32 protein-coding genes and 5 pseudogenes are annotated in these 42,250 nt (G+C 72.0%); 19 read left to right on the top strand and 18 right to left on the bottom strand.

Annotation, left to right across the window (positions count from 1 at the left end):
• From AC067N_RS38060 to AC067N_RS38040, 5 genes and pseudogenes are all read left to right on the top strand, one after another.
• Positions 1–453, top strand: a pseudogene (locus AC067N_RS38060) (alpha-1,4-glucan--maltose-1-phosphate maltosyltransferase); the annotation flags it as partial.
• A complete protein-coding gene (gene treS / locus AC067N_RS38055; protein ID WP_478683529.1) occupies positions 450–2,168 on the top strand; it encodes a maltose alpha-D-glucosyltransferase in 1,719 nt (572 codons plus the stop codon). The pseudogene AC067N_RS38060 and the gene treS, both read left to right, overlap by 4 nt.
• Positions 2,169–2,197: 29 nt before the next feature.
• Entirely contained in the window at positions 2,198–3,580 is a 1,383-nt protein-coding gene (locus tag AC067N_RS38050; RefSeq protein ID WP_478683528.1) for a maltokinase N-terminal cap-like domain-containing protein, read from the top strand.
• Between the two features lie 4 nt (positions 3,581–3,584).
• Positions 3,585–5,822, top strand: a complete 2,238-nt coding sequence (glgB, locus tag AC067N_RS38045; RefSeq protein ID WP_478683527.1) for a 1,4-alpha-glucan branching enzyme — start codon at positions 3,585–3,587, stop codon at positions 5,820–5,822.
• Between the two features lie 56 nt (positions 5,823–5,878).
• A complete protein-coding gene (locus AC067N_RS38040) occupies positions 5,879–6,277 on the top strand; it encodes a MarR family winged helix-turn-helix transcriptional regulator (protein WP_478683526.1) in 399 nt (132 codons plus the stop codon).
• A 93-nt stretch (positions 6,278–6,370) separates the two neighbouring features.
• Here AC067N_RS38040 and AC067N_RS38035 read toward each other — a convergent pair whose 3' ends face one another.
• Together AC067N_RS38035 and AC067N_RS38030 are read right to left on the bottom strand one after the other, a co-directional pair.
• The gene (locus tag AC067N_RS38035; RefSeq protein ID WP_478683525.1) at positions 6,371–6,790 is read right to left on the bottom strand and encodes an SseB family protein; all 420 of its coding nucleotides are present in this window, start codon (positions 6,788–6,790) and stop codon (positions 6,371–6,373) included.
• A gap of 140 nt (positions 6,791–6,930) precedes the next feature.
• Positions 6,931–7,089 (bottom strand): hypothetical protein, encoded by a 159-nt coding sequence (locus AC067N_RS38030; RefSeq protein WP_478683524.1) that lies wholly within the window; start codon positions 7,087–7,089, stop codon positions 6,931–6,933.
• Between the two features lie 86 nt (positions 7,090–7,175).
• Between AC067N_RS38030 and AC067N_RS38025 the strand changes: the two genes are divergently transcribed.
• A complete protein-coding gene (locus AC067N_RS38025; RefSeq protein WP_478683523.1) occupies positions 7,176–8,465 on the top strand; it encodes an alpha-L-fucosidase in 1,290 nt (429 codons plus the stop codon).
• Between the two features lie 36 nt (positions 8,466–8,501).
• On the opposite strand, the gene AC067N_RS38020 is transcribed toward AC067N_RS38025, so the two are convergent.
• A complete protein-coding gene (locus AC067N_RS38020; protein ID WP_478683522.1) occupies positions 8,502–9,494 on the bottom strand; it encodes a GlxA family transcriptional regulator in 993 nt (330 codons plus the stop codon).
• Between the two features lie 52 nt (positions 9,495–9,546).
• Here AC067N_RS38020 and AC067N_RS38015 point away from each other — a divergent pair, with 52 nt between their 5' ends.
• The 3 genes from AC067N_RS38015 to AC067N_RS38005 all read left to right on the top strand — a co-directional run bounded on the left by AC067N_RS38015 (position 9,547) and on the right by AC067N_RS38005 (position 13,115).
• Positions 9,547–9,942, top strand: coding sequence for a cupin domain-containing protein (locus AC067N_RS38015; RefSeq protein WP_478683521.1), 396 nt, complete (start codon positions 9,547–9,549; stop codon positions 9,940–9,942).
• A gap of 392 nt (positions 9,943–10,334) precedes the next feature.
• Entirely contained in the window at positions 10,335–11,789 is a 1,455-nt protein-coding gene (locus AC067N_RS38010; RefSeq protein ID WP_478683520.1) for a glyceraldehyde-3-phosphate dehydrogenase, read from the top strand.
• A 168-nt stretch (positions 11,790–11,957) separates the two neighbouring features.
• Positions 11,958–13,115: an FUSC family protein gene (locus tag AC067N_RS38005; protein WP_478683519.1), complete on the top strand. Its 1,158-nt coding sequence runs from the start codon at positions 11,958–11,960 to the stop codon at positions 13,113–13,115.
• A gap of 42 nt (positions 13,116–13,157) precedes the next feature.
• Here the strand turns inward: AC067N_RS38005 and AC067N_RS38000 are convergent, their stop codons facing one another.
• From AC067N_RS38000 to AC067N_RS37955, 10 genes and pseudogenes are all read right to left on the bottom strand, one after another.
• Positions 13,158–14,387 (bottom strand): PP2C family protein-serine/threonine phosphatase, encoded by a 1,230-nt coding sequence (locus AC067N_RS38000; RefSeq protein ID WP_478683518.1) that lies wholly within the window; start codon positions 14,385–14,387, stop codon positions 13,158–13,160.
• A 159-nt stretch (positions 14,388–14,546) separates the two neighbouring features.
• Positions 14,547–15,368, bottom strand: coding sequence for an endo alpha-1,4 polygalactosaminidase (locus AC067N_RS37995; protein ID WP_478683517.1), 822 nt, complete (start codon positions 15,366–15,368; stop codon positions 14,547–14,549).
• A complete protein-coding gene (locus AC067N_RS37990; protein WP_478683516.1) occupies positions 15,365–16,030 on the bottom strand; it encodes a spherulation-specific family 4 protein in 666 nt (221 codons plus the stop codon). The genes AC067N_RS37995 and AC067N_RS37990 overlap by 4 nt, the downstream gene beginning before the upstream one ends.
• A gap of 494 nt (positions 16,031–16,524) precedes the next feature.
• Positions 16,525–17,280: pseudogene (locus tag AC067N_RS37985) on the bottom strand (NAD-dependent epimerase/dehydratase family protein); the annotation flags it as partial.
• Positions 17,281–17,287: 7 nt separating this feature from the next.
• Positions 17,288–18,001 (bottom strand): nucleotidyltransferase family protein, encoded by a 714-nt coding sequence (locus tag AC067N_RS37980; RefSeq protein WP_478683515.1) that lies wholly within the window; start codon positions 17,999–18,001, stop codon positions 17,288–17,290.
• Between the two features lie 80 nt (positions 18,002–18,081).
• Positions 18,082–19,083: a GDP-mannose 4,6-dehydratase gene (locus AC067N_RS37975; RefSeq protein WP_478683514.1), complete on the bottom strand. Its 1,002-nt coding sequence runs from the start codon at positions 19,081–19,083 to the stop codon at positions 18,082–18,084.
• 65 nt (positions 19,084–19,148) lie between these two features.
• Positions 19,149–20,567, bottom strand: coding sequence for a hypothetical protein (locus tag AC067N_RS37970; protein ID WP_478683513.1), 1,419 nt, complete (start codon positions 20,565–20,567; stop codon positions 19,149–19,151).
• The gene (gene pelF, locus AC067N_RS37965) at positions 20,564–22,072 is read right to left on the bottom strand and encodes a GT4 family glycosyltransferase PelF (protein ID WP_478683512.1); all 1,509 of its coding nucleotides are present in this window, start codon (positions 22,070–22,072) and stop codon (positions 20,564–20,566) included. The genes AC067N_RS37970 and pelF overlap by 4 nt, the downstream gene beginning before the upstream one ends.
• An 88-nt stretch (positions 22,073–22,160) precedes the next feature.
• Positions 22,161–24,305, bottom strand: coding sequence for a hypothetical protein (locus AC067N_RS37960; protein WP_478683511.1), 2,145 nt, complete (start codon positions 24,303–24,305; stop codon positions 22,161–22,163).
• A 417-nt stretch (positions 24,306–24,722) separates the two neighbouring features.
• A complete protein-coding gene (locus tag AC067N_RS37955; protein ID WP_478683510.1) occupies positions 24,723–25,247 on the bottom strand; it encodes a hypothetical protein in 525 nt (174 codons plus the stop codon).
• Positions 25,248–25,626: 379 nt separating this feature from the next.
• On the opposite strand from AC067N_RS37955, the gene AC067N_RS37950 reads away from it, so the two are divergent.
• The 6 genes and pseudogenes from AC067N_RS37950 (at position 25,627) to AC067N_RS37925 (ending at position 32,575) form a co-directional block, all read left to right on the top strand.
• Positions 25,627–28,524 (top strand): M4 family metallopeptidase, encoded by a 2,898-nt coding sequence (locus tag AC067N_RS37950; RefSeq protein ID WP_478683509.1) that lies wholly within the window; start codon positions 25,627–25,629, stop codon positions 28,522–28,524.
• Between the two features lie 102 nt (positions 28,525–28,626).
• Positions 28,627–29,511, top strand: coding sequence for an SDR family oxidoreductase (locus AC067N_RS37945; protein WP_478683508.1), 885 nt, complete (start codon positions 28,627–28,629; stop codon positions 29,509–29,511).
• Between the two features lie 729 nt (positions 29,512–30,240).
• The gene (locus tag AC067N_RS37940) at positions 30,241–30,795 is read left to right on the top strand and encodes a hypothetical protein (RefSeq protein ID WP_478683507.1); all 555 of its coding nucleotides are present in this window, start codon (positions 30,241–30,243) and stop codon (positions 30,793–30,795) included.
• Positions 30,792–30,962, top strand: coding sequence for a hypothetical protein (locus AC067N_RS37935; RefSeq protein WP_478683506.1), 171 nt, complete (start codon positions 30,792–30,794; stop codon positions 30,960–30,962). Before AC067N_RS37940 ends, AC067N_RS37935 begins: the two co-directional genes overlap by 4 nt.
• A 21-nt stretch (positions 30,963–30,983) precedes the next feature.
• Positions 30,984–31,427: pseudogene (locus AC067N_RS37930) on the top strand (DUF6098 family protein); the annotation flags it as partial.
• A gap of 143 nt (positions 31,428–31,570) precedes the next feature.
• Positions 31,571–32,575 (top strand): phosphotransferase family protein, encoded by a 1,005-nt coding sequence (locus AC067N_RS37925; protein WP_478683505.1) that lies wholly within the window; start codon positions 31,571–31,573, stop codon positions 32,573–32,575.
• Here the strand turns inward: AC067N_RS37925 and AC067N_RS37920 are convergent.
• The 4 genes from AC067N_RS37920 to AC067N_RS37905 all read right to left on the bottom strand — a co-directional run bounded on the left by AC067N_RS37920 (position 32,566) and on the right by AC067N_RS37905 (position 38,290).
• On the bottom strand, positions 32,566–33,063 hold the full coding sequence (locus AC067N_RS37920; RefSeq protein ID WP_478683504.1) for an N-acetyltransferase family protein: 498 nt from the start codon (positions 33,061–33,063) through the stop codon (positions 32,566–32,568). The genes AC067N_RS37925 and AC067N_RS37920 overlap by 10 nt on opposite strands.
• A gap of 120 nt (positions 33,064–33,183) precedes the next feature.
• Complete coding sequence (locus AC067N_RS37915) at positions 33,184–34,221, bottom strand: M48 family metallopeptidase (RefSeq protein WP_478683503.1); 1,038 nt, start codon at positions 34,219–34,221, stop codon at positions 33,184–33,186.
• A 452-nt stretch (positions 34,222–34,673) separates the two neighbouring features.
• Complete coding sequence (locus AC067N_RS37910; protein ID WP_478683502.1) at positions 34,674–35,756, bottom strand: substrate-binding domain-containing protein; 1,083 nt, start codon at positions 35,754–35,756, stop codon at positions 34,674–34,676.
• On the bottom strand, positions 35,753–38,290 hold the full coding sequence (locus AC067N_RS37905) for a SpoIIE family protein phosphatase (RefSeq protein WP_478683501.1): 2,538 nt from the start codon (positions 38,288–38,290) through the stop codon (positions 35,753–35,755). The genes AC067N_RS37910 and AC067N_RS37905 overlap by 4 nt, the downstream gene beginning before the upstream one ends.
• Before the next feature lie 301 nt (positions 38,291–38,591).
• Between AC067N_RS37905 and AC067N_RS37900 the strand changes: the two genes are divergently transcribed.
• The 4 genes and pseudogenes from AC067N_RS37900 to AC067N_RS37885 all read left to right on the top strand — a co-directional run.
• Positions 38,592–39,686 (top strand): sugar ABC transporter substrate-binding protein, encoded by a 1,095-nt coding sequence (locus AC067N_RS37900; RefSeq protein WP_478683500.1) that lies wholly within the window; start codon positions 38,592–38,594, stop codon positions 39,684–39,686.
• A gap of 48 nt (positions 39,687–39,734) precedes the next feature.
• Entirely contained in the window at positions 39,735–40,508 is a 774-nt protein-coding gene (locus tag AC067N_RS37895) for an ATP-binding cassette domain-containing protein (RefSeq protein WP_063799076.1), read from the top strand.
• 13 nt (positions 40,509–40,521) lie between these two features.
• Positions 40,522–41,784: a sugar ABC transporter permease gene (locus tag AC067N_RS37890; RefSeq protein ID WP_478683530.1), complete on the top strand. Its 1,263-nt coding sequence runs from the start codon at positions 40,522–40,524 to the stop codon at positions 41,782–41,784.
• Positions 41,778–41,961 (top strand): annotated as a pseudogene (locus AC067N_RS37885) (serine hydroxymethyltransferase); the annotation flags it as partial. The gene AC067N_RS37890 and the pseudogene AC067N_RS37885, both read left to right, overlap by 7 nt.
• A gap of 195 nt (positions 41,962–42,156) precedes the next feature.
• Here the strand turns inward: AC067N_RS37885 and AC067N_RS37880 are convergent.
• A pseudogene (locus tag AC067N_RS37880) lies at positions 42,157–42,250 on the bottom strand (sarcosine oxidase subunit gamma); the annotation flags it as partial.

Below are 42,250 nucleotides of genomic sequence, written 5' to 3'. Positions count from 1 at the left end.
CTCGACTCCGAGAAGTACCAACTCCGCCCCCGCGACTGGGAAACCGCCGAACGCGAGGGACGCACCATCACCCCGCTCATCACCAAGCTCAACGACATCCGCCGGCGCCATCCCGCGCTGCACGGGCTCAGGAACCTGCGCTTCCACCACACCGACAACGACGCGGTGATGGCGTACAGCAAGCGCACGGGCTCCGACGCGGTCCTGGTGGTCGTGAACCTCGACCCCCACCACGCACAGGCCGCCTGGGTCTCGCTCGACATGGCGGAACTCGGTCTGGGTCCGGACGAGAACGCGCCGGTGCGCGATGAGTTGACAGGTGAGACCTACCGATGGGGAAGGACCAACTTCGTGCGCCTGGAGCCGGGCCGGGCGCCCGCTCATGTCTTCCACGTCGGGTTTCCCGCCGACGGCACGTCCTCGGCTCACAACGGAGGGCCCGGTACCCGATGACGACGAACAAGCCCATCTCGGACACCTTCGAGGACACGCCGCAGAAGGACCGGGACCCGGAGTGGTTCAAACGCGCCGTCTTCTACGAGGTCCTCGTCCGTTCCTTCCAGGACAGCAACGGCGACGGCATCGGCGACCTCAAGGGCCTGACCGCGAAACTCGACTATCTGCAGTGGCTGGGCATCGACTGCATCTGGCTCCCGCCCTTCTTCAAGTCCCCCCTGCGCGACGGCGGCTACGACGTCTCCGACTACACCGCGGTCCTCCCCGAGTTCGGCGACCTCGCCGACTTCGTGGAGTTCGTCGACGCAGCCCACCAGCACGGCATGCGCGTCATCATCGACTTCGTCATGAACCACACCAGCGACCAGCACCCGTGGTTCCAGGAGTCCCGCAAGGACCCCGACGGCCCCTACGGCGACTACTACGTCTGGGCCGACGACGACAAGCAGTACCAGGACGCCCGCATCATCTTCGTCGACACCGAGGTCTCCAACTGGACCTTCGACCCGGTCCGCAAGCAGTACTTCTGGCACCGCTTCTTCTCCCACCAGCCGGACCTCAACTACGAGAACCCGGCCGTGCAGGAGGAGATGCTGGCCTCCCTCCGCTTCTGGCTGGACCTGGGCATCGACGGCTTCCGCCTGGACGCGGTGCCGTACCTGTACCAGGAGGAAGGCACCAACTGCGAGAACCTGCCCGCCACCCATGCCTTCCTGAAGCGTGTGCGGATGGAGATCGACGCGCTGTATCCGGACACGGTCATCCTCGCGGAGGCGAACCAGTGGCCGGAGGACGTGGTCGACTACTTCGGCGACTACAGCAGCGGCGGCGACGAATGCCACATGGCGTTCCACTTCCCCGTCATGCCCCGGATCTTCATGGCGGTCCGCAGGGAATCGCGCTACCCCGTCTCGGAGATCCTCGCCAAGACCCCCGCGATCCCCTCCAACTGCCAGTGGGGCATCTTCCTGCGCAACCACGACGAGCTCACCCTCGAGATGGTCACCGACGAAGAGCGCGACTACATGTACGCGGAGTACGCCAAGGACCCGCGTATGCGCGCCAACATCGGCATCCGGCGCCGGCTCGCCCCCCTGCTGGACAACGACCGCAACCAGATCGAACTCTTCACCGCCCTGCTGCTGTCCCTGCCCGGGTCGCCGATCCTCTACTACGGCGACGAGATCGGCATGGGCGACAACATCTGGCTCGGCGACCGCGACTCCGTCCGCACCCCCATGCAGTGGACCCCGGACCGCAACGCGGGCTTCTCCACCAGCGACCCCGGACGCCTCTACCTGCCCACGATCATGGACCCGGTCTACGGCTACCAGGTCACCAACGTCGAGGCGTCGATGTCCTCGCCCTCGTCACTGCTGCACTGGACCCGCCGCATGATCGAGATCCGCAAGCAGAACCCCGCGTTCGGGCTGGGGTCGTACACGGAACTCCACTCCTCGAATCCGGCGGTCCTCGCCTACCTGCGCGAGCACAAGGACGACCTGGTGCTGTGCGTGAACAACTTCTCCCGGTTCGCACAGCCCACCGAACTCGACCTGAGCGCCTACGAAGGACGCCACCCCGTCGAACTCATCGGCCAGGTCCGTTTCCCCGCCATCGGTGAACTTCCCTATCTCCTCACCCTCGCGGGCCACGGCTTCTACTGGTTCCGGCTCTCCCGAGTCCTCTCCCGCGCTGCCCGAGGGCGTTGAAGCGTGGGCCGGTGAAAGGACGCGTCACCATGCCGAAGACCGCATTGCTCCGGCCGAGCAGCGACGGGGGCGCCGCCGACCTGATGACCTCGCTCGCGGGGCTGCTGCGCGACTGGCTGCCGCGCCAACGCTGGTTCGCCGGCAAGGACCGGCCGGTCACGGACCTCACCCTGCTGTCCATGACGGAGCTGTATCCGGGATGTCTGCATCTGCTGGTGCACACCGGTCATGTCAGTCACAGCAGTCACGGTGGTGTACCGGCTCCCGGTGGCACTTCCCAGGCGGGGGACTGCTACCAGCTGCTGCTCGGTGTGCGTGACCATCCGGCGCCGCGCCTGGGCCGGGCCCTCATCGGACAGGTGCGGCAGGGTCCGCTGGCGGGGCTCACCGTCTACGACGCGCTGTACGACCCCCGGTCGGCGCGGCTGCTGCTGGAACGGCTGCGGAACCCCGGCACGGCGGGCCCGTTGTGCTTCGAGGCCGACCCGTCGGCGCATGTACCGGCGGGGCTGGCGCCACGGCTGCTGGACGCCGAACAGTCCAACTCCTCGCTGGTGTACGGCGACGCGTTCATCCTCAAGGTGTTCCGGCGCATCCAGCCCGGGATCAACCCCGATCTGGAGGTGCCCGGCGCGCTGGCGGGGCAGGGCTGCGGCCGGGTGCCGGCTCCGGTGGCCTGGTTCCGGACGACGTCCCCGTTCGCGGCGACCCTCGGTGTCCTCCAGCCGTTCCTGCCCGACGCGACCGACGGCTGGACCCTGGCGCTGGACGCGCTCGCCTCCGGCCACGATTTCGCGGCGCAGGCGCGTGAGCTGGGACGGGCCACGGCGGAGGTGCACCTCGCGCTGGCCTCTGCCTTCCCCGCGGGGGAGCATGACGAGAACGCGCGGACGGCGGCCGCGATGACCGAGCGGCTCGACGCCGCGGCGCACTGCGTGCCGGCGCTGCGGCCGTACGTGCCCGGGCTGCGGACCGCGTTCCGCGCGCTGCTCACCTGCGATGCCGGGCCGCCCGCCCAGCGCATCCACGGTGATCTGCACCTGGGGCAGGTGCTGCGGGCCGGCCGGGAGTGGTTCGTCATCGACTTCGAGGGCGAGCCGTCCCGTCCGCTCGCCGAGCGGTGCGGCACCCAGTCCCCGGTGCGGGACATCGCGGGAATGCTGCGCTCGTTCGACTACGCCGCCCGGCAGCGCCGCCCCTGGCGCCCTGAGTGGGCGCGCCGCTGCCGCGAGGAGTACTGCGCGGGCTATGCCGCCCGCGCCGGCTGGGACCCGCGCGAGAAGCACGGTCTGCTGCGCGCCTACGAGACCGACCGGGCCGTGTACGAGGTCCTGTACGAGGCACGGCACCGACCCGACTGGCTCCCCGTACCGATGGCGGCGATCGAGCGTCTCGCCGTAAGAGGAGGCTGAAGCAGTGGCCCTGCGTGACATCACTCCCCCCGAGACGGCCGGTCCGCCGCCGCACCCGCCGGGCACCTTCGCCGGTGCCCCTCCCCTGTCCCCCGAGGACCGCGGACGGCTGCTGGCCGGTGCCCACCACGACCCGCACTCCCTGCTGGGCGCGCACCCGGTTCCCGGCGGGATCGTCATCCGGGCGCTGCGGCCGTACGCCCACGCCGTGCGGGTCGTCATCGACGGGGTGCGCACCTATCTCTCCTCGGAGGGCGACGGTCTCTTCGCGGGGGTGCTGCCGCTCGACGCGATCCCCGAGTACACGCTGCTGGTGTCGTACGAGGACGCCGACCTGGAGATCCACGACCCGTACCGCTTCCTTCCGGCGCTCGGCAACCTGGACCTGCATCTGATCCGTGAGGGCCGCCACGAGCAGTTGTGGAAGGCGCTGGGTGCCGAGCCGATGGTCCACCAGGGTGTGGCCGGCACCCGCTTCACGGTGTGGGCGCCGAACGCGCAGGGGGTGCGGGTCGCGGGGGACTTCGGCTGCTGGGACGGTACGGCGTTCCCGATGCGGTCGCTGGGTTCGTCCGGCGTGTGGGAGTTGTTCCTGCCGGGCGTCGGCGAGGGTGCCCGGTACAAGTTCGAGATCACCTCCCGCCACGGGCACCGCTTCCTCAAGGCCGACCCGATGGCACGCCAGGCGGAGGTGCCGCCCGCGACGGCGTCCGTGGTGACGGTCCCGCACCACGAGTGGGGCGACGCGGAGTGGATGGCGCGGCGCGGGGAAACCCCGGTGCACGAGGCGCCGTTCTCCGTGTACGAGGTCCATCTTCCTTCCTGGAAACCCGGCCTGACGTACCGTCAGCTTGCCGAGGAGCTTCCGGCGTATGTCAGGGACCTCGGTTTCACCCATGTGGAGTTCATGCCGGTCGCCCAGCATCCGTTCAGCGGGTCCTGGGGATACCAGGTCACCGGGTTCTACGCGCCCATGTCCCGGCTCGGCGGCCCGGACGACCTGAGGTATCTGATCGACTGCCTGCACCGGGCGGGGATCGGTGTGATCATGGACTGGGTGCCGGCCCACTTCCCCAAGGACGACTGGGCGCTGGCCCGCTTCGACGGGGAGCCGTTGTACGAGCCCGGGGACTGGCGGCGGGCCGAGCACCCGGACTGGGGCACCTACGAGTTCGACTTCGGGCGCACGGAGGTCCGCAACTTCCTCGTCGCGAACGCCGTGTACTGGTGCGAGGAGTTCCATGTCGACGGGCTGCGGGTGGACGCGGTCGCGTCGATGCTCTACCTCGACTACTCGCGTGACTCCGGCCAGTGGTCCCCCAACGTGTTCGGCGGGCGTGAGGACCTGGACGCGGTGGCCTTCCTCCAGGAGATGAACGCGACCGTGTACCGGCGGGCGCCCGGTGTGCTGACCATCGCGGAGGAGTCCACGGCGTGGGACGGCGTGACCCGCCCCACCGACAGCGGCGGGCTGGGCTTCGGGCTGAAGTGGAACATGGGCTGGATGCACGACTCCCTCGGCTACATGGCGAAGGAGCCGGTGCACCGCAAGTACCACCACAACGAGATGACGTTCTCGATGGTGTACGCGTACAGCGAGAACTACGTCCTGCCGATCTCCCATGACGAGGTGGTGCACGGCAAGCAGGCGCTGGTGTCGAAGATGCCGGGCGACTGGTGGCAGCGGCGGGCGAACCACCGCGCCTATCTCGGCTTCATGTGGGCCCACCCGGGCAAGCAGCTCCTGTTCATGGGGCAGGAGTTCGCCCAGGGCGGCGAATGGTCCGAGCCGCACGGCCCGGACTGGTGGCTCCTCGATCCCGGGTACGGCGCGGAGGCCGATCACCGGGGTGTGCGGGACCTGGTCCGGGATCTCAACGCGCTCTACCGGGGCACCCCTGCGCTCTGGCAGCGTGACAGTGATCCGGCCGGCTTCCAGTGGGTGAAGGGCGACGCCGCCGAGGACAACGTCTTCGCGTTCCTGCGGCTCGCCGCGGACGGCACCCCGCTGCTGTCCGTCTCCAACCTGAGCCCGGTCGTGCGTCATGACTACCGTCTGGGGGCGCCCGGTGACGTCTCCGCCTGGCGGGAGGTCCTCAACACCGACGCCGCGGCCTACGGAGGCGGTGACGTCACCAACCCGGACCCGGTGAAGGCCGAGCCCAGCCCCTACGACGGCCGTCCGGCCACCCTTCGGCTCACCCTGCCGCCGCTGGCGACGATCTGGCTCAAGCCCGTGTAGTTTCCGGCGTGAACTGGGCGGACGGTCGTCCCCGCACCCTCTGTTACCGTGCACATATGGCAGCGAACACGGCCGATGCCCGGCTCGAGGAACGGTGGCGGGACATCCTCGCGGTGCATGCCCGCACGATGTGCGAGATCGACCGCGCGCTGCATCCCCACGGCCTCGGGGCCAGCGACTTCGAGGTGCTCGACGTCCTCGCGTCCGGCCTCGCCGCCTCGGACGCGGATGATCACTGCCGGGTGCAGAACATCGCGGGGAAGGTTCACCTCAGTCAGAGCGCGCTGTCCCGGCTGATCGCGCGGCTGGAGAAGGACGGCCTGGTCACGCGCGCGGTCTGCGTCGAGGACCGGCGCGGGGTGCGGGTCGCCCTCACCGACAAGGGCAGGTCGCTGCACTCCGAGGTGCTGCCGCTGCAGCGCGACGTCCTGGCCAGGACGCTGCGCGGCGTCTGACGCCGGCCCGCGCCCGGGTGGGGCGGCGTGCCGTCTCCGGGAAGGGGCTGTGAGGTCCGTACGCCCCCAGGCCCCCTCCCTGGTCGGTGGAGGTCAGAAGTCGTGCCTGCCCAGGAGGGTGCCGACGTCGTGGGCGTCGAGGGTCAGGCCGTGCGGTGAGCCGGCGTCGATGGTCAGGGACAGGTCGCTGTCGGGCCACTGGGAGGCGAGGGCCCCGAGCGGCACCAGACGGTAGCGGGAGACGAACGGCAGCAGCTCGGCCATGGCCGGTTCCGAGGTGAACACGGGCACGACCTGTTCGCCGCCCGGCTGCTCCAGAACGGGGAGCGCCACGGCTGTGGGGTCGCTCAGGGCCGCGTCGTCGGCGTCGTCCGGTACGGGGACCAGGACGTCGCTTCCGGCCAGGGTGTCCAGCGCGGCCGTGTCGCCGTTGTCGAGCGCGAGTGCGGTCAGCGCCTGCTGGGCCGGTGTGGCGGACTCGGGGGCGTGGTGGTTGTTGGCGGGTATGTCCATTGGAAGATCCCTGATGGTGGGGACGGGCCGCCCGGGACAAGATCCGAACCGGGCACGACGCCCCTCGCGTACCCGATCCGCAGACGGCCATTCCTGTGCCCCGCCGATGCCGGTGCGGAGCGCGGGGCACAGGTGCGGGCTCACTTCGGATACGGTCCGTCGGCGCCGATCTTTCCGGGGCCGTTCAGCACGTACACCCGCAGGTCGCCCCTGCCGGGTGCGCCCGCATCGAGCCTGCCGTCCGTGACGGTCCTGACCTCGCCCGTGACGGCGTCGCGGTAGCCGCGTAAGGATCGCACGGCCGGCGGATCCGGTGGTGAGAATCGACCAGCGATGGTGACCTGCGCCCACGCGCCCGCCGACATGTGCCGCCTAGCGTGGGGGCATGACCATGCAACCCTGGTTTCCCGACGCCAAGCTGGGCATCTTCGTCCACTACGGCATCTACGCCGTGGACGGGGTGCCGGAGTCCTGGTCCTTCTACTGGGGCGAGGTGACGCACGAGCGGTACATGAAACAGCTCGACGGTTTCACCGCGTCCCGCTACGACCCGCGGTCCTGGGCCGAGTTGTTCGCCCGCGCCGGTGCGAAGTACGCGGTGCTCACCGCGCGGCACCACGACGGCGTCGCCCTGTGGGACACCGCCCAGGGCGACCTGAGCGTGGTCCGGCGGACCCCCGCGGGCCGTGACCTGGTGGCCGGATACGTCGAAGCGCTGCGCGCGGAGGGCCTGAAGGTGGGCCTGTACTACTCGCACTCCGACTGGAACCACCCGGACTACGCGAGCGTCCGCCACCCCGGCATCGAGCAGTGGTCCCAGAGCCGTCCCGGCGGCGCCGACCCCAACCCTTACTCGCATGCCGCGCCCGGCGAGGAGGACCCGGCCGCCTGGGACCGCTTCCTCGCCTACCGCGACGCCCAGGTCCGCGAGCTGGTCGAGCGCTTCCGCCCCGACCTGCTCTGGTTCGACGGAGAGTGGGAACGCACCGAACAGCAGTGGCGGATCGCGGAGCTGGCCGACCTGATCCTCTCGGAGAACCCCGGCACCGTCCTCAACGCCCGGATGCCGGGCCACGGGGACTACGCCACCCCGGAACAGGGCGTGCCGCTCGAAGCGCCGGACGGACCCTGGGAGTTGTGCCTCACCGTCAACGACTCATGGGGCTTCCAGCACCACGACGACAACCACAAGTCGGTGCGCCAGCTGGTGCGTTACTTCACCGAGACGATCGGCATGGGCGGCAATCTGCTGCTGGACGTCGGCCCTCGGGAGGACGGCACCGTCCCCGACGAGCAGATCGAGCGCCTGGAGGGGCTCGGCGCGTGGATCGGCCGGCACTCCGACGCCGTGTACGGCACGGTCGCCGGACTGCCCGCCGGACACCACTACGGTCCCAGCACCCTCTCCCCGGACCGGCGCACCCTGTATCTGATGTGCTTCGACGTACCGCGCGAATCCGTGGCGGTACGCGGGCTGCGCAACCGGGTCACCCGGGTGACCGTCCTCGGCACGGGCACCGGACTGGGTCACCGCGTGATCGGCGGCCTCGACGCGGTGCCCGGCGTGACCTGGATCGACGCGCCCGCCGAGGCCGACCTCGACCCGTACGCGACCGTGCTCGCCGTCGAACTGGACGGGGAGCTGGACCTCTACCGGGGCACGGGACGCGACTGACCGAGGACCTCGTGGGCGGTCACCGGCGTGCCTGCGTCAGTTCGCCTCCGGCCCGAACCGGCGCCTGTACGCCGACGGGGTGATGCCGGTCTCGCGGCGCATCAGCATGCGCAGATTGGCAGCGGTGCCCAACCCGCTGCGTCGCGCGACCACCTCGAACCGGGACTCGCCTCGCTCGATCAACCGGCACGCCAGGGCGAGCCGTTCCCCCGTCAGCCACGCCAGCGGTGTCGTGCCCAGCTGCGCCCGGAAGCGGCGGTGCAGCGTCGCCGGGCTGACGGCCGCACGCGCCGCAAGGCCGGACACCGTGAGCGGGGAGTCCAGCCGTTCCTGAGCCCAGACCAGGACGGGCGCCAAGGACTCGTCCGGCAGGTCGGGCATGGGACGCTCCACGAACTGCCGCTGCCCACCGTCCCGGTGGGCAGCGAAGACCAGCCGCCGGCTCACGGCGTTGGCGACCTCGGCGCCGTGGTCGCGGCGGACCACATGCAGCCCGAGGTCGAGCGCAGCCGCGCTCCCCGCCGCGGTGAGGATGTCACCGTCATCCACGAACAGCACGTCTGCTTCGAGCCGGACAGAGGGGAAACGGGCCCGGAACGAGTCCGCCCACTGCCAGTGCGCGGTGGCCCGCCGCCCGTCGAGGACTCCGGCCTCGGCCAGTGTGAAGGCGCCGCTGCAGAAGCCGACCAGGCGCGCCCCACGGGCGTGTGCCCGGCGGACGGCGTCGAGCACGGCGGGGCGGCGGGGCACTTCGGTGTCCGGGCGGTTGGGGACGATCAGGGTGTCCGCCGTGTCGGCCGCTTCAAGGCCGGCGACCCCCGTGAGCGTGAAGAATCCGTCTCGCATCAGGGTGCGGGGCTCGGGGGAACAGAGCCTGAAGTCGTAGAGGTCACGGCCGATCTCCGGCCTGCTCAGCCCGAAGACCTCGGTGGCGCAGCCGAGTTCGAAGGGGTTCGAGTTCTCGTCCACGATCACGACGACCCGGTGTACGCCCGCCGCGCGAGCCGGGTGCGAGGATTCTTGCGCCATATGCGATTCCTAGCACTCACGGCGGCCGTGCGATACGGCTCACGATGAGTCCATGAGCAGCGAACCCATCTTTCTGAGCCAGGCTCTGGCCTCGTTCGACAGCCTGTGGAGCCCCCGGATCGTCACACGCGTCAACGACCACGACGTCCGCATCGCCAAGGTCGAGGGCGAGCACATCTGGCACGTCCACGATGACACCGACGAGTTCTTCCTGGTGCTCGACGGCGAGTTGCACATCTCCTTGCGCGAGCCCGACGGGGAGCGCACGGTCCTGCTCCCGCGGGGGGCGGTCTTCACCGTCCCCCGAGGCACGGAACACAAGCCGTCCGCTCCGTCCGGCGCCGCGATCCTCATGTTCGAACCCACCGGGACACCGACCGTGGGCGACCGCCACGACGACATCCCGGAGCACGTCGACTCGACGACCGGACACGCACTCGGCATCTGACCGCAGCCGCCGCGCTTCCGGGTGCCCGGCGCGGCGGCGATGCCTTGCCGTCCACCCCGGACCCCGAAAGCTCCGCCGGGCGCCGCGGAGGCGTCCCCCGACAGGCCCGGGCCCTCATGACGAGCGGGCGATCTCCCCCGCCGTTCCAGGGCCGATCGATGACGGCGAGCAGACCAGGGTCTGTCGTTCGGGTCGGGTCACAGGGCGGCGACGGGGCCGGTCGGCGCCGGTGAGCGGGGTCCGGTGGCTGCGGCTGCCACCCGGAGCGGCCGGGAAGATCGACTTTTCGGGTGTCTGGCCCTGATGTGTCGGGGCTTGTCGCCACCCCGGTGGCATGAGCGGTCCGGCGTCGGTTTAGCATATGAGCGCCGCCTAGCTCGAAAGATAAACCTGTGACTGTCAACGAGGACTCGTTCACCCTTTGGAAGCACCGCGAGGAGATCGCGGAGTCGATGATCCCGATCATCGGGAAGCTGCACCGCGAGCGGGACGTCACGGTCCTGCTGCACAGCCGCTCCCTGGTCAACAAGTCGGTGGTCAGCATCCTGAAGACGCACCGTTTCGCCCGGCAGATCGCCGGCGTGGAGCTCTCGGTCACCGACACGCTGCCGTTCCTCCAGGCCCTCACCGACCTCGACCTCGGGCCTTCCCAGATCGACATCGGCCTGCTCGCCGAGGCCTACCAGGCCGACGACCGGGGCCTGTCGATCGCGGAGTTCACCGCCGAGGCCGTCGCCGGTGCCACCGGTGCCAACAAGATCGAGGGCGGTGAGGGACGCGACGTCGTCCTGTACGGCTTCGGTCGCATCGGCCGCCTCGTCGCCCGGCTGCTCATCGAGAAGGCCGGGTCCGGCAACGGGCTGCGGCTGCGCGCCATCGTCGTGCGTGGCGGCGGCGGCCGGGCCCCCGAGGATCTCGTCAAGCGGGCATCGCTGCTGCGCCGTGACTCGATCCACGGCCAGTTCCAGGGCACGATCACGGTCGACGAGGCGAACAGCACCATCGTCGCCAACGGCAACACGATCAAGGTGATCTACGCGGGCGACCCGTCCGAGGTGGACTACACCGAGTACGGCATCAAGAACGCCATCCTCATCGACAACACCGGCAAGTGGCGCGACCGCGAGGGCCTGTCGCAGCACCTGCGCCCCGGCATCGACAAGGTCGTCCTGACCGCGCCGGGCAAGGGCGACGTCCCGAACATCGTGCACGGCGTCAACCACGACACGATCAAGCCGGACGAGCAGATCCTGTCCTGCGCGTCCTGCACCACCAACGCGATCGTGCCGCCCCTGAAGGCCATGGACGACGAGTTCGGTGTGCTGCGCGGTCACGTGGAGACCGTCCACTCGTTCACCAACGACCAGAACCTGCTGGACAACTACCACAAGGCCGACCGCCGCGGCCGCTCCGCGCCGCTCAACATGGTCATCACCGAGACGGGTGCCGCCTCGGCCGTCGCCAAGGCGCTGCCCGACCTGAAGGCCCCGATCACCGGCAGCTCGATCCGCGTCCCCGTCCCGGACGTCTCGATCGCGATCCTCAGCCTGCGCCTCGGCCGGGAGACCGACCGCGAGGAGGTCCTCGACTACCTCCGCAACGTCTCGCTGACCTCGCCGCTCAAGCGCCAGATCGACTTCACCAACGCTCCCGACTCGGTCTCCAGCGACTTCATCGGCTCCCGCCACGCCTCGATCGTCGACGCGGGCGCCACCAAGGTCGACGGCGACAACGCGATCCTCTACCTCTGGTACGACAACGAGTTCGGCTACTCCTGCCAGGTCATCCGGGTCGTCCAGCACGTCTCCGGAGTGGAGTACCCGACGTACCCCTCCCCGGCGGTCTGACCGACCGGACGCGGGTCCCGCCACGCACGGGGCCGGGTGGACGAACAGTCCGCCCGGCCCCGTGGGGTCTCCGCGGGCCGACGTCCTCGCCGGCCCCGGGATCCGCGCCCGGACGATCTCTGGGGACGAGCGTGCATCCGTCGTCCCCAGCGTGGCACTTGCAGTGCCATGGACTGGACGAGGCGAGGAACAGGAGCAGTCCGGCGGCACCTCGAAGCCGCCGTGCAGGCGGTACGGCGCGCCTGGTCGGAGCCGGGCCGCGAGCGGGACCTGATGGCGCAGGCCGGGAAGGCCGCGCTGGCCGCGTGTGTGGCGTGGGCCGTGGCGGGCTGGTGGCTGCGGGCGCCGATGGCGTTCGTCGCGCCCTGGTTCTCGATCGTGCTGGTGGAGTCGACGGTGTACCGGTCGGTCGCCCACGGTCTGCAACAGCTGGCGGCGTTCGCGGTGGGCACGGTGGCGGCGACGGCCGGTGCGCTGCTGCTCGACGGCACCATGGTCGCGATGGTCCTGGTCCTGCCGGTGGTGCTGCTGCTCGCGCAGTGGCAGCGGCTGGGCGCACAGGGCGTCTACGCCGCGACCGGCGCCCTGTTCGTGCTGACCGGCGGCCACGTCACCCTGGTCTCCGCCGGCGCGCGGATCGCGGAGGCGGTCTTCGGCGCCCTGGTCGGCATCGCGGTCAACGCCCTGATCCGTCCCCCGGTGTATCTGCGCGACACCCGCGCCGCCCTCTCCGACGCCGCCCGGGAGGCGCAGGCCATCCTGGAGGCGGTGGCCGACGGACTGGCCGACGGCACCTGGGATCCGCACGCGGCCGGGGAATGGCACGAACGTGCCCTGCGCCTGTCCCGCCTCGTCGACCAGGCCCGGTCGGCGATCGGCTGGAGCCGGGAGAGCATGCGCGTCAACCCGCGCGGCCGCAGCACCCGTGCCCTCGCACCGCCCGGCCGGGCCTACGACGACGCGCTCACGGTCCTCGACCACGTCGCCGTGCACACCGCGGGTGTGACCCGCACCGTGCTGGAGACCGCCGGCCACGAGACCCGGCCGGCCCGGCCCGCGCCGGCGATCACCGGCCCGTACGCGGACTTCCTGCGCCACACCGCCCGCGCGATCGGACTGTACAGCCGGGCGCGGTTCGCCACGACCGGCGGCGACCGCGACGCCGACCTGGCGTTGCGCGAAGCCGTGGAGGAGCTGTGCCGCGCCCTCGACGACCTGCACCGCCGGCTGCCAGACGCCGTACGCGACGACCCGGACGCCCTCAGCACCCACGGCACCCTGCTGGCGCAGGCCCGCCGCCTGGCCGACCAGCTCGTCCAGGGGTGAGCGGGCCCCGGTCACACGGGCCGAGGGTCACAGGGCCGCCGGTCACAGGTCGATGATCACCAGGGCGGTGTCGTCGGTGGCGCCGCTCGCGGGGAGCAGATCCAGCAGGAGAGCGTCGGCCAGGGCCTCGGCGTCGGCCCGGCGATGGCGGGTGAGGGCCTCGGCGAGGCGCGCCAGCCCGGTGTCGATGTCCTCGGTCCGCCGCTCGATCAGCCCGTCCGTGTACAGCACGAGGGTGTCGCTCTCCGTGAAGCCGACGGTGGCCTGCGGGCGGGCGGCGGGTTCGGGGCGGGCGCCGAGCGGCGGGTCGGTCGCCCGGTCGAGGAAGGTGACCGTGCCGTCGGCGGACAGCAGGGCGGGCGGCGGATGGCCCGCACTGCTGTAGGTGACGGTGTGTTCGGTCCAGTCGATGCAGGTCTGGACGACGGTGGTGTTCTGCGCGCCGTCCACGGAGCCGGCGTACAGACCGAGGGCGTCCAGCGCCTCGGCCGGACCGTCCGCGACGAGGGACGCGGCACTGAGCGCGCTGCGCAGCTGACCCATGACGCCGGCGGCGGCGAGGCCGTGCCCGACGACGTCGCCCACGGCGACCCCGATCCGGTCCTCGCCCGGCATGTCCACCAGGTCGTACCAGTCGCCGCAGACGTTCAGCGCGCCGATGGCCGGCCGGTAGCGCACGGCGGCGCGGTGGTGCCGGACCGGGCTGGGCGCGGGCAGCATCGCCCGCTGCAGGGCGAGGGCGACCTCGCGCTCACGGTCGTGCGCCCGGCGGAGCCGTTCGTTGACCTCCTGCAGCTCACGGCCTCGGGTGTACAGCTCGGCCTCCAGCACCTGGGCCCGGTCACCCACGGGACGGGAACGGGCCCGGATCAGCTCGGTGACCTCCTCCACCTTGTGGATCAGCAGCACCACGCTGCCGTCGGGGCCGAGGAGAGGTGCGTTCACCGGGCTCCAGTACCGCTCCTCCCACTCGCCGGGCCGCTCCGCCGACTCCACGTCGTACCGTTGCAGCGCCATCGCGTCGCGTTCGCCGCTCTCGACCACCCGGGTCAGGGAGGCCGCCAGGTTCCGCATCCCGGTGGCGCTCGGGTCGGTGGGGTTGTCGGGGAACACATCGAACAGGTACCGGCCGACCACCTGCTCCCGGGTGCGGCCGGACTGCCGCAGGAACTCCTCGTTCGCGTCCGCGTAGATGAGGTCGGGCGTCAGCAGCGCCACCATGCCGGGCAGCGCCCGGAACACCGCCGCATAGTCGGTCTCCGTCTCCGCCATGGTGCGCCGCCTCAGCGTTCGTCACAGTGCTGCGATCTCCACCATAGGATCTCGCGCCCGGGACGGCTCGTCTGTCGTCACAAGAGAATCCGCAGATCACGCACCGCTTCCCGAGGACGACACACAGCCACCGGGGTCGGGAGCTCGCTCTCGCGGAGCTCAGCACGGCCTGCGCCATTCGTCCAGCTCCGGCCGTTTCACCATCGAGGACAGCCGCAGCCGCCGGGACTCCGCGCAGAAGCTGCTCCTCGGTTCGGTGTACTCGACGTGGAACACGGCCTTCCCGGCGGCGATGAACGGGCTGAGGTCGGCGCACTCGTCGTACTGGGCGCACTCCTCGTTGACCGCGAAGTCGAAGTCGGCCAGGAGCTGGGGGATTTGGGGGAGGTCGTTCTTCAGGCCCACCGACAGACCGCGCTCATGGGCGATGTCGGCGATCATGCGGTTGTAAGCGAGCTGGTCGCGTGCGGTGAGCGGGAAACCGGTGTCGTTGCCGTAGCCCTCGACCAGGTCGGGTTCGACCGCGTCGAAGCCCTTGTCCCGGCACATGTCGAAGCGCCGTTCCATGAGCGGCCGCAGGACGTCCAGGCGCCGGATGTCCAGCCATCGTTCTCCGGCCCAGCCGTTGGGCTCGCCGAGCACCGAGCGCGGGAAGGCGTCCTTGTCGGGCCGGAAGTCCTCCCAGGCGCCGACGTTGACGTAGCAGATGACCTTGCGTCCGTCGCGGTGCAAGCGGGCCACGTCCGCCGCGGAGTTCTCGAAACCGTCGATGTCGTAGACGGGCACGTCCGCCGAGGGGTCCACCTTGCCGTTCAGCTGCCACTGCCAGGCGAGCCCGGGCCGGGGCCGCCACCGCTCCCCCGCCGGGCCGGAGGATGCCGTGCCGCGCCCGTCGGCCGGACGGTCCGGGCTGCCGGTGCAGCCGGCGAGCGCCACCAGGGTGGCCAGCAGGGTCGTGTACGCCAGTGCCGCCCGCCTCATCGCCCGGTGGTCCCGGTCAGCGCGGGCGTCAGCCGGGCCCACGGGTTGGGTGGCTCGCCCGTGACGGGACCGCAGACGCCCGCGCCCCGCTCGTGGGCGGTGCGTACGGCGAGCGGCACGAGCGCCTCGGGCACCCCGTAGACCAGGTGGCACAGCCGCTCGGGTGGGTGGCGGGCGGTCCATGCCGGGCGGCTGAACGACGCCACGTACGTCGACCAGTGGCCCTCGAAGGTGACGGTCAGGTCGGCGAGGCGGGCGTAGCCGGGCGCCGGATGGACACCGGGGTTGAGGACGACCGTCTCCGTGCCGAGCCGGCGGAGCGCGCGTACCAGCCGGCGACAGGCGGGCAGGCCGTCCGGTGTGGCCGTCACCTGGTCGAGGAAGCAGCCGTCGGCCGCGTACCACTCCCGGTGACGGCGTACGTCGTCGGCGATCGCGGCGCGGTCGCGCACCCCGTAGTCGGTGTCGACGTAGCCGAGGAGCCGGGCCCCCGCGGCGCGCAGCGCGGTGGCGGCCGCCCCGAACGCGGGGTCGGGGCGGTCGCCCGGCCCGTTGGCCGGGTTGAGGACGACCGCGTAGGTGCGGGTCGCGGCCGTGATCAGCCGGTGCCAGGCCCCCGGGTCCTCGGCCGGGTTGACGTAGAGCGGCACGAGCAGGCTCACCGGTCGCCCTCCCACAGCGCGGTCAGGGCGTCGTCGAGGGAGTACACCGGCCGCCAGCCCAGCGCCTCCTCGGCGGCGGTGATGTCGGAGCACTGCCACGACACGTGGGCGGACCGGACGGACCCTGCCACGGCCTCTGGTCCGGCCGATCCCACCGGACCGGCGGGACCCGCCGAACCGGGTGAGCCCGCCGAACCGGCCTGCCCGGCCGGGCCGAGTGGCTCCGCCGGACCGGCGAGACCCGCCGGGCAAGCCGAGCCCGCCTTCCCCGCAGGACGGTGACGGGCGGAACCGGATGATCCGCCCGGACCCGCCTGGTCCGCCGGATCAGGCGAACCCGCGGAGCCGAGGTGAGCCGCCGAGCCGCGAGCCCCTGCCCCGGCCCCGGCCCCGGCCCCGAGGACCGCGTCCCCTTGGCGAAGCGTCCCGTCCATGGCTCCTGGACCGAGCGGCCCGGCCGGCGCCGCCCCGGCCGGACCCGTCGGACCGCCCTGCCCCGCCGCGTTCTCCTCGATGCGGCCCCGGAATCCGGCCCTGTCGGCCAGGAGGCGTACCAGGTCGCGCACCAGGACGGCGTGGCCGCCGCCGATGTTGAGGATCGGTGGCAGGGGGCCCGGTGCCGTCGCGGCGAGGACGGCGGCCCTGGCGACGTCGCGGACGTCCACGAAGTCGCGGTACGCGGAGAGGTCGCCCAGTCTCAGCACCCCCTCCGGGCCGGTGGTGCGGAGCAGTCGGCTGATGCGGCCGGGCAGCCCGCTCGCCGGTGCCCCCGGCCCGACGGGGTTGCCCACGCGCAGGACCACGGCGTCCAGTCCGGAGCCGGTGACCGCGACCGTACCGGCCAGCTTGGTGGCGCCGTACGGGGCGGCCGGACGGGTGGGCGCCGACTCGGTCGCCCGGGTGCCGGGCGCGCCGGGCCCGTACTCGGCGGCCGAGCCCAGGTGCACGAGGCGGGCGCCGGGCGCCGCCTCGCGCAGGGCGGCACACAGGACCGCCGGGCCGCGGGCGTTGACCTCCGCGAGGGTCACGGGGTCGCCGCCGGTGGCACCCGCGCAGTTGACCACGGTGTCCGGCGCGGCGGACGCCAGGGCCTTCGCCAGCTGTCCGGGGCGGACGGTGGCGAGGTCCACGGGGAACTCGGCGGCCGGCGAGCGCCCGCCGCCGAGAACCAGCGCGCCTGGCAGGGTGCGCAGCCGTGCGGCGACATGGCCGCCCAGATAGCCGGTGGAACCCAGGACGAGTATGCGCATGCGGTGCTCAGGCTCCCTTGAGCAGAAGCGATTTGCGGGTGGTGAACTCGGCGTTGGCCCGGTCGTAGTCGTCGGGGCGGCCGATGTCCAGCCAGTACCCGTCGAACTCGTACGCGTGCGGCTGGTTCCCGGCCCTGATCAGGTCCAGGACCAGTTCGTCGAAGCCGAGGGGCAGTCCGGGCGTGTAGCCCTCCAGCGTGGAACGGGACACCCCGTAGACGCCCATGGAGACCCGGTAGTCCATGCTCGGCTTCTCGGTGAACGCCACGACCTTGCTGTCGTCGGTGGTGAGCACCCCGAAGTCGATGTGCACCTTGCGGGCGTATGTGGCGATGGTGAGCGGCGCGCCGGACTCGCGGTGCCGGCGCAGGACGTCGGCGTAGTCGAGGTCGGTGAGGACGTCGCCGTTCATCACCAGGAAGTCGTCGGGGAGCCGGTCGCGCAGGTTGAGCAGCGGGCCCATGGTGCCGAGGGGGCTCTCCTCGGTGGCGTAGTCCACGGTCAGGTCCCACTGGGAGCCGTCGCCGACGTAGGCTCGGATGATCTCGCCCAGGTGGCCGATGGCGAGGGTGCAGTGGGTGAATCCGGCGGACGAGAGCTGACGCAGCACTATCTCCAGGATCGCGTGCTGGTCTCCGATGGGGACGAGCGGCTTCGGCAGCGCGGTCGTGTAGGGCCGCAGCCGGACACCCTTGCCTCCCGCCAGGATCACTGCGTGCATGGTGCTCCTCCTTCAAGGACTTCCAGGGACTTCGTGGACCGTGCGGCCTCGTCGGCCGCGCGGTGCGTGCCGGACGGGAGTCAGATGTTGTAGATGCCGGTCTTGTAGCGGGCGAGGTTGGCCGGGTCGCGGAAGAACTCCACGGTCCGGGCCAGGCCGTCCTCCAGGGAGTGGGCGGGCTGCCAGCCGGTGGCGGCGGTGAGCCTGCCCGCGTCGGCGACGAGCCGCATGACCTCGGAGTTGGCGGGCCGGACGCGGGCCTCGTCCTCGCGGACGTCGAGGCCGGTGTCCATCACCTTGCCGATGAGGGCGACGAGGTCGCCGACCGAGATCTCGCCGCCGGTGCCGGCGTTGAAGGTGCGGCCGACGACCCGCTCCGCGGGCGCGGTGCCGACCGCGAGGAAGGCCTGGGCGGTGTCCTTGACGAAGGTGAAGTCGCGGGTGGGCCGCAGATCCCCCAGGGTGATGGTGCGCTCCCCCGCCGCGACCTGGCCGATGACGGTGGGGATCACCGCGCGCATGGACTGGCGCGGGCCGAAGGTGTTGAACGGCCGCAGGGTCACCACGGGGGTGTCGAAGCTGGCGTGGTAGCTGTCGGCCAGCCGGTCCCCGCCGGCCTTGGAGGCGGCGTACGGGGACTGGGTGTTGATGGGGTGGTCCTCGGTGATCGGCACGGTCTGCGCGGTGCCGTACGTCTCGCTGGTCGAGGTGTGGACCAGGCGGGGGGTGCCGAGGGCGCGGACGGCCTCCAGCACGTTGAGGGTGCCGGTGACGTTGGTGTCCACGTAGCTGTGCGGGGCCTGGTACGAGTACGGGATCGCGATGAGCGCGGCCAGGTGGTAGGCGGTGTCGGCGCCGTCGAGGAGGCTGCGGACGGAGCCGGGGTCGCGGATGTCGCCGAGGACGATCTCCACGTGGTCGAGGACGTCGGGGTGGAGGGTCTCCAGCCAGCCGTAGGAGGAGAACGAGTTGTACTGGGCCATGGCCCGCACCCGGTGTCCGGCGGCGACGAGTGCCTCGGTGAGGTGCGAGCCGATGAAGCCCTCGGCTCCGGTGACGGCGGCGAGCGGTGCGGAGGTCAACGGTGGTGTCCTTCCGGTAGGTCGGATGTGGGGGCTGTGGCGGGGTCGGTGGGGTGGCGCGGAGTTCAGGCGTGCGGCGCGGGCCGGCCGAGGACGCGCAGCGCGCACGCCGACAGACACAGCGCGGCGGCGGCGCAGCCGAGCGGGAGCGCCGACCCGCCGGGGGGAAGGTGCAGCAGGGCGACCGCTCCGGCGCCGCCCGCCGTGGTGAGACAGATCAGGGCCGGCGGCCATGCCACGCCGAACGCCTGGAGCAGCAGCGCGGTCCACAGCACGGCGGCGAGGAGCAGCAGGGGCGCGGGGTCGGCGCCGGTGAGCAGGGCCGCGGGCAGCAGTGGCAGGAGGTAGGCGAGCAGGCACAGGGCGAGGACGCCGGCCGAGCGGAGCAGGAACCCGGCCGGGGTCGCGACGGCGCGGAGGGCGGCGACGGACAGGCCCCGGTAGCGGTAGAGCAGCCACTCCGCCGGTCCCATGCTGACCGTGAGGACGATCACCGCGTAGGGCTCCTCGCGCCCTTCCAGCAGGACGAGCACACCGGCGGCCAGACCGAACAGGCCGTAGGGCAGGGACTGCCGGAGGCGCGGCCGGGTGGCGCCGGGTACGGCGTCGACGGTGAGGGCGGTGCACAGCACCCGGCCGGTGACGGCGAGCGTGGCGGTCAGGGCGAGCGCCGGCAGACCCGCCCGGAGCAGGGGGCCCGGCTCCCACCACGGCAGGACGGCGGCGCCGGCGATCAGCGGGCTGAGCGCGGCGAGCAGCAGGCGTTCCCGGGCCAGCACCAGCAGGACGCCGGCCGCCGCGAGGTAGGCGGACTGCGCGGCGGCCACCAGGATCACCGCTCCGCCCGCGGCGGGCAGCGCGGCGGCGGCCGTGGCGACGACCGCTCCCAGGGGCGCGCCGGTCAGGAGCGTACGGCCCGCCTCGTGCCGTCCGGTCGCCAGGCGCAGATGGGCGCGGTGGCCGAGAGCCTGGCCCCACGCCCAGGACACCAGTCCGGCCACGATCAGGGCGGGGGCGTGGCCGCCCGCGTTCCACAGGGGCGCGGTGAGCAGATAGGCGAGCCCCGGCAGGGCGAACAGCACGCCGCGCAGCAGGCAGCGCACGGTGTCGGGGCGCCATACGTCGGGCTGCGGCGGGGGCTCGGGGAACGTCCTCGGCACCCGTTCGTGGAGTGCGGCGGCCAGCGAGAAGAGGTTGGGGTGGCCGTACCGTTCCTTGATCAGGGAGGCGGACAGGCCCTCGGCCTCCAGGAACGCGGCCACTTCGTAGGGGTGGACGGCCGGGCCGATACGGTCGGCGAGTTCGGCGGCGAGTTCGCTGACCGCCGCCTCGTCGGGTCCCCGGCGCGGCAGCCGGATGGTGAGGGTGGTGTCGTCGGCGAGGGCCCAGCTGGGGCGGCGGCGCGGGCGCCGCCGGTCGTCGAGGCGGATCGCGAGGGTGTCGTGTTCGGCGCCGCCGGGTTCGAGTGACATGGGCCCGCTCATCCGGCCACCGTGCTGATCGCGGTCAGCTCCCCCGGTGGGGCCTGCGCGCCCGTCGGCGCACGGCCCAGGGTGGGCAGTTCGAGGTAGATGGACCGGAAGGTGTCGATGGTCTGGCGGAGCGTGAACTGTTCGATGACCCGCAGCCGTGCCGCCTCGCCCATGGCCCCGCGCCGTGCGGGGTCACGGAGCAGTTCCAGCGCCGCCGCGGCCATCGCCGCCGGGTCGCGCGGCGGTACCACGAGCCCGGTGTCCCCGACGGCCTCGCGGACGCCGCCCACGTCGGTGGAGACGGTGGCGCGGCCGCACGACATGGCCTCGATCAGGGTGAAGGGGAAGCCCTCACTGATGCTGGAGAGCATCACGACGTTGCCGGCCGCGTAGGCGTCCTTGATGTCGTCGACGCGGCCCTCGAAGGTGACGGCGTCCGCGTGCCCGAGTTCGGCGGCGAGGGCCTCGCAGCGCTCCCGGTAGGACTCCCCGCCCTTGGGTGTTCCGCCGAACAACCGCATTCGGGCCTCGGGGAGTTCTGCCCGGACCAGGGCGAAGGCGCGGATGAGCGTCTCCAGGTCCTTGATGGGGTCGACGCGGCCGGCCCAGCTGAGGGTGGGGGTCTGCGGCTCGGGTCCGGCGGGCGGGAACGCGGTGGGGTCGACGCCGTTGTAGACGGTGCGTATGGACTCCGGGTCGGCGCCGCCCTGTTCCTCCCAGAGGCGGTTGTAGCGGTTGCCGGGGGTGATCAGGGCGGCCCTGCGGTAGCTCTCCTCCGCGAGGAGCCGGAAGAAGCCGAGGACGACCGCCTTGACCGGCCAGCGGTAGGGGGCGGTGCGATAGCCGAGATAGCGTTCGCGCAGGTAGACGCCGTGTTCGGTGAGCAGCAGGGGGATGCCGTGCCGGTCCAGTGCGGCGAGGCCGGGCAGGACGGCGACGCCGCCGCTGACCGCGTGGGCGACCCCGGTCTCGGGCGGGGGCGCGGACAGTGGGCGCAGGGCGTGTTCCAGCAGGGAGGTCGCGGTGAGCGCGTCGTGCAGGGTGGGCCGTGACTCGCGCACCGCGAGGCCGGGGCGGTTCCACACCGAGGTCAGCAGGGTGATCGCCCGGTCCGAGCGCAGGAACGGGCTCAGGGCGCCGTCGGCGGCGGCCCGCGCCATCGTGTACAGGGCGGGTGCGAATCCGGGCTCGGCTCGGGGGTCGAGCAGGGCGGTGAGGAACTGTTCGTAGGCGGTGGCGAGCCGGTTGCGGGCGCGGCCCCGGGGCGGGTCGCCCTCCGGCGGGTCGCCCCACATCGGGACGGACAGCACCCGGGAGACATGCGCGGGGAGGTCCCAGACGAGGGGTTCGCGCCCGGTGCCGGTGACGGCGATGACGTCGAAGTCGATATCGGGCATGCCCTGGACGAGCTGGTCGCACCAGACGCTGACGCCGCCGTGACTATGGGGATAGGTGCCTTCGGTAAGCAAGGTGACGCGCGTTGCGCCAGGGTTTCGCGTTCCGTGCGGAACGGGCATCGTTGTGCTCCACGGCCGGGGTGTGGGGTGGTTCGTGCCGCTCCCGGCCGCCGGGGTGGGCGGCCGGGACCTTCGGGCGGTGTGCGCCTCAGTCGTCCTCGGTGGACGTGTCCGCGCCGTAGGGGACTCTCTCGCTCACACCCGCGGGGACACGGGTGTCGGGTGCCGGTTTCGTGGCCTCGCCGGGTTCGGCCGGGGAGACGGTCGGCGCGTCGGCGGAGGACGGCAGGGTGAGGGTGAGGGGTGCGCCGGTGGCGGTGGTCCAGCCGGAGGCGGCGCCCGCGTACGCCTCGCCGAAGGCGGTGCCGCCGAGGGTGGTGCCGGTGGGGAGGGTGGCGGTGACCGCCGCCCCGTCCGGGGCGTCGACGGTGACGGTGGCGCCGATGCGGTAGGCGGTGACGTCGCCCGACCGGAGGGCGGCCTGCCAGGCGGCCCGGCGCTGGAGTTCGGCGCCGATGTCCTTCATCCGCAGGTTGACCACGGGGGTGTTGTCGGCGAAGAGGGCCGCGTAGCCGTCGAGGACTCCGCTGAGTACGGGGTAGGCGATGCGGTCCTCGGCGAGGTTGGACTGGTGGATGAAGTGCGGCCTCGGGTCGTTGGCGAGGACGTGGCCGAGGGCGATCCGCTTCTCCAGGGGCACGATGACCTGCTCGTAGCCGGTGGCCGTGTCCAGTGGCGCCGTGAGGCAGGTGGTGGTGGCCGGGTTGTCCTCGCAGATGCCGCTGCCGCCCTGGGTGCGGCTGGTGTAGATCCAGTTGTACTCGTCGACCTGTTCGGCGGCGCGGCCCGCGTTGTAGAAGACGTTCATCGGGTGGCGGGGCACGGTGGTGGCGGGGCCGACCTGACGCTGGGCGGGCTCGCGGGAGTTGTCCGAGCCGAGCCAGGCGATGTCGTTGTCGTCGACGGCGAGCGCCAGGTTGGGGTTGTCCTGGGGCTGCTGCGGCAGGACCTTCATGCCGGAGTGCTCACCGGTGACCAACTCGCCGTTCTCCAGTGGCAGTCCGTTGATCTGGCCCCAGACGCGGTTGGTGGCGATCTCGTCGGAGATCTCGTTGCGGCTGACCCAGCGGGTGGAGCCGTCGGCGTTGGTCGCGCACTTCCACGGGACCACGGTGGTGTCCTGGACGCAGCCGAGGAAGGGGTGCGAGTAGGTGTGGTTGATCCAGCGGAACTTGTTCCGCTGCGCGATCAGCCGGTCGGCGAGGGCGTCGGTGCCGTTGTGGTCCTCGCGGTGGTCGACGCTGCCGGCGCCGTTGTACGCGAAGTCCAGGGTGAAGTTCTTCTGGTCCTGCCAGGTGACGGCGTGGTCGACGTCGCCCGGTGTCATGCGGATGGGGTCGGGCTGGGCGTTCGGGTCGGTGCAGTCGACGTCGCCGGGTGTGCAGTTGAGCTGGGTGTTCCAGCGGTCGTCGGCGGCGAACACGTCGTCGACGTGCACGGCGAAGTAGTTCCGGGACGCGCCGAGGTGCACGCCGCCGGTCATCCACTCCACGATGCCGCGGGCCAGCAGCCGGAACTGCTGCTGGTACCGGTTGTAGACGAAGGTGACGACGAGTTCGCGGCGTCCGTCGTGCCGGTACTCGCCGACCAGGGTGCCGCGCGCGGACTGCCCGGGGATCGCCGCGTCCACGTACGGGGTGAAGTCGGCGCCCGTCACGGGCCGCGACAGGTAGGCGTAACTCTCGCCGATGGCGGGGTCGTTGTCCTCGAAGGGCACCGCCCCGTCCAGGTAGCCGAACGGGCCCGCCTTCCCGGCGGCGGTGACCTGGGCCTCGGCGCCGTCGAGGCTGCCGGAGTAGCCGCCGTACACCGGGTACTGGAGTCCGGCTTCCGGGCGGGCGTAGGTGTAGGCGTCGACCTGGGGTATCTCGTACGTCTGCTCGTAGGCGACGAGTGCGGCCATCTCGGCGGAAGCGGCCGGGAACGGGTTGTCGTTGGGCAGGACGACGGCCTGGAACCTGGCGCGTGGGCGTCCGTCGACGGTGTCCGCGAGGAAGCCGGCGTCGATGACGGGCCGGTCCGGTCGAGTGAGGTCGACCTCGGTGTACGGCGTCCCGGCCGCGGTCAGTTCGGCGGCGATCGCGTCGGTGGACGGGCCGCCGTCGCTCACCACCAGGACCCGTAGGTCGATACGCGGTGCGATGTCGTCGGCCTGCGCCGGAGCGGCGGGCAGGCCGAGCGCGGCGATGAGCGCGCCCGCCGTGAGCACGGCGGTGCGTAAGGTCCGCTTCATGCGGTGAAGTCCCCTCCCCGGGCAGGGGTGAGCACGCCTCTCCTGAGCGGACGCACCCCCTTGCGTGACGCCGGCATCCCCCTCAGAAGCCAGTCGTCGACGCATCCGTCGCGTCACATAGTGGTGCCTGTGTGGAGCTTTTGTGGTCATGCGGCGAAACATGACGGAAAAGCGAAGGTGTCCAACCGGAACCACATGGAACCGAATGAGCTGTTTTCCCGTCGGCGGCGAAGCGACCGAGGGCGGTGCCCGGATGACCATGAGCGCCCGGCGCGCTGGTCCGGGCCCCCGCACGCGCACCGGCGGGCCGTTCGGGCCCGCCGGCGGGACTATCAGTGGTCCATACCGCGATATGTGCGTGATCGCAGATCATTTCAGGTCACGCCCCCCGCGGATGCCCACATCCTGGACGGACCGTCAGGCGCAGAGGACCCGCGTCTGAGGCGTGTAGACCGGGCCGCCGCTGGTGTTCGCGGTGTCGCTGAACTCGGCGTAGTAGTACGAGTAGAAGCCGATGTTGCCGTTGCAGCCGGAGTCGGCGGCGATCTGGAGGGTCAGCGTGACGGTACGGCTCTGACCGGGCGGAATGGTGGCGCCGTAGTTGGCTCCGAGGTTGGCGGGACCGGTCCCGGTACAGGGGGTGGCGCCGGCGGCCGTGGCCAGACTGCATCCGGTGAAGGTGTACTTGAGGTCGGGGCGCTGGGTGGTGAGCCAGGTGGGCTCGATGGTCTGGTACACGAACCAGATGTCGTAGGTCTTGTTGTTCGTGATCGTCATCGACAGGTTCACCGTGCCGCCGGGCGTGGTGGTCGCACTGTCGGTGGCGAACGTCAGTTCGGCCGGCGCCGGGTCGGCGCTCGCGCCGGGCGCCATCCCGAAGACGGTGAGGGCGAGGGCGAGGACGGCGCCGAGACCGAGACGTCTCATCAGTGGTGATCGCATGGCCCGGGAGGCTAGGCACACGACGAGCGGCCCGTCTCCCCCACCGCGAGCGCGCCGGAGCCCCGGCGGCCGAAAGTGCATGCGACGTGAAGGTGGCGTGATGAATGTGCGAGGCATCCCTGCACCGGCCCATAGACGCAGGGTGATGAGCATGTCACGCAGGGCTCGGGCGGGGGCCGTGAGGGAGGGGCGGGGCGTGATGGCTCCGGGGCGGCATTGGCGTGTTTCGAACCGTATGGCCCGCCGTCCGGCACGGGGGCTCACGGCCGTCGGCCGCTTTCCGGTCCCTCACGCGGCGCCTTCGGGCCGCCGTGTGAGGGGCCGGAAGTCGTCTGTGGGAACCCCCGCCCCGTTGATGGGACGCCGCATCGCCTGTTCCATGACCCCTGGCCGGCGGTCGACAGCCGCCGGACAGCCGACTCCGTGGGGGGAGACAGTGCGTCAGCGCAGAGCACGTTCCGGGAGATCAGCAGGGTTATCCAGCGCACGACGAAGCGGTATATCGGGTGCGGCGGCGCTGTTGGGCGTCGCCGCACTCGTCGTGTCGGCGGTCCCCGCCGGCGCGGCGACCGGGGAGGACACGCCGCCTCCGGCCCCCGGCGAGGTGGTGCCGGGCCAGCGGACGGCGACGCCCGCGCTGGTGGACGACATCTGGGAGCGGGCCCCGGCCGCCCGAAGCGCGGCGGACGCCGCGCGCGCCCATCTGGCCGCCGAGCGGGACCGCTACCGCATCGCGAACCCGGTGCGCGACCTGGAACCGGCCGGGACCACCAGGACGGACGACGGGCGGGAGACCGTACGGCTGCGGCAGCAGCACCGCGGCGTGCCGGTGCTGGGCGGCCAGTACGTCGTCCGTATGGAGAAGGGAGACGACGGCCGGCGGATCGTCACCGGCACCTCGGGCAAGTACTTCACGGGGCTGCGGACCGACACCACGGCCGAGGTCGACGACGCACTCGCCGTCGAACGGGCGGTCGACGCCGTACGGTCCGATCTGGACGCCCGGGACTTCACCGCGTTCGAGGACGTCGACGAGGACACGGCACCGCTGACCGGAACCTCCCACGGTCTGGTCGTGCTGCCCGCCGGCGCGGGTGTGCTCACCCGGCACATCACCGTGCGGGGCCGGAACCCGGCGGGCGGCGAGCCGGTGCTGCGCGAGGTGTACATCGACGCGCGCGCCGGATACCCGGTGCTCCAGTACAGCGGTATCAAGACGTTCGGCACGCCTCGTACCACGCCTCGCACGGCCGGGGCGGGGAAGGCGGCCGGCCGGGCCGCGCGGGCGGCCGATCCGGCGGGCTCCGGCGTCAAGCTGGACGGGAAGTCCGTGGAACTGCGGGTCGGGCAGGACGAGATCCAGGGCATGTACCTCCTGCGCGACCACTCGCGGATCCAGAACGACTCCGGCGACTTCCTCGGCACCTGGGACGCCAGGGGCCTCGGGGTCACGGACGTGGCCGGTGTGTGGCCGCCGGAACTACCGCTGTTCTCGTCGCCGACCCCGGCCTTCGGCTCCGAGGCCACCGAGGCGGGCGCGGTGGACGCGCACTGGGCCGCCGGGCAGGTGTACGACTACTTCAGGAACCGGCACGGCCGGGACAGTCTCGACGGACGGGGCATGTCCGTCCACTCGCTGACCGGGGTGACCGACGGCGGGCAGCCGTACGTGAACGCCTTCTGGGACGGCCAGAAGATGGTGTACGGCAACGGTGACGCGGAGTACCGCCCGCTCTCCGCGGGACTGGACGTCGTGGGCCACGAGATGACCCACGGTGTCGTCGACCACTCGGCCGGCCTCGTCTACGCGGGCCAGTCCGGTGCCCTGAACGAGGCGATCGCCGACTACTTCGGCAACGCCATCGAGACGGACGTCCACGGCGTCTCCATGGACGACCCGACCGCGGGCCTGCTCGGCGAGCGGCTGTGCCGTACCAGACCGGCGGGCGAGTGCGCGTTCCGCGATCTGAACGACGGGCGGACCACCGCCAGGTCGTTCCTCGGCGTCGGCTTCGGCACCGACAGCGGGGGCGTGCATCTCAACTCGACGATCTTCTCGGGTGCGTTGTGGGACATCCGTGAGGACCTCGGCGCCGCGCGCGCCGACCGGATCGTGTACCGGGCGCTGACCGACTACCTCACCCCGCTCGACGGGTTCACCCAGGGCCGGGACGCGGTGATCGCCGCCGCGAAGGACCTGGGCGTCACCGGGCAGGACCTGACGGCCGTGCGGCGGGCGTTCAACGCCCATGGCATCGTGCCCAACTGGGAGCTGGCCCTCGGTGTCGACTCCGACACGCTGCTCGAACGCGTCAACACCGCCGACACCCGCCTGGGCGCCGGCGGCGACTGGTGGGCGGCCGCCTCCTCCAACGAGGACGGCACGGAGCCGTACTCGGTGTGGGCGGGGCGCACGGACGGCACCGGACGGCTGAAGCTGATGAGCCCCAACGACGGCCGCTATCACGTCAATCCGGCCACCGACGGGAAGACGGTGGTGTGGCAGGCCCACGGGTCGAACGGCATCGACATCCTCGCGCGGCCCCTCGCGGGCGGGCCGGTGAAGGTCCTCGCCCACCACCGGAGCATCGGGCGCGCCCTGGACGTCGACGGTGACGTGGTCGCCTACGCCTACAGCAACCACGGCGGGCGTGCCGCCATCGCCTATCTGAGTCTGAAGGACCCGGCGGACAAGGTCTCGCGCGGCGGGGGCACCTACCGCCGGGCGACCTGGCCGTCGCTGAGCGACGGCAAGCTCGTCTACCAGGACCGGCGGCGGGTGGCCCATGTCTACGAGTCCAGCACCCGGGTGATCGACATCGCGACCGGTGAGGAGAGCGTCGTCCAGATCGCCGCACCCGGCACGGGTCTGGGCCCGACGGCCGTAGCGGGCGGGCAGGCGTACTGGCTGCTCGACGAGATCGACGGGAACGGGATGACGGCGCTGCGCCGCGCCGGACTCGACGGTTCGGGCGTCACCGACCTCAGCCCGGAGACGGGTGCGCAGGCGCTGAACGTCTCCGATGTGACGGCCTCCGACGGAGCGGTGACGATGGTCGCCCGGACACCGGACACCGTGCCCCGCAACGAGGCGCTGTCCAAGCTGTGGCAGTTCTCGCCGGACGGCAGCGGTGTGCGCCGGGGCCGGGTCTCCTGCAACCGGGGCGAGCAGCTCTCCGCCGCCGCGGCGCCGGGCACCCGCGTGGTGTGGCTGGACGCGACCACCGGCACCGGTGAGGTGGTGACCCGGGCCAGGCCGAGCGGCCGGTGCGACTGACCGGGCCCCGCGTATGGACTCCGCGCGTCAGGGCACTCGGGGCGCGCGGGGTCCGTGAGGGCGCCGTTCACATACCGACGCGAGGACGAAGGGCCTGTGCTCATGAGCGACGACGAGCGGCGGAACCCGGTCGAACGGCATCCCCGGCCGGAATTTCCGCAGCAGGACCAGGAACATCCGGGCCGGACCGGCCCCATGGACCCTCCTCCGGACCACGGGGAGGAGTCCTACCGGGGCAGCGGACTGCTCAAGGACCGCACTGCTGTGCTGACGGGCGGGGACTCCGGGATCGGCAGGGCGGTCGCCCTGGCGTACGCCCGGGAGGGCGCGGACGTGCTGTTCACGCATCTGCCCGAGGAGGCGGACGACGCGCGGGAGACGTCCCGGCTCGTCGAGGACGCCGGGCGGAAGGCGGTCGCCGTCCCGTGCGACGTCCGTGACGAGGAGCAGTGCCGGGGGCTGATCGAGCGGGCGGTCGCGGAGTTCGGCCGGATCGACGTGCTGGTGAACAACGCCGCGTACCAGATGGCGCAGTCCGACGGCATCGAGGGCATCTCGACGGAGCAGTTCGACCGGGTCGTGCGGACGAACCTGTACGGCATGTTCTGGCTGTGCAAGCTGGCGCTGCCGCACATCCCGGCGGGCGGATCGATCATCAACAGCACCTCGGTGCAGGCGTACAAGCCGAGTCCGCATCTCCTCGACTACGCGATGACCAAGGGCGCCATCGTCACGTTCACGCAGGGGCTGGCGCAGATGCTCGCGCCGCGCGGGGTCCGGGTGAACGCGGTGGCGCCGGGGCCGGTGTGGACGCCGCTGATCCCGGCGACGCTGCCCGACACCGAGGAGTTCGGCAAGCAGGCACCGCTGGGGCGGGCCGCACAGCCCGCCGAGATGGCCCCGGCGTATGTGTTCCTCGCCTCCGACCGGGCGAGTTACATCACGGCGGAGATCCTCAACGCCACCGGCGGCACCCCCCTGCCCTGACGGGCCGCCCCCCGGACGGGGGCGCGGACGAGGGCGGGTGCAGGGTGAGCCCTGGGGCTCTCCTGATGGATCCCCCCGGCGTCGCGGGCCCGGCTCGCACTCTCCCCCGGAGATCCATCAGAAGGGTCCCAGCCCCTCGGTCGCCCGCCGGGAGGCGGGGGCGTCCGGCTTCGGCCGGACGGCCGCCGCGGCCCGGACCCATCAGCGTCCGCCAGGGCCGCGTCCCGCCGTCCCGACCGGGCGGGCCCCCACCGGCCCGGCCGAGAGGGAACTGCCGCGCCCCCTCGTCATCCCCCGCCCGGCTGGACGCCGGAATCCGTCCCCGGCCCGCCGATCACATACGGTCGCCCACTTCGCCCGCACGACACCGTCGCATGGCGCCCCGGTGGGGAACCGGCGCGCGGCGGTCACCGTGACGGCCCTCGTCGACCCGGTGGGGCTCCCGGCCCGGCTGCCGGACCGGAGGGAGGAGGACCCACGCGACTCGCGCGTCCGGCGCCGAGGGGACCGACAGCAGGCTCTGCGGGCCGCCCGCACGGCCGCGTTTCCCCAGGTGTGATCGGGTACCCGCAGCATGAGCACCCCACATATGGCACATAACAGGCACAGGTGTCCGCGGTGGCCGCCGGGGGGCTCGGCAGTGCCTCCGGTTTCCGGTGGCTGCTCGCGATGCGCCCGGGAAGCCGGGCGCGCCCGGTCGCGCCCGCGGGACCACGAAGGAGCATCGCGATGAGTCATACGACACGGACCCGTCCCGCCGCCGCCCGGCGGACGGACACGGACCTGCTCGCCATCTACCTCAACGACCATCTGGCCGGTGCCACCGCGGGCACCGACCGCGCCCACTATCTGGCCAGGTCCTGCCGGGACACCGCCTTCGGCCCGACCCTCGCGACGATCGCCGGTGAGATCGCCAAGGACCGGCGGAGCCTGACGGACCTCCTGCACCGGCTGCACATTCCGGCGCGTCGCTACAAGGTCGTCGCGGGCTGGACCGCCGAGAAGCTGGGGCGGCTGAAGGCGAACGGCCGGCTGATACGCCGTTCCCCGCTCAGCACGGTGGTCGAGCTGGAGATGCTGCGGATGGGGGTGTCCGGCAAGATCGCATGCTGGGAGGCGCTGCGGCAGCTGTCCGAGAGCGACGACCGTCTGGACCCGGAGGTCCTAGATGAGCTGCTCCAGCGCGGCCACGGGCAGCTGCGGGCCCTGGAGGAGTTGCACCGGGAGCAGATCGCGTCCACCTTCCACACGCCCCTCCCCGGCAGCCCGGGAGCACACCGATGAGCGAAAAGACCCCGTCCCGGGCGGGGGGCGAACCGGACATCGACACCGGCCGCGAACCGGGCCCGGACGAGCAGGTGCCCCGAACGCCCCCTTCCCAGGCGGAGGGAGCACGCGACCACGAGACCGAGGACGGCGACGCGAACGGCGACGCGGGCCGCAATCCCTGACATGACGACGATGACGAGTCGATGAGCACCCGAGACGAACTCCCCGTCCTGCGGACCCTCGAGGAGCTGGCCGACCTGGTCCAGCACACCCCCGGTCTGCACATCCGCTGGTCACACGGTCCCGACGCGGACCGGGACCTCGCCACCAGCCGGGACGGCCTCACGGGCGTCCGGCTCCCGGGGCTGTCCGCGAACCCGCTCGACCTGGAGCCCTGGTGGGAGGACCGGCCCGTGGAGCTGTGGGTGGCGCGGCGCCTGTACGACTACTCGCATCTGCCGCGCGAGAGGGGACCGGGAGTCCGGCCGTGGATTCTGCGCGGCCGGGTCGGGGGCCGGGGGCCGGACAACGAACCTCTCCTCGGTGACATCGAACCCGTCGGCTGGATCGACGACGCGCTCATCAAGGAGGCGGAGGAGACCGTCGACCGCCAGGAAGGCGCATGGGGCCCCATGCGACGTGACGGCGACGAGCCGTCCGGGAGCGCCCCGCCGCCCGGCCGAGCCCGGGACCGGGAGCGGGAGCGGCTCGGGGACTCAACTCCGGGTCCGGCCGGGGACGACGGGTCGCGTCCCGGCGGGCCCGTCGCCCGTCCTCCAGGCCCCGGTTGATGTCGGCCCCGCTGATAGCGTGCTGTTCCGACCGTGGTGGATCACCGAGGGGAACGGCAGTCGTGCGGGAGGGATGGACGGCGACCCGCGCCTGGGTCGAGAAGCAGTTGTCCGAGGCGGAACGGATCGTGGCCGTCACGCGGCTGCGTGGCGGCTGGACGTCGGAGATGCGCCGGCTGGACGTGGCGGGTCCCGGCGGTCGGCGCTCGCTGGTGCTGAGGTCCTTCGTGAAGCCCTTCTTCGTACGGCACGCGGAGGGACTGCTGACCCGCGAGGCGAACGTGCTGCGCCTGCTCGGCGGCACGGAGGTCCCGGCGGCGACGCCGGTCGCGGTGGACGCGACCGGCGAGCACTGCGACCACCCCTCGTTGCTGATGTCCCTGCTGCCGGGTTCCGTACGCCTGGACGCCTCGGACGCCGACCGTCGTGACGAGCTGCTGGCCCGTCAACTACTGGCCGTCCACCGGCTGGCGGTGGACGAGGGGCAGCGGCCCCGCGCCTATCAGGCGTGGACCTCTCCCGAGCCGGTGAGTCCGCCCGAAGGGACGCGACGGCCCGAGCTGTGGCGGGCTGCCGTGGAGGTGATCCGGCGGGAGCCCCCGGAGCACCGGCCCTGCTTCCTGCACCGGGACTTCCATCCGGGCAACGTCCTCTTCACCGGTCACGGGGACGGCCTCCGCGTCAGCGGCGTCGTGGACTGGGTGGAGACGTCCTGGGGCCCCGCCGACCTGGACGTGGCGCACTGCTCGACGGCGCTGGCCCTGCTGCACGGGGTTCCTGAGGGCATGCGCTTCGCCGACCGCTATGCCGCGGCCGGCGGGCGGTTGGCGGAGGATCCCGCCGCCCATCTGTACTGGCGGCTGCTGGATGCCCTGGCCTTCGCTCCGGACGCCGAGAAGGTGGCCGTCCCGTGGCGGGAGGTGGGCCGCCGCGATCTGACACCCGCGGTCCTCACCGCGCGGCTGGAGACCTACCTCCACGCCCTCTTCGATCGCTACGGCTGAGGAACTCCGGGAGCCTGCGCCGCGAGGTCTCCGAGGGGGTCACCGCTCAGCCGGCACACCGTCCACTCCTCCAGGAGTTCGGCGCCGAGCGACTTGTAGAAGCCGATCGCCGGTTCGTTCCAGTCGAGGACCCACCACTCGAAGCGCTCGAAGCCCTCCCGTCTGCAGATCGCGGCCAGCGACGCGAGCAGGGCCTTGCCGTACCCTCCGCCCCGTGCCGCCGGCCGTACGTAGAGATCCTCCAGATGCATGCCACGCGTACCGGTCCAGGTCGAGAAGCGGGGGAACCACAGGGCGTAGCCCACGCTCTCGCCCGTCTCCTCGTCCTCGGCGATCAGGGCGTACGCGGCGGGGTGCGCGCCGAAGAGCGCCTCCCGGAGTTGGTCCCCGGTCGCCCGGGCCTGCTCCACCGCCTTTTCGTACTCGGCGAGTTCGCGGATCATCGCGCGGATGTCCGCGATGTCGTTCACAGTGGCTGACCGGATCATGCCGGAGATCATCGGTCACGGCACCGAACAGCGTCCAGTGGATTGAGCGCCTGATGCGGGAGGGAGTGCTCGATCCGGCAACCTTGGCCTTGTCGCCGACTCGGGTCGTCCGCTGTCGGATCAGGCCGGCACGCCGTCCTGGATGACCTTGCGCGCCACCAGTCGCCGCGCCTGTTCCAGCTCGCTCTCGATGGTGTCCGCTTCCGCTCCGTCGAGTGTGACCCCCGCGGGCCGCTCGGTCTCCCGGGACAGCCGGGCGACACGCGGGTCGTCGGCCTCGGTGTCGGCCGCGCCGTCCGGCCCGTGGTCGGGCAGGCCCGTCGCATGGGCGGCGATCTTCGTCCAGAAGTCCCGCTCCGCGTTCCGCACCCTGTCGCCGCGGCCGAAGGTACGGGTGGCGACGGCGAGTCGGTGCATCTCGTTGCCCACGCTGCCGGCCGAACGCCGGTCACGCAGCAAGGTGACCACCGCCGGGGTGGAGGCGACCCTGGCCGCCTCGACGTCCGCCCGGAACTCCGCGCGCCGCGCCGCCGGGAGCGTCAGCCGAAGCAGGGAGCGGGTGAGGCCTCGCATCACCAACTGCGGTATCCACAGCACGTAGTTGACGATCCGTCCGCGCTTCCTGAGATTGTGCGAGGCCTCGGCCATCTCGCCGGCGTGGTGGGCGCCCGGGGGCGCCTGCCAGATGCCCGCCGGCGCTTCGGAACGGGCCGCCGCCAGTTCCATCCCGCCCTTCAACGAGGTCAGGGCCGTACCCAGCAGCGCGCTCTGCCGCACATCAGCGCCGAAGAGCGCCAGCGCCTGCGCGATCGCGGCGACCCGCCGCTCCGGGCCGGACCTCACCCAGAGCGGGAGCCCGAGGTCCAGCACCCGGTTGCGCCGGATGCCGTAGGCGGAAACCCGCACGGCGTATTCCGAGGTGATCCGCACGGCGTCGACGCGTCGCTCGCCGAGCGCGTCCGCGATCGTGTCGAGCAGCGCGAAGAGCGCGGGCGCAGCACCGCGCCGCAGGGTGGGCCAGTCGGACGCGAGGGCGCCGAAGCGGGGGCGCAGTTGGACGGCGATGCCGAGCAGGATCAGCCCTATCACCGGCTGCACGACCGTCGCCCAGCCGAACACGACGAGCGCCGACCCGCCGACCAGCATCCCGGCCGTCATGAGGTGCACCATGCACGCGATGCCGTACGCGGCCGCAGTGGCCGCTCTCCCCCGGCCGGGTCCCACGCTCCCCGCCACCCCCGCCACCTGCGGCTGCCGCAACATGTCCTCCCCCGTCGGATGCGGAGATCATAAGGGGGGACCTGCTTCTCGCGCCCCCTAACCAGTTTGCCAAAGACGGTAGTTGTGGCCTGGCATCTGGAGCACGCCAACTGTGGAGGGGACTTCCGGCCGGTCCTGAGTGCTGACTGCGCCGGGGCCGGAAGAGATCCAGTAGTCGTGCCAGGGACAGGATGGAGGGCACGGCCGGGACGGCGGAGTCCCGTCACAGCGATGCTCGGGAGCAAGAACCAGCGCGGTGCCGACATGGGGTGATACATGCGCGGGTCCGCTGTCGTGCAGGCCGGCGGCGTTCGCCCGTCGGGGAGCAGTGCCCGGTGCGCACGGGGCGCCTACCGGGTGAGTCCCGCCCGTTCGCATGCGGAGCGGAGTCCGGGGGTGCAGATCTGATCGGCGGTGTAGACGCCGTCCTCGACGATGGTTGCCTCGATGGTGTCGACCGTCACGGGGGTCGGCGCGAGCAGCACGGTCGGGATGTCCTCGGTGGTGGGGCTGTCGGTCGTGGTGGTGGCGATGTCGTCCAGGTCCTCGCCGCGACCCAGGGCGACGGCCATGCGGGCCGCCGCGGAGGCCTCCGCCTTGAAGGACTTGTACACCGTCATGGTCTGTTCGCCCCGGACGATGCGCCGCACGGCGTCGAGGTCGGCGTCCTGGCCGGTCACCGGGGGGAAGTCACGGACGCCGGCCTTCTTGAGGGCGGAGACGACCCCGGCGGCGATCGCGTCGTTGACCGCGAGGACACCCTCGATCCGGTTCGGGCCGAGGGCCGCGATGGCGGCGACCATGTTGGCGTGGGCGTTGTCCGAGCTCCACCCCCGGGTCACGTACTCCCTGCCTATCCTCACCTTGCCCTTGAGGGCGGACAGGGCGCCCTCCCGGTACCAGGCCGCATTGGGGCTGGCCGGGTCGCCGTTCATCATGACCACGGTCCCGCCCTTCGCGTCCGGGCCCATCGCCTTCAGCAGGGCCGTGCCCTGGAGCCGCCCGACCTGTGCCCCGTTGAAGGAGACATAGCCCGAGATGGGGCCTTCGGCGAGCCGGTCGTAGGCGACGACGTGGACGCCCGCGCGGCGGGCCTCCTGGATGGAGGAGCGGATCGCCCTGGTGTCGGCGGCGTCGAGGATCAGGACCTCGGCCCCCTTGGTGATCATGGAGGTGACCTGTTCCCGCTGACGGGCCGCGTCGTTCTCGGCGTTCGCGTACTCCAGGGTGCAGCGGGGACACAGTTCCTTGATCTGCCTCTCGATCAGCGGCTTGTCGAACTGCTCCCAGCGGGGGATCGCTCCGCTCGGCAGGAGCAGACCGACGGTGAAGCCGTCCCGGCCCGGTTCGTCGTCATCTCCGCAAGCGGCCAGGGACATCGCCATGAGCACGGTGACGACCGCCGCGGTGACCTGTCCCCTACGTGTTCTCATGCCAGGCCCCTCGGTCCTGTTCGGGTCCCCGGGTCCGCGGGGGCCTCCTCGGGTCTCGGTACGACGATCTCGCTCCACACCTGTTTGCCGCCGGCGACCGGCACCGAGCCGAAGGAGTCGGACAGCGCCTCGACGAGCATCAGTCCGCGCCCGCCGGTCGACTCCCAGTCCACGATCACCGGCTTGGCGGGGGCGCGGGGCGAGGAGTCGCTGACGCAGACGCGCACCCGGTTGCCGCGCAGGGTGAGGTCGATACGGACGGGGCCCTGGGTGTGCACCAGGGCGTTGGTGACGAGTTCCGAGACGACCAGCAGCACCGCGTCGGCCACCTCCTGCGCCTGCCACCGGCGCAGGGTGCGCGCTGTGAAGCGGCGGGCGTGCATGACCGCGTCCGGCAACCGCCACACCGCCCAGCCGGCCTTGACCGGCCGGGTGCGCATCCCGTCGTAGCGCAGCAGCAGCAGCGCCACGTCGTCCTCGCGGGGGCCGAAGTCGCCGAGGAGGCCGTCGGCCATCCGCCCGGGGTCCGTCGGATCGGCGGCGGCGAGTGCGGCGCTGATCCGGCGCATGCCCTCGTCCAGCGGCAGGTCGGATGCCTCGACCAGGCCGTCGGTGACCATCGCGAGCACCGTGCCGGGAACGATCGGGACGGCGGTCATGGGGAATTCGGCGTCCGCGAGGATGCCGAGCGGGGGCCCGCCCTCGACCAGCACCTCGCTGGTGCGGCCGTCGGCGTGGCGCATCACCGGGGAGAGGTGTCCGGCGCGGACGAAGAGGATGTTGTCCTCCTCCATGTCCAGTTCGGCGTAGCAGCAGGTGGCGAACAGGTCGGTCTCCATGCCGACGAGGAGCCGGTTGGCGTGCGAGATGACCACGTCGGGCGGGTGCCCCTCGACCGCGTAGGCGCGGACGGCCGTACGCATCTGGCCCATGATCGTCGCGGCGCCGGCGCTGTGTCCCTGGACGTCGCCGATGACGAGCGCCACCCGGTCCTCGGAGAGGGCGATGACGTCGTACCAGTCGCCGCCGACCTGGAGGCCCTGCCGCGCGGGCACATAGCGGGCGACGGCGGTGCCGCCGGGCAGGTCGGGCAGACGCCGGGGCAGCAGACTGCGCTGGAGCATCGTCGCGAGCTCCTGCTCGGCGTCGTGCGCCTGCGCGCGTTTGAGCGCGTCGCCGACGAGCGCGGCGGTCGCGGTGAGCAGGGACCGCTCGTCGGGGACGAACTCGTGCGGACGGTCCCAGCCGATCAGGCACACTCCGACGGCACGGCCCTTGGCGGGCAGCGGCAGGACGGCCAGACCGCCGGACCCGACACCGGCCAGCCCCGGCTCGAACTCCGTGCCCGCCGGCCACAGGTCCATGCGTCCGTCCCGCAGGGCGGCCCTGAGGGTGGGCAGGGCGCTGATCGGTGCCTCGGGCCATTCGGATCGCCATTCGGCGCGCCATCTCTCGGGCCAGTAGACGGTCTGGGGCGGGTCCAGCACGGTCACGACGAGCCGGTCGCCCTGGAGTTCGGCGAGCGCCACCCGGTCGGCGCCGAGCGGCTCGCGCAGCGCGCCGACGACGACCCGGCCGACGTCCCGGACGGTGGTGGCGTCGTCGAGTGCCGCCGTCAGCCACTGGATCCTGGAGACGTCGTCCGCGGTGCGGCGGAACTCCGAGGCCGCCGTCACGATGCCCTGCACCCGTTCGGGCCGGCCGTCGGCGCCGGCCAGGACGCGGCAGCCGAGGCTCAGCCAGCGCATCCCGCCCGTGGGACAGCGGACGCGGAACTCCAGCTCCCGCCGTTCGACCGCCTGGGTGGTGGGCTCCACCACCGACATGAGGGCGTGCATGTCCTCCGGGAAGGCGTGGGCCAGCAGGGTGTCCGCCTTGCCGTCGAACTCCTCCGGGGTGATTCCGACCAGGTTGAGGAGGGTCTCGTCCGCCTCGATGAGGCCGGTGTCCGGCACCAGGGTGAAGGAGCCGACGTGCATGTTGCGCAGGGCGGTGGTCAGTGGCGACGCCGGCACGGCACCGCCGTCACCGGCGCGCAGTACATCGGCGACGGCGTCGGCGTACCGGCCGAGGAAGCCGCGCTGCTCGGGGTCGAAACCGGCGGCGGACGGCCCCATGACGACCAGACAGCCCAGGCGTCCGCCCTCCGTCCTCAGGGGCAGGGCGCCCAGCGAGGCCCGCGTGCCCGGCGGAATCGGCCCGCCCTCCGTGTAGCCCGCGAGCGCCGGGGGGTCGAGCCAGAGCGGCCGGCCGGTGCGGACGGCGTGCGCCGCCGCAGAGGGGCCGGACAGGGGCAGCCGTTCGGGCGGTGCGTACGCGGCGGCGGTACCCCGTCCCGTCGTCTCCACCAGCCGGAGCTCCGGGTCCGTGGCACCGGCCGTGTAGACGGCGGCGACCGCCGCTCCGGCGAAGGTCAGCGCCCGTTCGCTCGCCGCGGCCTCCGGCAGCAGGGAGTGGTAGCGGTTGTCGGCGGCACCGTACCCGGACATCCGCGGCTCCGAGACTCCGGCCTGGACAGGGCCGTCATGGGGCATGTCCGCAACCTTCCTCCCGTCCATGCCGCGAGTCCTGACAAGATCAGGCACTCACCTACCAGAATCGCATATACGAACCAACCGGACAGCACCGCAGAAGGGTCGGAGGCTCAGCATTCGCAGAACATCTCGGCCGGTGACACACTGACGACGTGGTCGCCCCGCCGCTTCCACGCGGTACGTTCCGAAGCCGGGCGGCGCCGCTCCGCGACCGGACACGCGTCCCCGGCTCCGCGACGCACACGGTCCTCCCCGCGCGCGGTCGAGGGGCGACGCGGCGAAGGGCGAGGAGGTCTGTCACATGAAGGCCCGCATCCGGGACGCGGCCGCCGCCGCGACCGCGGTCTCGACGGCCGTCGTCCTCACCGCCTGCGGGGCAGACGACACCACCGACGACACGTCGGGCGGCGCCAGCGGCGCCACGACGATCGCCGTGCTGCTGCCGGACTCCACCACGGCGCGGTGGGAGACCCGGGACAGGCTGCTGCTGGAGCGGGAGATCAAGGAGCGCTGCGCCGAGTGCGAGGTCGAGTACGGCAACGCGAAGGGCGAGGTGGCCGCCCAGCAGGAGCAGATGGAGTCCATGATCACCCGAGGGGTGGATGCCATCGTGCTCGTGGCCGTGGACTCCAGGGCACTCGCGAGCTCGGTCGGGAAGGCGGCGGACGCGGGCATCCCGGTCATCGCCTACGACCGGCTCGCCGAAGGTCCCATCTCCGGTTACGTCTCCTTCGACGGCGAGGAGGTGGGCCGGCTCCAGGGCGAGGCCCTGCTGACGGCCATGGGCGAGGGCGCGGACGACGCCCAGATCGTCATGATGCACGGCGATCTCAGCGACCCCAACGCGGTGGCGTTCAAGAAGGGCGCGCGGTCCGTGCTCGAGGGCAAGGTGAAGATCGGCAAGGAGTACGACACCGCCCAGTGGCGGGCGGAGACCGCGAACATGAACATGTCCAGCGCCATATCCAGCCTCGGCGCCGAGTCCATCGACGGGGTGTACGCCGCGAACGACGGTCTCGCCGCCGGCAGCATCTCCGCCCTGAAGGCGAACAAGGTCGACCCGCTGCCGCCGATCACCGGCCAGGACGCCGAACTGCGTGCCGTCCAACGGATCGTCACGGGCGACCAGTACATGACCGTCTACAAGCCCTTCGCGCCCGAGGCCTCCGCCGGCGCCGCCATGGCGGTGGCGGCGGCCCGCGGTGACAGTCTCGACGAGGTGGCCACGGACACCGTGACCACCGACGGCAGGACGGTGCCCGCCGTCATGCTCACCCCGGTGGCCGTGACCTCCGAAACGATCAAGGACACCCTGGTGCGGGACGGCGCCTACACGGTCGAGGAGATCTGCACCCCCGCAGTACAGGCCGCCTGCGAGAAGGCCGGCCTGACCTGACAGCCGGTCACGACCGGGCCCCGCGCCCCGGTGAGGAGATGGTTGCCCGTGCCGAGTCCCCCCTTGCTGGCGCTGCGCGGTGTGTGCAAGCGTTTCGGCGTCGTCGACGTCCTGAAGGACGTCGAGCTGGAGATCCACGCCGGACAGGTCGTCGCCCTCCTGGGCGACAACGGGGCCGGCAAGTCGACCCTGGTCAAGGTGATCTCCGGGGTGGCCCCCGCGGACCGGGGGGTCATCGAGTGGGAGGGCGGCAGGGTCCACATCAGGCGCCCCCATGACGCCCGTGATCTCGGTATCGCCACCGTCTACCAGGACCTCGCGCTGTGCGGGAACCTGGACGTCGTCGGCAATCTGTTCCTCGGGCGTGAGATCCGCAGGTTCGGGTTGCTCGACGAGGTGGAGATGGAGCGCCGGACCAGACATCTGCTGGACCGGCTGACCAGGGGCATCCCCGATCTGCGCGCCCCCGTCGTCGCGCTGTCCAGCGGTCAGCGGCAGACGGTCGCCATCGCCCGCTCCCTGCTGGGCGAGCCCCGTGTGCTGATCCTGGACGAGCCGACCGCGGCCCTGGGGCTCGAGCAGACCAACGAGGTCCTGGACCTCGTCGACCAACTGCGCGACCGGGGTCTCGGGGTCCTGCTCATCAGCCACAACATGGGCGACGTCAAGGCGCTCGCGGACCGGGCCGCCGTGCTGCGGCTCGGCCGCAACAACGGCTTCTTCGATGTGAACACCGCGTCCCAGGAACAGATCATCGCCTGCATCACCGGCGCCACGGAGAACGTGCCCCGGCGGGTGGCCGCCCCCGAGGCGGGGTGGTGAGGGGATGCGCGAGATGCGGGAGGACCCGAGAACGGAGCCGACCGGCTCCGGCCCCGAGAACGGTGAGCCGCGGCGCGGACGGGTCGTCGCGGGGGCGATGGAGCGCGGGCTCGCCGTCCTCCGACGCAAGCTCAGCTCCGGAGAGCTGACCTCGCTGCCCGTCGTCCTCGTCCTCGCCGCCGTCTGGATCACCTTCCAGATCCTCAACGAGAACTTCCTCTCGCCCCGGAACCTGTCCAACCTCAGCGTGGACATCGTGGGCACGGGGCTGATCGCCGTGGGGATCGTCTTCGTACTGCTGATCGGCGAGCTGGATCTGTCGGTCGGCGCGATCAGCGGCCTCGCCGCCGCCGTCTTCGCCGTGCTGAACGTGAACAACGGAGTGCCCGAATGGCTGGCGCTGGTCATCGCGGTGCTCGCGGGCACCGCCGCCGGCACCGTCCAGGGTTTCTCCTTCGCCAGAACCCGGGTGCCCGCGTTCGTCGTCACCCTGGCGGGCCTGCTCACCTGGAACGGCCTCATGCTCTACATCCTGGGCACCAGCGGCACCGTCAACCTCGACGAGGACGGCATCGTCGCCAGACTGACCAGCCACTACTTCAGCCATGACGCGGCCGCCTACGGTGTGGCGGCGATCAGTGCGGTCATGGTGTTCGTCGCCTCCCAGCAGGACAGAAAGCGCCGTATGGCCGTCGGTATGCCGCACCGCTCGGTGACGGGCATCGCGGTGCGCACGGGGGTCGTGGCGGTGCCGGCGTTCGTCATCGCCTATGTCCTCAACAGATTCCAGGGGCTGCCGCTCGCCCTGCTCGTCTTCCTGGTGGTGGTGGCCGGCCTCGACCTCGTGCTCCGCCGCACCCACTACGGACGGCAGGTGTACGCGCTCGGCGGCGGCGTCGAGGCCGCGCGCCGCGCCAGCCTCAATGTGACCGGGGTACAGACGGCGGTGCTGGCGGTGTCGGGCACCATGGCCGGGATCGGCGGTCTGTTCCTCGCCTCCCGCATCACGTCGGTGAGCCAGAGCTCCGGTTCGGGGGTCCTGCTGCTCAACGCGATCGCGGCGGCCGTCATCGGCGGCACCAGCCTGTTCGGGGGGCGCGGCACGACCTGGTCGGCGATGCTCGGGATACTGGTCATCCAGTCGATCGCCTCGGGCATGGCCATCACGGACACGCCCGTCGCCGTCCAGTTCATGATCACGGGTGGGGTGCTGTTCGCCGCGGTGGTCATCGACTCCCTGTCACGCCGCTCCCAGGAAGCACACGGCCGCGCCTGACCGCCCCGTTCGGCGCCGAGTACGCCCACGTCCAGCCCCATCGTCCAGCTCCACTCCGGCGCCTCCGCCAACCAGACCACCCTGTTCGCGCCGGCCCGGCCGGCCGAACACCTCGCCAAGGTGCACCGCCCCAAGGTGATCATCGCCGGCTGGTCGGCGTACCCGCGGCAGCTGGACTTAAAGCCCGCCTCGCTGCCCCGGCCGACTCCTGAACCCCTCGGGCCGGGGCCCGTTCACCGGATCACGGGCAACGGCACGCTCACCGTTGTCGCCTGTAGAGGAGCGGTCCCGAGCGCGGGCCGGCGGAGCAGGGTGTGGCTCGACACCCGGGTCTGACCACCCGCCGCTCCGCCGGTCCTCCGGGGAGGTCGCTCACATGTACTCGGTGGCCGCGTCGAGGAGCCAGTCGGCGAGGTGGCCGGCGAAGGAGGAGCGGACCAGGATCCAGAATCCGGTGCTGGGTTCG

It is taken from the genome of Streptomyces sp. NPDC042364, assembly GCF_056437585.1.
This window is presented reverse-complemented; position numbering and strand designations above follow the sequence as displayed.

Bases quoted from the DNA above. Each gene is read 5' to 3' on its own strand.
- treS (WP_478683529.1), top strand. From the start codon at position 450: ATGACGACGAACAAGCCCATCTCGGACACCTTCGAGGACACGCCGCAG.
- AC067N_RS38050 (WP_478683528.1), top strand. From the start codon at position 2,198: ATGCCGAAGACCGCATTGCTCCGGCCGAGCAGCGACGGGGGCGCCGCC.
- AC067N_RS38040 (WP_478683526.1), top strand. From the start codon at position 5,879: ATGGCAGCGAACACGGCCGATGCCCGGCTCGAGGAACGGTGGCGGGAC.
- AC067N_RS38035 (WP_478683525.1), bottom strand. From the start codon at position 6,790: ATGGACATACCCGCCAACAACCACCACGCCCCCGAGTCCGCCACACCG.
- AC067N_RS38025 (WP_478683523.1), top strand. From the start codon at position 7,176: ATGACCATGCAACCCTGGTTTCCCGACGCCAAGCTGGGCATCTTCGTC.
- AC067N_RS38020 (WP_478683522.1), bottom strand. From the start codon at position 9,494: ATGGCGCAAGAATCCTCGCACCCGGCTCGCGCGGCGGGCGTACACCGG.
- AC067N_RS38015 (WP_478683521.1), top strand. From the start codon at position 9,547: ATGAGCAGCGAACCCATCTTTCTGAGCCAGGCTCTGGCCTCGTTCGAC.
- AC067N_RS38005 (WP_478683519.1), top strand. From the start codon at position 11,958: ATGGACTGGACGAGGCGAGGAACAGGAGCAGTCCGGCGGCACCTCGAA.
- AC067N_RS38000 (WP_478683518.1), bottom strand. From the start codon at position 14,387: ATGGCGGAGACGGAGACCGACTATGCGGCGGTGTTCCGGGCGCTGCCC.
- AC067N_RS37995 (WP_478683517.1), bottom strand. From the start codon at position 15,368: ATGAGGCGGGCGGCACTGGCGTACACGACCCTGCTGGCCACCCTGGTG.
- AC067N_RS37980 (WP_478683515.1), bottom strand. From the start codon at position 18,001: ATGCACGCAGTGATCCTGGCGGGAGGCAAGGGTGTCCGGCTGCGGCCC.
- AC067N_RS37970 (WP_478683513.1), bottom strand. From the start codon at position 20,567: ATGAGCGGGCCCATGTCACTCGAACCCGGCGGCGCCGAACACGACACC.
- pelF (WP_478683512.1), bottom strand. From the start codon at position 22,072: ATGCCCGTTCCGCACGGAACGCGAAACCCTGGCGCAACGCGCGTCACC.
- AC067N_RS37960 (WP_478683511.1), bottom strand. From the start codon at position 24,305: ATGAAGCGGACCTTACGCACCGCCGTGCTCACGGCGGGCGCGCTCATC.
- AC067N_RS37955 (WP_478683510.1), bottom strand. From the start codon at position 25,247: ATGCGATCACCACTGATGAGACGTCTCGGTCTCGGCGCCGTCCTCGCC.
- AC067N_RS37950 (WP_478683509.1), top strand. From the start codon at position 25,627: ATGACCCCTGGCCGGCGGTCGACAGCCGCCGGACAGCCGACTCCGTGG.
- AC067N_RS37945 (WP_478683508.1), top strand. From the start codon at position 28,627: ATGAGCGACGACGAGCGGCGGAACCCGGTCGAACGGCATCCCCGGCCG.
- AC067N_RS37940 (WP_478683507.1), top strand. From the start codon at position 30,241: ATGAGTCATACGACACGGACCCGTCCCGCCGCCGCCCGGCGGACGGAC.
- AC067N_RS37935 (WP_478683506.1), top strand. From the start codon at position 30,792: ATGAGCGAAAAGACCCCGTCCCGGGCGGGGGGCGAACCGGACATCGAC.
- AC067N_RS37925 (WP_478683505.1), top strand. From the start codon at position 31,571: ATGTCGGCCCCGCTGATAGCGTGCTGTTCCGACCGTGGTGGATCACCG.
- AC067N_RS37920 (WP_478683504.1), bottom strand. From the start codon at position 33,063: ATGATCCGGTCAGCCACTGTGAACGACATCGCGGACATCCGCGCGATG.
- AC067N_RS37915 (WP_478683503.1), bottom strand. From the start codon at position 34,221: ATGACGGCCGGGATGCTGGTCGGCGGGTCGGCGCTCGTCGTGTTCGGC.
- AC067N_RS37910 (WP_478683502.1), bottom strand. From the start codon at position 35,756: ATGAGAACACGTAGGGGACAGGTCACCGCGGCGGTCGTCACCGTGCTC.
- AC067N_RS37905 (WP_478683501.1), bottom strand. From the start codon at position 38,290: ATGCCCCATGACGGCCCTGTCCAGGCCGGAGTCTCGGAGCCGCGGATG.
- AC067N_RS37900 (WP_478683500.1), top strand. From the start codon at position 38,592: ATGAAGGCCCGCATCCGGGACGCGGCCGCCGCCGCGACCGCGGTCTCG.
- AC067N_RS37890 (WP_478683530.1), top strand. From the start codon at position 40,522: ATGCGGGAGGACCCGAGAACGGAGCCGACCGGCTCCGGCCCCGAGAAC.